Genomic DNA, 55,079 nt, shown 5'->3' with positions numbered 1-55,079 from the left:
CTGATCGAGGTCAATCTCATCAAGGGGAGTATCAGTCAGGTCAAGATATCTCGCCAATATCTTTTTTGCATATATCGGGCTGTCAACACTACTTGACGTTCGTTGCTCAATATTGATAAGTGAAAAGTGGTGAGGGATATGGACGCTGCTACCACTATGGACGGCAAGAGTCATCCGACTATCATTGAGTGAGCATCGGCAGTAGTCATTCAGGCCCTTGGTGGTCCCGCAACTGGTACAACGCCACCTGAAGTTCTCGAACCGCTGGCTGTCCTGCGTGTCGAGTTTCCACCGATCCCACGTGTTACAGGCCGAGCACCGGCCTGGATCTGGTTTTTTAATCTCCCCACATTCGTGTATGAACACGTATCGATACTGACGAAGATCCCCATCACAGTGTCGGCAACTCAATCTTGAATTATACTTTGCGAGCTCCTCGGGGTCGTCATAAGTATCAACGATACCACAGTCGGAACAGTAGAACAACAGTGGGAATAGCTCACTCCGCACCTTTGTTGGCTCAACCAAGTTGAACTGTGACGCTTTCTGTGGAAAACCAGCCTGTCCAAGCGAATTCTCGGCTGCGGACCACTGTCGGACCCGGGAGAGAACCCGTTTTCCGACGAATTCTTTATCCACTTCAGAACTCGGGACTGCGTCGATCCCGGTAACCCGATGAATCCCATATGGACCGGAGTAGTCGAAGGTTTTCCCGGGTAAATAGTTGAACAGTACCTGTGACCGACCGCGCGTCATGTAGTTCTCTTCACTCATGATGATTACCTCCGCGACATTCGGCGAAACAGCTGTTTGTCATTGTCATCATCCGGAACAAGCCGGATCGGTTCCTCGATATCCCTGAGACTGAGCATCGGGGGCGGAGAAAGAGCCTCTGAGGCCATGTCCGCATCAATATTCTCCAGACTCCCAAGTGCACGTTCGAACTGGTCCACCAGCTGCTTATCGAACGCCTCTGGAAGTTCTCCTGCCAGGTCGGAACCGTACGAACTCCGGAGCAGCTGGAGGACGTCATCTCTCGTGTCGATACTCAGATCATCAAGGATCGAATCTTTGACCGTATGGTTGGGCTGTAGAGCCCTCGCTAGATTCTGCACAGGTTCCCCGAAGTACAGATTTTCATCAGTCTGATACCACCACTCTGTCAGAACCCACGCGAACAGAAGGCCGGGCAGGGTACGCTTGACGCTGAAATGGCTCCACCTGTTCAGGGGGACGGCCTCAACGAGACGGTCCAGATACTCGTGGTACTTGCTAAACATGTGGTAGTGACTCTGGTCACGCTCTCGAGCTGGATTGAAACAGAGCAAGACCAGCCCGGGGTGCTTCCGCCCCGCCCGCGAACTGGCCTGGATATACTCAGAGGTTTGCCGGGGCATCCCAAAGAACACCATGTAATTGAACCGGTTCACGTCGACCCCGTGACTGATCATATTTGTCGCAACAACCGTATCAATCCGTTCCTGCGGGTCCTCTGGTGGATCTTCAAGGTTGTTAAGGATGCTCTCCACTTCAGTAAATTTCGTGTCACCCGTGAGTTCTCTCGAAAGAGGTCTCGGCAAATCATCTCTCATAAGATAATCAGCTATTTGTCCCTCGATGGACTCGGTCAGTCGATCTTTTTCATCATTACTGATACAGTATGACAGCGTTGTCTCATAAAGAGAAACAAGGTCACGAAGCTCATCGTTGGACTCGACGCTCTCGAGGTTCAGTTCAGAGATAAGTGGATGGGGATCGGCGCCTGCATCGAGATCCTGACGCAGCCGTTCGATTTCGTGCCTGTGGTGATACACCAGGTCGAGTACGGCATTAATGTGGGTCTTGCCATGAGGCATCACACCACAGAATTGGCGCCTCGTGGTTTCCTCGGTCGTTGCGTAGAAGTTCTCTCCATTGTACGGCCCCGGTGCTGGGAATCGTTCCGCCTTCCGAAGATAGAGGTCCTTGACCTGCCTGTCGTAAGCCTCTATTGTCGCTGTCGCTGCGATGATCTTGGTTCGCTGCTGCCCATTCTCACGCTGGAGCGTATCGATGAGCGTTTCGAAGTGGCTGTCGAACGTTCCGAGTGTCTCCTCGAGCAGGTGAAGCTCGTCCTGAATCTGTAGTGTTGGCGAGATATCGTGTGGGTTGCCTAGCGGAGTATCCTCGAGTGGAATCAACCGCTCCTCGGGGTCAGCATTACCGCCATAGCGGTTATGACAACCATATTTCTCGGTACACTCGCCTTTGCTGGCGAACCCGTGGTCCGGACACCAGTGAGTCATCCTTCCGGTATAGAGATGCGCAGATTTCCGGTCGTAATCTACTGCTGCGATCTTGTCGATCGTCCCCACCACCATCGTCGGGGCGTACCGATACAACTCGTTATCCACGATATGTACGGGAAGCTCATCTTTCGCAAATATCTCATAGCTCCCCTTATTGCCCGGATCGCGCTGTTGCCACCGACAGTCCTCGCGGCTTGCGGTACATGTGTGTGCCAGCCGAAAGTCACTGGTAACCCGGAGTTTTGCCTTGCTCTCACAGGCAGGGCAGCGCGGAATAACCTGTGTCTCTTCCCGCAACGTTTCGTTTTCTGTGAATCGGAGGTATTTACGGATGTAGTCCTCGTCATCAGCGTAATCGGCCTTTGTGTAGCTCGACAGCTTGTTAGGAGTATTAGATGACCCCACGAGATATCCCAGGGAGAGCGGCAGCCCACCTTTCTCTCGTAACTCCGGAGTCTCGAGCCGAGTTAGTTCAGCGAACATCAATATTTCACAGATTCGCTGCGTCTGCTGTAGCGATAGCAGACGCAGTGGGAATCGAGTCCATGCAGAGACACCATACTTCTTCCCTCTGAACCGGTCGAAGAACGCACTGAAAACGGCCAGTCCGAGATATGCCTCTGTCTTTCCGCCTCCCGTTGGGAACCAGACAATATCGACAAGGTCGAGGGCTGCCATCGGCTCCCCGTTATGATTCTGTGATTCTTCCTGCGTAGTTTGCTCGTTATCTTCTTTCCGCCACGAGACATCGCTCCACTGCTTATATTCCGGTGCTCTCGTCGCGATATCCGGAAGGACACGGAGAATAAATACCAGCTGGAAAAGTCTCCACGACTCGTAATCAGGGTCGCCGTCGGGCGCTTTGACTTTCCTCCGGAAAGATCGATTCATGAGCTCAAACGCGCGGGCCACCCATGGCTCATGACCCGGATCGGAATGGGCTCTCTCAAGGTCATCTCGGAGGCAGTCAACTGCCCGGCGACAGCGCTGAATCTCTCGTCTGAATGCTTCCCTATCTTCAGCAAGGTCTTCGCGATCCCGGTCGAGGAAGTTGGGGCGATTACTGTAGTCCTGTTTCAGTGCCTGATCGTATCCACCATCAAAGTCCTCTAGATACCACTCCATCGCCGACACCAGATCTTCCAGCGCATCCAGTCCCCCATTTTCCAGATCTGCGAGCATCGTGAAGTCGGTATTGGGGACTGGGTCTAGCGACTCTTTATCTCGGGTCACAAACCGCTGCTGGCGGTGTGTTGGCAAGTATTCAGTCTCAAGGACCCCGGATGGTTCGCCTTCTGGACGGACCACATTACAGTTCGTTCCGTGCCCAGGGATAGATCGGTCGTATCTGAAATCTTTCTCCAACCGCTCGAATGTGAAGTCAGTGAAATCACCGCTGGCGAGTTTCATCCGGGCCGTAACGTCGAAAAGCGTAGTGTCGTAGTCGTACTTTCCAAAGTCTGACTCAACACCTTTCGTTGCCGGCCCCGGGGCCGACTGGTTCTCAACAACCAGTGTCCCCTGTAGCACTGGATGATCTGCCTCGGATATCTGGTCGCTGTGCCGTCTGGAGAACTCACATGAGACCTCAATATCCCATGGCGGGAGCATCATCTCATTATCAGGACCGTGAGTTAGTTCCTTAATGAGAGCAGTAAACCGTGCTCGTGTATCTTCTTCGCTCGAACCGTTCAGGAACGAGGCCGGGAACACATACTCTCCATCCCATCTTGTGTCAATGTCGATCGGCTGATCCATATCAGCCACCGGGGGAACCTCCAGCTCCCGGTCGATATTGGCTGACGGTCTCCAGACCGGGGGATGACGGTCCGAATCGTCAATTTCTTCCACCCGATTTCGAAGCTGCTCACGGAGCTGATTCAGAACCCGCCGCTCAACTGTTCCCTGTAGTATCTCCCCGCGACTTATCAAACCCAGATCTGGAATCTCGATTTCGATCGCTCCTGTTTCAAATGAGATGCGTCGGTAGACTGGCGTGAGACGTTCTTCCTCCTCACTCTGCTCGTTTTCTTGCTCAACCTCGTCTGCGAGTGTGACGAGTGAGTCGTCCATTTGCTCTTCGAAAGTGGGGAAAGAGCGATAGTACACGTTGCCCGAAATACTCATCTGAAGCCCTTCTGCCGTCTCAGGATCAAGGAGAAACTCGGCCTGAATCGCAGAAGGGTTCAGTTTCGATTGCATCTCATCATCGAGGTCGCTATGCCCCGCTTCTTCTTCCGGCACAAGTTGACCGGCGAAATACCGGTCGGATGGCTTGTCGAGCACTGACTTCCGGTCTTCTGGCTCTCGATTACCGGTTCCGCTAATTTTGTCGAGTACCCGGGACCCGATGAACTCCGCAAACCGTGCCTGATCCCGGTATTCCGGATCTGAAAGTCCTTCAACAGGCTCTTTCAGATGCTGGCGCAGACTGGTTCCTGCCTGCTCCCAGATTGAGGTCTCCTCCGCTGATGTACTATCGAGCCGGCCGTCAGTTTCTGATTCTTCAGACATTGATGATTACCTCTGAATAAGTCGCCCGAGTCTCGTTGTGCTAATCTCTAACCACTCATCTCCCACTTTCTCAACCGTTTTTACAGCTGTGGCAGACTGAACGTCCCCGATCCTTAGGCCACACTCCTCGAGTAGCCAATCGTCTCTGTCGGATTCACGTGCCCCGATCAGTATTTTGCTCAGATTCATACCTACCCTCACGTGCAACTTGCGTACCTCTTCCAGCCCTTTGAAGATCTGCTCAGAATGGGCTCGTAACGATTCAACATTGTAAATGTCTCCCAGAGCCCGAATCACAGCAGCATTTGATGGGCCGATAGTTTCCTTTTGTAACCACTTCTTAATCTGGTTAGCAGTGCGAGTCGGGTCCTCTTCATGCTTCGTTGACCACTCCTTCAGGTCCGCCTGGATCCATTCAGCCATTTGCCGTTTAGAGGGGTTGACGTCTTCTAGGATTCCAAGCTCCTCGCGCTCTTCATCCGATGGTGTAAGAGATTCCATAATCTTGTCGAGGCCTGTTGTCCACAGGTCTAGCATCGAGAGGTAATCTTGGAACGGCCCGCGGCACTCAGAGTGAATCTTCTCGACGATGTGCTCGAAAATGTCCCGGCGACTGTCGTCCTTGATTACAATGACCTCGTCTCCCTTTTTCAGTGCCTGCGCTGCGACAGGTTTCCGCCGCAACTGGCCTCCCTCGTCATATAGTTTCCACAGATGGCCACCGGGCTGCTCGTACAGAAGAGTGTCGTCGGTGAAGTCGATCCGGATCGCTTCCACCTCACCTCGCTCGTTAGACTGGGCATCAGCCACAGATCGTCCAGCGTTAATCGTTTCCTGTTGCTCACCGCTATCAAACTCCTGCTCCGAGACCCAGAAGTCATCATTATCATCGGGTCTGAGGTCCTCCAGGTCAATCGAGACATCCTCCGGAGCAGTAGGCGTACTTCTCCCAATCTTGGTTGAACCACCAGACCGGGCGTTTGAGCGAGAAATACTGACAGAATCTTTCTTCTCGCCCTCTGACTGCTGAGCCCTCCTGTAATCGTAAGGGCGTGGAGCTCGCGGTTTATCAGCAAGAGTAAACTCGGAAAGCGACTCACTGGACAGTCCCATCTCCTGTATGAAGTGGTGCTGCGGGCCTCCCCCCGCACGCCATTCTGCTTTGTCCAGAACATCCGCCAGCCGTCTTTCGAACCGTGATCGGGTCCAGCTGTATATCAGGAATCGATGCTCGGGGGCAGCACCTGCGAGAAGAGCCGGGTAGTGGCTATTAGTCGGAACGCCCGGAAAGAGCAAGATGTCCGACTCCGGGATCGTATGGGGGCTGTACAGGTTGTGGAATTTGATCGAGGACCCAGACAGCGCCTCACCTGAAAACTCAGTTCGTTCAGTAATGAAGGACCGAATTATCGATTCCTGTTTTCGCGTGGCCGAAAGAACAGTCATAGAGCAGTCTGACTCGATAGCATTGCGTACCTGAGTCGCCAGCTCGTCGGCCTTCGGGTTATGCTCTCGAAGGGCATCAGCCATCCGCTCGAAAGCGTCACAGCAGTCTGCGATCTGCTCCCCTACGCCCAGAATCTCATCATCCAGTGAGTCCTGGCGCTTTCGAAGACTGTTAATCATGTGCTGGATAGTCTTTCCCGCTCCCCAGCTCTCCGTATCGTCGAGCCGCATCAGTGAGTCGTGATAATCGACTGCCGGAAGGAGCGTATCCAGATATGAGTAGATGAAGTATGCGTTTGCGACACTCTGATGCGCAAATGAGGATACCTCAGGTTCCTCCCTCAACGTTTGCGCTGTCTCATTGATCCGTTTCCATGCCTCCCTGGAGACTTCCTCCAGAGGACCATGCGGTATCTCAACAATCTCACGGTTTATCCCTCGTGCTATGTTGACCAGCGGCCCGACTGACTCCCTGAACGGATTGGCGATAACAGACCCATCGTCTGTATCTGGGCCACCATCAGTACTTCCCATATCCAGATCTGCGACAGGCTCGAGCAGTTTCTGTGGTGCCGCCTGAAGCTCTCCATGGCTCCACCCCCAGAACAGAATTTCTTCCACTCCAGCCCCAGCCCGTCGCTCGTTCTCCTTCGCGAGGGATTCAAGATACTCATGGGTAGGAGAGTCGAAGATCATAATACGCGGGATTCCCTGCTCCCTCGCGATTTTCTCCCAGCCCTCCTGTGCCGCACGGTCGTCTAACAGTCCGGTAGTAAAGTCGAGCACTAGTCCGGAGAGGTTCAGCTTGCAATCGTGAGCGAGACTCTTCCCGAAATTGGTGTGTACGATTGCCGCCTGATGTGGCTTACCCTCCCAGTTTCGTGGCTTATGCCTGGTGATGTAACTGACAGATTCGCCATCTCCTGTGCGAACCATTGGTGCAGTGAATTCACCCAGTGGCTCTGGCTCGATACCCGGGGCCGGGTGAAACGGACCTATCCCGAGATTAAAATACTGATCTCGGACTCCAGACCGATTACTTACAAATAGGGCTGGTGGTCCCCTCCCCCGGCACTGATACCCGACCGCCAGTAAGATCGGGAGCTGTACGAACGTTGGCGGCGACGGATATATCAAGGCAATATCTCGTCCGCTGCTAAACGCCGCCGCTGCTGCCGCAATATACGACCGATCTAGACGGGTGAATGCTGCTTCGCTCTTCTGATAACTGAGCCTGCCATCCCTATCGGTTCCCAACACCGGGGCTGAAACGCCTTGCAATTCAAGAACATCATCACCTGACATCAGATTACATGAAAATGATATTTTGAGTGTCTTATACTTTCGGGCGTGATCTAGGATTCCGTTGCAGAGGATGTGCGACCAGAGGTTGCGACGAGGTACGCGGAGGCGCTGAGTACGCACCAGCGGTTGCTGTACGAGATTATTCGCGAGCAAGGGGAAGTGTCGGCTTCTGAGTTGCATCGGTTGTACGAGGAGCAGGCTAGTGAGGTGAGGGCGCAGAGTACGAGGCGGGAGTATCTGCGAGCGATGGAAAAGGAGGGAGTGATCCAATCAAGCGGTGAAGGGAGAGGGACTATATATTCACCATATCGACATGGATAGTGCCATCTTCACAAAGAAGGGAACGCCCGGTATGGACGGCTAATCGTTCGAAGCTTCACGTGTTAGTAGACTGGTTTCGGGTTCCCATGGCTCGGTCCGAGACATTAAGAAGGCTCGTTTACGCCGGTCCTCGTTCCGCATACGCATCTGGTTCATAACGTGGAGAGCCGAATTAAGCCCGAGGCCCATACCCAAGAACATCGAACTCTCAAAGAAGATATCACCACGTAAGATGCGAATGACTTGATTAGGATCGCCTATGATGATCGTGGTTCCTTCGGGGAAGTCATCACTGGAGACTTGGGCCCCCTTTGGGTAGAGGAAGATGACCCGATAGTCGCCGTTCTCCGTGAAAGCTGTGGCCTGCTTGAGTGCGTGCCCGTTAATTCGCATATCGGATTCGACTTCGATAAGCGACTTTCCAAGTGTGAGGTCGGGATAGTATCCATTCACTTGATCAGGTTTCACCCCCGTGAGTCCCAGTTCACCGCCGATATGGTCAATACGGAGTCCCGGTTGGTCCGCGAGTCCATCAACCAATTTGTACATAATCTCGTCGTGAACTGGTCCGGTGGACATCGATTACTGCCCCGTTAGCAAGCGGTTCCGGTATTCTTCAGGGTTGAGATTCCGCGTCCTAAGATGTAAATCGAAGTCCCGACGATAGCTGGAGTCAGTACGGTAGTTGGTTACGTGGTCGCGGGCACTGATTTTTGGCTCAGAAGTTTGAATCCACACATCAATGGCATGGTCCATTCGTGCCTCTTTTTCTGCCCTTGCGTTTTCGCTGTGTGCTATGCTGGTTGATACAGCGCCTATGATCCCAACCCCCGCGAGGACAGCTTGTCCGACGCTCACTCCCTTCACACTGATACTCGGTCCCGTGATTAATCCCAGTGGGTCTATTGTCGTGCTCATGATCTAATGTAGGCTCCACTCTTGAAAACGCCAAGTGGAGTACTAAAATATCGAACGTGTGTCATACTTGTTTGAGAGTGTACCATAGAGAGGGCATCAGATAACTTAACGTGGAGACACCATGAACTGAGCACTCAGTCTACTATCATGACGGATGGCGTGATTTCTGGGGCATTGTCTGCACTAATCCCATCAATGGTCTTTGATGGAAGCGAGTTGGAGTCTTCTCTACGAGGATTATCCCGGGAAAAGGATTTAGTGAACTTGCGGGATTAATAGGGCCTTGAGTGACCGTGGGACGACAACAGGCAGTTCGTCGCGCTCGTCGATGAGGCCGACATCCTCTGGGACCGCGCCGAGGTCGGCTTCCAGGTCGGCGCGGTGAACGGGGAGGTGATCGAGCACGTTGCGGACGTGGCGGCCGGTGACGCCCGGATGGGAATCTCGTTGCTTCGGCACAGTGCGCAGTTGTGTCTGGATGACGATCGGGGGCGGATTACTGTCGAGGACGTGGATTCTGTAGCAGAGGATGTTCGGTCAGAGGTTGCGACGCGGTATGTGGAGGCGCTGAGTACGCACCAGCGGTTGCTGTACGAGATTATTCGCGAGCAAGGGGAAGTATCGGCTTCTGAGTTGCATCGGTTGTACGAGGAGCAAGCTGGCGAGGTGAGGGCGCAGAGTACGAGGCGGGAATATCTGCGGGCGATGGAGAAGGAGGGAGTCGTAGTGGCAAGTGGCGAAAAAAAGGGAAGGGAGTATTCGGTGGATATATTCTAAATAGTAGAACCTTTCTTTACAGGAACCCATATTCAGCCAAATCGGACTGAGAGCCACTTTCTTCAAGATATTCCGAAATCGTTTCTTTGATTGCCCGGACTTTTAAGAGAAATTCAATTGATTTGGATTCATATTCTTCTTCAAGATCATAATAGATACTTTCGGCATTCTTTTTTCTAGACCTGAATCGGTATGTTTCACTTCCATCTCCAATTTTGTCACTGGAGCTTGAAACTGCCGTGATAATATCCATCTCGAGCCATCTTTCGATTATCCTTTCAGCTAGATTGAAAGCTTTGTTTTCCGAATTAGGTCCATGGAGAGTTTCAGTATAATATTCTCTAACCCCTTGCTCTGAGAAGTGAGTATTTGGAATATCTGTGTTAGTTTGCTCGCTCGCCATAACTGTGACAGTGTGCTCGAGTAATCTACTGTGATGTACATCGTAAAAGAAATCAGGAATCGAGTGAGGAGAATCAATCACTTGTACGCCGTCTTCAAGAATTCTACCCAAAGGGTCCTCGTTCCGATGTTCAGATCCAGAGCGGAAGTTGGTATATAAATCGAATTTCTCTCCGTTGGTCCCCCTGACTCTCCAGACATAGAACTCCTCTAATTGAGGTTGGCTTCCCTTGCGATCTACAATTTCGTTCCCTGTCTCCTGCCCTCTGCCATCGTCCACTACAATTGCGACCTTTATTCGGTCTGGGTGGAAATCAAGACCAATATCATCTTGGAGTGGGTCTATGTTATTTCTCACACTCTCAATTACCTCGAGCCCTTTGTCAATAACTGACTCCGGTCTGGATCTATCGGGAAGGATAATTCCTAATAGAATTGCCCCATCCGATTGGTTTCCAACTAGAACATCAGCTGAATCTCCCTCGTGAGTCCTAAGTGGAAAGAATGTCCTAAACGACCAGTTCGTTCTTCTACCTAATTCTCCATATCGAAGGAAGGCAGCCATCAGAGTTGTCCGGACCGCGTGGGCCCGCTGAGAAGCGTCTCTTCTATTCCTATAAATATTCCTCGCGTACTCGATTGCGTCGTCGTCCTCTTGTAGTTCTTCAAACTGTTCGCTGAAGACATCCCTGTAATGGTCATTGGCAATCCTCTCAAACTCAGCTAGTGCTGGATACCAATCTGTATCTCGTAATCTCATATTATGAAGCTTGAATGTCGACAGTGGCAGGTTCTGCCCGGTCATCCAAGGTCGACTGGATAACCTCAAAGAACCGGAAGAAGGTGCTTATATTCTTTTCATCTCTAGGGAAGACCCTGATCGCTTCCTCATCCGCTCTCACATTGAAGAAGATATTATTTTCAGAATCATAGATTTTACTAGTGAAATATACTGAACCCCTCTGGGAATGTGAGTCGATCAGTGCATAATCCTCTTCTTTTAGATTCGACTTGAGTGGTTTCAACTCATCGTGAGTCATTGGTTGTGTCAATTCAATCCTTGCCGGGATGGATTGAGAGACGGTATATCCTTGGGTAATCTCCACTGGTTCAATTGCTGTGCTATCGTAAGCATCTTTAATCGAAAGAGTCTGTTCTATGCATTCTTCGATATATTGAAACAAGAAATCCAAAGATCCACTCACGAGTTTGAAGACACCCTCTTTATTCACTCGAAAGGTGATTTTATCTGGTATCGATATTTCCAGAATATGAGGTAACACTCCGTATTTTTCACCAACCTCTCTTAATGTTTTGAGACCGTCGTCAGCATAGTAATTTATTGTGCGTTCTACGTCAGGCCGTTCTTCAGAATCAATCTTTGTCCCCTCATTCCTTTTCGCAACAAACTCAGTTACTTCAGCTGCTTCCTCCTCCTCTGCAATCATATCTACAACCTGGCGGAGTGTTCTTGGACTGATGTAGAGGTAATGAGCACTTTCGAGATCTTCAAGCAGGGGAATTATCGAGTTGTCAATCTCTTCCGTTTTGCGTTGGTCTGTATAGAGGAAGAACAGTTGATTATCCGGGTTATAATACAAATAGGCTTGAGCTCTGTGGTCGCCATAATCCTGACCAATCTTGAGTACCGCTCCATAGTCCTCTTCAACATCCCAACCTTGCTCTTGGATTGCCGACGAGAAATTTGATTGCCCTTCGATGTCTGTGACTCCAGACACTATGTAGAGATCTCTACTGGCGATGTCTTTGAAATAGTTGGAAAGATACTCATTGAACTCTGTTCCATCATTAAAATTAGTCCGTACTATATCCTCAGATAAGTCCTCGACTTGCACTCGTGGGACATCGAAGACATCCATGACTCAGAATTGGTGAGGCGCATAACATAAACTACCCGGTAAAAGTATAATGTTTGATAATTATTAATTCGCCATATGATATAAGAGGATGGGTAAATGTTCATTAAGTACCGTGTCTGATGACGAAGAAGAAGTCTGTGGGGCCGCCTCGTCTGAGGACTCTCTACCATATGGCGTCGATCCAATCGAGTGTGACATCGAACCCATCGAAAATGGCGAGAAGTGTATCTTCCACGCCGATCCAGAAGATGAAAATAAAAATATTGACCAGCTGTCGGCCAAGTGGGAAAACATTGGTGAGGAAATCCACGGATTGAATCTGTCAGGGATGTCAATCGGCGACGCTTTGGATTTCTCATCAAAAAAGCTACACAATGCCAATTTTTCAGATGCGCAATTAAACCAGGCTGATTTTCGTGGTTCTGACTTATATAACTCCGATTTCACGGGTGCGAAACTACGTTCAGCGAAGTTTCACCATCCAAGAACAGACCTAGAACGTGCCGTATTCGATGAAAGCAAGTGCATCGACACCAGATTCATGGGCGCGAAACTTCACAACGTAGATTTCAAGAACGCTAATGCTAGCTCTGCAAAGTTTCAACATTCGGACTTAGCAGATGCAACCCTGGATGGCACAAATTTCAGGCGCGCTAAATTCATCAGGGCAAATCTTCGTAGTGCGGAATTTGTAGATGCCGACTTGTATAAAGCCGAATGTGGTGGGGCTAATTTTGAAGACGCAATTTTATACAAAGCCGATATACGCTCTACTTCTTTTGTAGGTGCAGATATGTACGGCGTGGATTTCCGGAACGTTGTCGCTGACCACCAAACGGACTTTGGGAAACAAACTTGTAGAGAATATACAGCTGACCACGATGTCGAGTGGAACTTTATAGACAATCAATTTTCCAAACCAGCTGTTTCATGTGATAATCGAGGTCCTCTGGTGGATTTGGATGAGGATTATGAATTTGAATCAGAATATAATTGTAAGATGGAGAGTTACTGGGAAAATCTTGGAATGCTTGAAAAATTCATCCGCGGATCTTCCAGAGCACTTTCTCGATTCCCTCTCTGGAGTCGCCAAGATAGTAAGCGATTGGAGGAGTCCGAAGAGATTTATTCGGATTTGAAACATGTGTTCCAGATTTCAACGGTTTCTGAATCACAAAGACACTACAATATAAGACAGAAGGAAATAAAAAGGAAGTTGTCATATACAACTGCAAAACTTTCATGGTTTCGTTTATCCCTTACAAGAAGGACAATGAAGCATGGGGAGAGTCCACTACAGGTGTTGATTAGCGCCATATTTATCATAGGATTCTTTTCATTAGTCTACCCTATATCTGGCCTAAGAGCCGACCCAGGTAATCAAATATTTTACACACTCAAGGAACCAATTTCAATTTCACAGGCACCAACTGTACTGTATTTCAGCGTTAGACGCCTGATAACCGCTTCAAATGGAGGAATTACCCCATTAGGTCTGAACGAAGGAATTGCACTTGCTGAAACGATAGCTGGCGCTCTTCTAACCGCTATGTTAAGTTTCGTACTAGGTAGACGAGCTACAAGTTGACCCCACGAAATGCCACTATTTCTCAGTCTTAATCACACCAAGAACATGGTTCATAACCCATCAGATCAGTTTACAAGTAGAAGCCATCTGTTCAGCTGAGATTTTTCGATGACTCCCGCCCTTCCCTTTTTCATACCCACCTCTCACCATGAGCCGGGATGTATCGAAATACGACGCTGGATATCGTTGATGAGCGAGCTGACAACGTAGAAGTCTCGGTGCGAATCCGGTCAGACAGAACTGGCAGAGGCTACGCAGCCCTGGTCTTCATCGAGGTCGACACCGACCGCTGGGAGTTCGGAGTCCTGGACAGAGATGGCGCGAAGGTAGCGGAGCAGATCGACGACCAGGAACAGCCGGTTTGGATGGAATCGACTCTCCGCCAGTTGGGACTGGGGGTGCAGGCGTGAGGCGGTCAGTTCTCCCGTTCGACCGTTTCACGCCCCTCTTCGGTTATCCACCAAACAGGGCTTCTCCCAGCCTTCTTGAATTGGAGGAGGGCGTCGTCTTCGAGAGCGTAAAGTCGCTTCCTCATGCCCTCATTCGAGAAATCGAAAGCATCGGCCACTTCCCGAGTAGTCAAAATGGGGTCGTCAGACTCCAAGAACAACTGCAGAATTTCGGCGTCGGTAACCGTCTCCTTCCGGCCAGCCATTATCCTGACCGAGATAGCGAGGCATCATATTATCACTGGTTAGATAGTTGCATCCAGATAACTGGTTCTTTTGGACAATTTAGTTTGTCCAATACAACTAAATCCCTGTGCGATATATTGCCGACAGGAAGCGTCACGCGGACCCGTCTCTCACCGAGATTGGGTCTGCATCAGAACTGCGGGCCCGATGGTGGAGCATCGGCCCGCGTGAGCTTCCGTGACGAAGGCACGAAAGCCATGTACGAGAACGACGACAGCGGGTTTAAAACCCGTGAACGACCGGCAGCATCGAAACCGACTATCTGCACCGACGGCGGCCAGACGTGGCCCCACCCGCTGACGAACGCGGCCACCTTCTCCGGCGATCACCCCGAGACCCTCTGGGTCGCGCGCTCGACCACGACCGGCCGCATCGTCGACGCCTTCACCAGTGACCGGGTCGCCGCGTTCGTCGAGGACGCCATCGAAGCCCAGCTCACCATCGTCGACCTCACCAGTCTCGAAACCGCGCGCGAGGTCGCGGCCGACGGCGGGACCACCTGGGCGGACCTGACCGCCTTCCAGCGCGACTGCCTCGAAGCCATCCACCGCCTCGACAGCGCCGACGAGACCAGCTATGGGCTCGCCATCAAGCGCGAACTCGAGCACCGCTACGACGACGAGATCAACCACGGCCGTCTCTACCCGAACCTCGACCACCTGGTCGACCACGGGCTCGTCGCGAAGGCCGAACTCGACAAGCGCACCAACGAGTACCAGCTCACCGACTCGGCACGCGCCATGCTCGAATCGCGCGCGAAGCGTCTCGCCGACACCTGCGGCTTCATGCTCCGCCGGCCGGCCGCCGACGGAGGTGAAGACGAGTGAGCGCCGACACCCCGGCCACGCCCTCGAAGTCCGACCCGGCCAGCCTCCAGACCGTCAACGAGGGCGATGTGGTCGAACTCGCCTACGCGAACGCGCAGGGTGCGTTCACCGTCTCCGGCGTCGTCGACGAGACGAAGCCCGCCCTCGACCCCGGCCGTCGCCACCGCGCCGTCTTCGTCGACGGTGAGGACGGCGTCCGCTACGGGGTGAACGCCTCGGGCGTCGTCTTCAGCGAGGACCACTACTTTGGTCAGCGCGGCCGCCTCGAGGTCCGCGAGAAGACCGATGATCTCGACGCTCGTGAACCGACCCGAGCTGACGACGCGCCCTTCGGGGTGACCGACTGATGGCGGTCGACGAGTCCACCGTTACGGGGGTAACTCTGGACGTCGACGACCGCTGGCCAGCCGCGACCTCGTGGGTCCGCCTCTCCGACGACGGCCTCACGGCCTGGTCCTCGACGAAAGACCACCGAATCGGACGGAGGTACGACCGATGAGCGAGCTCGAACCGATGGGCGTCGAGGAGGCCATCGAACTCTACCTCGAGGCCCGCAAGGACGACGCCGCGGAGTGGACCATCACCTCCCATAGAGCGCGGCTCCGTCCCTTCATCGAGTGGTGCGAGGAGCAGGACGTCGACAACCTGAACGACCTCAGCGGTCGCGACCTCTACCACTACCGGGTCTGGCGCGCCAATGGGAACTACAGCAACAGCGACGTCGACAAGCTCGCCCCGACAACCCTCGAAACGTCCCTCTCGACGCTCCGTACCTTCCTCATGTTCTGTGCCGACGTCGAGGCCGTCCACCCGGACCTCTACACGAAGGTCCCACTCCCCGAACTCAGCAAGAGCGACGAGGTCAGCGACTCGAAGATGGCTCCCGACCGTGTGCCCGCGATCCTGGACTACCTCTACCGCTACGAGTACGCCAGCCGCAGCCACGTTATCTTCCTGCTGCTGTGGCACTGCGGGGCTCGCATCGGGGGCATCCGTGCCATCGACCTGGAGGACGTCGACCTCGACACCAGCTCCCCGACCATCGAGTTCGTCAACCGCCCGGAGACGGACACCCGTCTCAAGAATGGGGAAAAGAGCGAGCGCGTCAACCGCATCAGCGACGAGGTCGCGAAGGTCATCCAGGACTACATCGACGGCCCCCGCGTGCGCATCCGCGACGACCACGGTCGTGCCCCGCTTCTCACCACGACCCATGGCCGTATCTCCGCCGGGACGGTTCGCGTCACGCTCTACCAGATCACCCGCCCCTGCATGCTCGACCACCAGTGCCCCCACGACGAGAACCCGACCACCTGCGAGTACAACACTCGCGCGAAGGCCAGCATGTGCCCATCGGCTCGCTCTCCCCACGACGTCCGGAAGGCCCGGGTGACGAAGTACCGCGACGACGGCGTCTCCCGTGCCATCGTCTCCGACCGCCTCGACGCCTCCGAACCCATCCTCGACAAGCACTACGACCGTGCTTCAGAGCGCGACAAAGCCGAGCGGCGATGGAGGGAGATCAACCGATGAGTGCTACTCAGATATGGGGGAGGGTGGGTGAATTACAGATGGACACCTGCAGCGCCCATGATTCTTCTGCGAACAACGTGAGCGGAGAATCATCTCCGCGAAGGATTTGAACCAGGGAGCGAGCGAAGCGAGCGACCGAGGTTCACAATCCTGCAGCGCCCACTTATCCTGCGCCCAATCCGATGAACTCCTACCCGTGGGTACATGTTGCCAGTTACGTCGAGGCCTCGTCGAGCCAGTCGGGTTCTTCGACCGTCGTCGTGCCGAGTTCGGTGTAGGAGAGTTCGAAGTGCAGGTTCAGTTTGGAACCGTCTTCCGTCACTTCGAGGTCGTACTGCATCTCTCGGAGGGTGCCTGCGTCGTCGACGACGAGGCGGAGGTCGAACTTCGAGACGGAGCTGTAGTCGAACGCGGAGGCGTCCGCCTGGTCGGTGGGCAGGTACAGCTGGTCGAGGTCGGAGACGGTGTAGACGTAGAGGGTTTCACCGTCGACCGTCGTCGGGCCGTCGTAGGTGAAATTCGCAGCTTCTGGGTCGAGTGCGCTGGTCGCGTTCATGGCCGTGAGGTACGTCGAGACGTCGTACTGGGCGGCGTCCGCTTGCTGGTACTGGACGGTATCACCGAAGGCGGAGCGCTGGGTCGCGGTTCCATCGGGGGAGACGTAGAGGTCGAACTGCATCGTCGAGTTGTCGTCGCTGGTGGTGAACCCGTCACCGGCGAGGGTGCCGTCGATGGCCTGTGCGCCCGTCGCGAGGTCGGCCTGGACGGTCCAGTCGAAGGTGAACGACTGGGTCTCGGTCGAGGTTACCTGGGTCATATCGATGGAATAGTCGAGGGTGAAGTTCTCGGCGTCCTGGAGCGAGGTCGCGTGTGAGGTCGCGAGGCGCTTGGACGAGAGCGGGTGTGCCTGGGTTCCGGACGAGCCGGTAGCCGTCTGCGTTCCCGTCGTCGCAGTCAGCGTTTCGCCGGACGATTCGTCGGTGGCGGAGTCGGTGGTCGCCGGGGTCGCCGAGTCGGTGACGGTCGGGTCGGTGGCGGTGTCGTCAGGCGCGGTTCCACCGAGGCAGCCGGCGGAGGCGACGAGGACGACGACGACGAGAAGCCACAGCGTCCGACGCGTGAGGGAACTCATTCACCAGTAGACGATGCGGGTCAGTATAAACGCCCCGTCGCGCAGGACGACGAGACAGGAGTGCACGAGTCGGTGGTTCAGCGCGTCGCGGTGGGTGCGGGCTGCCAGGCATCGCTCTTCTCGAGGTACGTCGAGAGGCTGTTGCAGTGGATGCCGTACCGCTGCGACAGCTTGTCGATGTCGGAGTCGTAGCCGACGTCGTTGAACCACTGGAACATGTCGGCGAGTTCGTCGCCGGCCTGTGCGCGGTAGTCGTCGATGGAGAGGTAGACGGGGTCGACCTCGATGCCGAGGTAGTCCGCGAACTCGCTCGCCATCGCGGAGAGGGTGCATTCGTCGCCGGCGAGTTCGATGGTCTCGCCCGCGAAGGTGTCCGGGTCGGCGAAGGCCATGGCGACGGTTCGACCGATGTCGGTCGCATCGACGAGCTGGAGGGTGACACCTTCGTCGAGGGGGAGTGGAAGGCGTCCCTCGGTGATCTCGTCGTGGAGGTTCGCCGTGAGGTTCTGCATGAAGAACACGGGGCGGACGATGGTTGTGGTGAGGTCGAGGTCGGCGAGCGCCTGCTCGACGGCGTACTTGGAGTCGAAGTGGGCGAGGCCGGTCTCGCGGTCGGCACCGCCGACCGAGGAGTAGACGAAGTGCGAGACGCCGGCGTCGGCTGCACACGTGGCGAGGGTGGTGCCCTGTTCGGTCTCGATGTCGGTGCCGTCCTCGAAGAACGTGGTGACGCAGAACACGCCATCCATCCCGGTACAGAGGTCGGTCATGCGGTCGGCGTCGCGCATGTCGCCTTCGACGACGGTGACGCCGCGGGTCGCGAGCCACTGGGCGCGCTCGCTGGTCGCGTCACGGGTCAGCCCGTAGAGATCGAAATCGCCGTACGCACCGGAGCTGAGGTGGTCGATGACTGCGCCGCCCTGTGTGCCTGTCGCTCCCGAGACGAGTATCTTCAGCATAACAACACACCTACGCCGGCTGAGGCGATAAAGCCGTACTGAGAGCGTCTGACACGCGGGGTGGCCCGGTTCTGCCGGTGGCCTCACCCTTCGCTACGCGGTCGGCCACTCGACCGGTGGCAGTCGCTTCTCGATCTCTTCCCGGTCGTCCTCGACCCACCTGGGCAACTGGAGCGACCCGCCGAGGTCGTCGACCGGTTCGTCCACCGTCAGCCCCGGTCCCGTCGTCGCCAACTCGAACCGGATGCCGCCGGGTTCCCGGAGGTACACCGACTCGAAGTACGTGCGGTCCTTGATGCGGGTCGGTTCGAGCCCGATGTCGCGGAGGTAGTGGTGCCACGCCAGCAGGGCGTCACGGTCGGGAACCCCGAATGCGACGTGGTGGACCGTCCCTTTTCCGTCGCGGCCGAAGCCGTCCTGCGTGCTGTCACCAGCGCCGCTGCCGGAGAGCGACAGGTCGACCACCGTCGCGTGGTCGGCGGGAACCTGGTAGCGAACCCGGTCGTCGGTCTCGCCCTCGAGTTCGTAGCCGAAGTGCTCGAGCACCCGGGCCGTCTGGTAGGGCGCTGGTGAGAGCAGGGTCGTCCCCGCGAGGCCCCGGATGGCGTGCCCGGTCGGGACCTTCCCATCGGTCCACGCGCCGCCCTCGACGCCAGCTCCGGGTGACGTGGCGACCAGTTCCAGCGGCAGGCCGTCCGGTGCCGCGAAGCCGAGTCCGGCCTCCCCGAAGCGCGAGAATTCGGTGTACGCGACCCCGTGCTCCGAGAGGCGGCCGGCCCAGTAGTCGAGCGACCCTTCGGGAACCGCCAGCGCGGTCGCACCGGGTTGTGGCGGGCCGACGCGCCCGTCCGGCCCGGCGTTCGACGGGAACAGCGTGAGCAGGGAGCCGATGCTCCCCGACCCGTCGCCGAAGTAGAGGTGGTGGGCGAACTGGTCCTCGTAGTTCACGGTGCGCTTGACCAGTCGCATGCCGAGGACGTCGCTCATGAAGTCGACCGCGGTTTGCGGGTCACCCGACAGGGCGGAGACGTGATGCAGGCCGGAGACGTGGGGCGGCGTCTGCTCGGGGTCGGAGGCGGTCGTAGCGTCGTCCTTGCGACGCGCCGTCACTCAGTCCTCACCCGACCCGTCGACCAGACGTGCCACGATGTTCTGGACGTGTTCTATCTCGTCCTCGTTGACGGTGTGGCCCATGCCCTGGTAGATCTGCTCGGTCACGTCGGCGCCGAGGTCCTCGAACACCTTCGTCGTCTCCTGGACGCGTTCGAGCGGGATGTGCGGGTCCACGTCGCTGCAGCCGAGGAAGACCGGCGTCCCATCGAGGGAGCCGTCGTAGTCCCGCGGGGTCCCCTCGGGACCGATGACGCCGCCGGAGAGTGCCATCAGGCCGCCGTAGCGGCGGGCGTTCCGGGCGACGTACTCGCTGGCGAGGCAGGCTCCCTGCGAGAAGCCCATGAGGGCGATGCGCTCGTGGGGGATGCCCGCGTCGAGGGCGGCCTGGACGGCGTCCTCGACGGCCTGCAGCGCCGAGGTGAGATGGGGTTCGTTCGACGGGATGGGGGCCATGAACGAGTTCGGGTACCAGGTGCCGCGCTGGGCCTGCGGGGCGAGGAACGCCACGCCATGTTCGTGGAACTCGTCGGCCATGGCGAGCATGCTGCGGGCGCTCGCGCCGCGGCCGTGGCACATGACGACCGCACCCTCGGCAACGTCGAGCGGTGCGCCAGCACTGGCGAGTGGTTGGTCCTGGTGGACGCCAGAGGTGCTCATCGGCTCGTCACCTCCGGGGCGTCGAGCGACGGCAGGGCCGCCTCGAGTTGCTCGCGGTCGTCCGCCAGCCACGAGGGTAGCTTGAGCTCCGAACCCAGGGTCTCGACCGGTTCGTCGACCGCGAAGCCCGGTACGTCGGTCGCGACCTCGAACAGCACCCCGCCGGGTTCCCTGAAGTATATCGACCGGAAGTACTGGCGGTCCTTCTGGTCGGTGACGTGCAGCCCGATCTCGTCGAGGTCGGCCGCGAGGGACTCCTGTACCTCGTCGTCGGGGACGCGGAAGGCGACGTGGTGGACCGTGCCCGCACCGGGGACGCCTCGGCCGCCGACGCCACGGAAGAGGTCGACCACGCTCGCGCGGTCGCCACCGGCCCGGTACCGGATCCGGTCCTCGGTCTCCTCGGCGCGTTCGTACCCGAGCGTCTCGAGGACCGACCCGGTCACGTCGGGGTCCATCGAATGCAGCGTGACGCCGTGGAACCCGCGGATGGCGTACTCCTCGGGGACCGGCCCGTCGGCCCAGGGTTCGATGTCGCTCCCGGCCTCGGTCGCGACGAGTTCCATCGGTTGCTCGTCGTGGTCGCGGAAGGGGACGACCGTCTCACCGAAGCGCGACCGGGGCTCGTCGTGGGCGACGTCGAGGTCGTCGAACCGGTCGAGCCAGTAGTCGACCGCCCCTTCGGGGATGGTGAACGCGGTGGCCGTCGCCTGTCCCTTGCCCGGCTGGCCGGTTCCAGCGCCGTCGAAGGGGAAGAACGTCAGGATGGTACCCGGTGTGCCGACCTCGTCGCCGTAGTAGAGGTGGTACGTCGAGGTGTCGTCGAAGTTCACCGTCTGCTTCACCAGTCGGAGCCCGAGGACTTCGGTGTAGAAGTCCACGTTCCGCTGGGGGTCGCTCGCGACCGCGGTGACGTGGTGGATACCGTCTGTTTGCATGGACGGTCCTAGGAACGCGACAATCATATACTTAATCTGACAGTCGTGTAACCAGGGGACATCGATGTCAGGTGCCCCAGTTACGGAAAACCGACAGACTGAGGTGTGCTCGTCGGCCGGCAACGGTTGCATACCTAACAGGATGGGCAGGGCGCGTACGGTACCGGCCGCGAAAGCACCCGTATGAGCACGAGGTCACTGGGCAGCATCGTCGGCGAGACAGAGCTGGGCTCGAAGACGCTGCACGCCTGCAACGTCACGAACGAGAAGGCACTGAAGGCGGTCGGACGATTCCTCTCGAAGCACGAGGTGAAGAAGGTCAAGGACAAGACGGCGTCCGGGACGCCGAGGAACACGCTCCTGCTGGAGTCGGATGGCCGGTTCGTCGCCGCGAACTCGCTGGAACGGGTCGCCAGATTCGCGGCACAGAGCGGCCAGCCGTCCCACAAGACCGAGATACCAGCCGTCATCAAGCACCTCGACGGGACGCGCTTCCGGTCGTACGACAAGCGCCGGATGATCATGGCCTCGCGCATCGTCGAGTTCCGGGCGTGGAACCAGCGCGAGGGGACGCTCCACTCGGGGTTCCAGCAGCTCTCGAAGGTCGACCTCCAGCGCAACGTCTACCACAACCTCTCTACCGTCGACCTCGACGTCCACGTCTACGGCGAGGACGACTGGGAGCGCCCAGCCGACATCGACGTCCACGTCCACGCCAGCGACGCGAAGGAGATCGTCAAGCACTGGTGGGTCGTCTACGACGGGGGCGGTCGCGACGACCGGAAGGCGTCCCTGCTCGCCCAGGAGACGGGCGACAACGAGTTCTACGGCTTCTGGACCTACGACGCCGGGACGACGGACCAGATTCTCGACCGGCTGTCGGCGATGCACTGAGTCGGGGTCCGGCGGTGTCTGCCGACCGCCGAGTGGAACCTGTCAAACCAGTTCTGTAATGTTAGCTGGTTCGGATACGAACCTCTAAGTGGGGCGGGAGCCTTCCACGGTGTAATGGCAACGTCCTCGAACGACAATCCCAATGCGGCGGCCTGCCCCGTCATCGACTCCCTCGAACAGATCGGCTCGCAGTGGCGACTCGTCGTGCTCCACGACCTGCAAGACGGCGAGAAGCGATTCAACGAGCTCAAGCGCTCCACCGACGCGAGTTCGCGCACGCTCTCGCGGGTGCTCGACGACCTGCAGGAGATGGGATTCGTCGACCGCCGCCTGGAGGAGGACGCCCCGGTCGCGACGTTCTACTCGCTGACGGAGAAGGGTGAGTCCCTCTGCCCGGTGTTCGACGCCATCGGCGAGTGGGCCGACGAGTGGATCACGACGACGGACACCGACGACGTCGAAGAGACCGCACCGGAGAAGCTCGAGACCGACGGCGGCAACCCAGCCGACGCCGAATAGCGACACCCGCGGTCCGTCCCGAGGACCATCCCACCCGTTATCCAGAACATAATCTTCACCGTGGACCCGCTGGTCTCGACCGATGAAACGACGGACGTTCCTGCGACGGTCCCTCGCCGGGCTCGCCGCCACCACGGTCGGGCTCGGACTGTTCACGGACAATGACGAGTCGACAGTCACCGCCGGGACACCACCCGACGACCGGACCCGCGAGTCCCTCCTTCCCGGAACGACGTACCAGACGCCGGTCGTGACCATCGACGCCGACCAGCCCGGGCCGACCGCACTCGTCGTCGGTGGCCTCCACGGCGACGAACGCAGCGGGTACCGGGCTGCCGAGGCGGTCGCCGAGTGGTCGTTCGACGCCGGGACGGTCGTCGTCCTCCCCCGGGCCAACGTGCCGGCGATTCGCCGGGGGTCGCGAGAGAACGACAACGGCGACCTCAACCGGAAGTTCACGCCGGAGGGCGAGCCCGAGACGCGGCTTGCGCGGGCCATCTGGTCCCTGGTCGAGGAGACCGAGCCCGACGTGGTCCTCGACCTCCACCGGTCCCGCGGCATCTACCGGATACACCCGCGCAACGTCGGCCAGGCCATCTTCCCCACCGCCGCCGGAGACGCGACAGCGCACGCCGAGGCGACCTGTTCCTTCCTCAACGATGCAGAGATACCGTGGTCGATGCCACTGCACAGGTTCACCACCGGCGGAGACATGGACGGGTCCGCCCCGCTCCTCGGGCACAAGGTCGGTGACGACCTCGGTACGCCGGCGTATATCGTCGAAACCACCACGTTCATCACCGACCTGCAGACGCGGGTGGACTGGACAACCGCGGCGGCCGAACACTTGCTCGCGGCGCACGGTATCGAGCGCCAGCCCTCGGCGAGCGCCGGGCGTGTCGCCGCAGAGACCGGAGGTGAGAGTGATGTCTGAGTCCCCACCCCTCCAGCGCTGGTTCGCCGGCAGGGCTGTCGCCACGGTGTTCTCGCTGCTCGTGTTCCCCGTCGTCCTGCTGAAGTACGGCTATCACAACCCGCTGGCGATGCCGGGCTACCTCGTCTTGACCATCGGGAGCGCCATCGGGAACCGCATCGCACCGCAGTACGAACTCTGGGTCTACTGGGTCCCCTTCGTCGTCGGCTCGTACGCGCTCTCGGTCGTCTTCGGCGGTCTCTACCGTGCGCTTCGCTCCGGACTGGGCGCGGATTGAGGACGTTACTGGTTCGAACGATTCTGCCGATTTCGACAGTCCCGATACCGTTACAATCCGATTCTCGCCTTGCTACGTTGGGTGGTCAGTTAGGCACCCACCCGCCGTATCCACTGCTGGGGTCGATACCCTATGCCCCGAGACCAACGCGGAGACGACCACGCGACGGGCGACGGGTCCGCGCGTGGCAACGGCGGTCAGCCGCAGAACGAACAGTCCGCACAGCAGCCGGCCCAGCAGAACCAGCAGCGCCAGAACCAGCACGCCCAGACCCGGGGCGGTCGACGCCAGGGCTCTGGACTGCGGGACTACCTGGCGACCACGGCGGTCCGCTTCGGCCTCGCCATGATCGGGGTCGTCCTGCTGTTGTTCTCGCTCGGCCAGGCGTTCGGTGCAGACCTGCTCGGTGCGTTCGCAGACGCGCTCTCGACGCAGACCGGTCAGTGGCTCGTCGTCGCTCTGTTCGCGCTGTTCCTGATCGGCGCGGCAGAGCGAGGCCTGTCGTACAGCTAGAAAAGCGGTCTTCGCCCGGTCACGTTTCGTGCGGTCCGCAGCGTCACGGTCGTCCGAGACTCCCCGTGGGACCGCTTCGGAACGCTCCCCAACGGGTCGCTACTCGAGGATGGGGACGGGTGTGTCGGTTGCGATCCACGCGTCCTTGCGACCCAGTTCCTTGATCTCGACCCACCCGTTCGTACAGTACACCAGTTTGCATTTGCTCTGTTGCTGCTTCATACTCCCCCCAGGTTACGCAATCGCCGGGACCGATGGATTGCGACGTGATAACAGAGGACAGTTCTGGTAAAAGTTATGTGCTACGTACTCGCACCCGGGTGGTTCACTCCGCCTGGCGAGACCACGGTTCGGTGCTGGTAAACAGCCCCTTAGAACGCCGAACGACCCGTTAGGAACCCCCACCTCACTGTGGGTTCAGGGCTGCCCGAGTCGCGCCCGCACCGGTCCCGTGAACCGTCGAACGGCGAGTTCGACTACGGCTCCTCGTGGGGCGAGATGCCGAGTTCCTCGTTCACGAGGTCGACGGCCTCCTCGATGGCACCGACCGAGGAGAGATAGCCCGCCCCGACGGTCGTCTTCAGCGTCAGCGCCGCGCGCCCCGTGAAGACGCTCGGTCCGACCTGTGCGACCGCGCCGTTCCCGACCGTGACGAGCCAGCCCGGCGACTCGAACGTGTACCGCTCGAGTCGGGGCTGGAAGTCGCTCGAGTCGCCGTCGCGCAGATGCGAGACGAGCCGTTGGATGTTCTTCCCGGCGACCTTCGCCTCCCGGATGGCCGACTGCGCGCTGGCCGGGACGGCGGCCCCGGCGTCGTCGACCACCTTGGCGGCGTCGCCGACCACGAACGTCGTGCCGTCGAGTTGCAGGTTGCTCCGGACGACCGGCCGCTCGCCGTGGAGCGCGTCGGGGCCGCGGATGCCACCGGTCCAGACCAGCTGGTCGTACGCGACCGGGTCGGCGCCGGCCAGTCGCACCTCGTCGTCGGTGGCCTCGGTCACCGTCGCACCGGTCCGGACGTGGACGCCGCGGGCGACCAGCGCGTCGTGAACCGCGTTCTGGAAGTTCTCCGGGAACGACGGGGCGACGCTGTCGAGCTGTTCGAGCAGTGTCACCGTCACGTCGCCGCCCTCCTCGTCGGCGAGTTCTGCGAGTTCGCCGGCAACCTGGATGCCGGAGAGGCCCGCGCCGCCGACGATCACCTGCCCGTCACCCCCCGACTCCAGCACGTCGAAGAAGTCCGACCGGATCTCGTTCGCGTCTTCGAGTCGCTTGAGTGGCGTGGCGTGTGCCTCGACCCCGGGCAGGTCGTAGAACGCGGTCTCCGCGCCGAGACAGACCGCGGCCACGTCGTACTCCAGTCGCGTGTCGTCCGCGAAGAAGACGGTCCGGGCCTCCGTGTCGACCTCGGTGACGCGGCCGACGCGCAGTGTGGCCCGGTCGACGACGTCCGAGAGCGGGACGGTGATAGCGTCGGTGACGGCGGGCCGGCGGACCACCCGGTGCAGCTCGTGCTGGATGAGGTGGACCCCGGTGTCGTCGACGAGGACGAGTTCGACGTCGTCCGGCAACGACTTCTCCAGGCGCTTCGTGAGGGTGACACCGGCGTAGCCGGCACCGAGTACGGCGACCTTCATGCCCGCGTCTACGGGTTCCGTCTGCTTAGTTGGTCGGCTGGCGGGTGCCGGGAGAAATCGAGCTTTCTTATCGTCGGGCGGCCAACGCACCCCCATGACCGACGCAATCGTCGCCGACGGCCTCCGGAAGGCGTACGACGAGACGGTGGCGCTCGACGGGGTCTCGTTCGCCGTCGGCGAAGCCGACGTGTTCGCGCTCATCGGCCCGAACGGCGCTGGGAAGACCACGCTGGTGCGGGCGCTCACGGGGACGGTCGACCCGGACGCCGGGACCGCCGAACTGCTGGGCTCGTCCCCCGCCGCGGTCTCGAAGGAGCGCCTCGGCGTGTTACCCCAGTCGTTCTCGCCGCCGGCCCGGCTTTCGGCGCGGGAGGTCGTCTCCTACTACGCCGGGCTGTACGACGACCCCAGGGACGTCGACGAGATTCTGGCCGAGGTCGGCGTCGAGGAGTCGGCCGACACCTGGTACGAGAACCTCTCGGGTGGCCAGCAGCGCCGGGTCTGTCTCGGGGCGACGCTCGTGAACGACCCGGACGTGCTCTTTCTGGACGAGCCGACGACCGGTATCGACCCGGCAGGCCGACGGACCCTCTGGGACCGCATCGAGACGCTCGCCGCGGGCGGGACGACCGTCTTCCTGACGACCCACGACATGGCCGAGGCCGAGCGACTCGCCGACCGGGTCGGACTCCTCTCGGACGGGGAACTCGCCGCCGTCGGGACGCCACAGGAACTGGTCCGGGCCCACGGTGGGGACCGCGGGGTCACCGTGACGGTCGATGGCGACGTCGAGGCCGCGGCCGACGCGCTCGCGGACTGGGCCACCCGGACGACCGGCAACCGAGTGATCCTCGACGGTGTCGACCCGCAGGCCATCGGCGACGTGGTCGCGGCACTGGACGATGCGGGCACTTCCTACACCGAACTCGCCTGGGCGGAACCCGACCTCGAAGACGTCTACCTCTCGCTGACGGGCGAAGCCTTCGAGGGCCGTGAGGCGGTTCCGGTCGACCCCGCGGCCGACTGAGTTCGGGTGGCGTCGGGGGTGACACCTGTCGGCACGTCACGAAAGGGGTAAGGCAGGTACGGTCATGTTTTCGCGTACGAACCACGTGAGCACGATACAATGGACGACAGGACCCTGACCGACCGGTTGGAACGACTCGGCCTCTCCGAGAAGGAGATAGACACCTACCTCACCATCCTCGACCACGGCGAGGCGAAGGCGAGCACCATCGCCCAGGACGCCGGCGTCTCGAAACGCTACGTCTACAGCGTGAGCGAGAAACTGGAAGGCCGCGGCTTCGTCGAGGTGAACGACCACGCCGTCCCGACGCTCATCCGGGCCAATCCCCCAGAAGAGGTCATCGAGCGCCTCACCACCGAGTTGCGCTCGCTCGGCCCCGACCTCGCCGAGCGCTGGAACCGCGTCACCGAAGAGCAACGCGAGTTCGAGGTCATCAAGGCCCGTGCGACCGTGCTGAAGCGCATCCGTGAGTTCCTCTCGACGGCCACCGACGAGGTGACGCTCTCCATCCCGGCCAGCGTCCTGCCCGAAATCGAGGACGAACTCCGCGAGACCATCTCCCGGGACGTCCTCGTCTTCCTCATCCTCACCGGCGCCGAGTCGGGCGCGACCGAGTTCACCGAGGACGACGACCCGGTCGCGAGCGTCGTCCGCGTCTGGGAGGAGCGTGCCCCGGTCCTGTTCACCGTCGACACCCGCCTCGGCGTCTTCGCGCCCTACGACCTCCTCGCCCGGTCGAACACCGGCGAGCAGGCCGTCGCCATCGCCCAGGAACAGCTCGTCCCCATCCTCGTCGGGTCGTTCTTCGGCAACTACTGGCCGGTCGCCGAGGAGGCCGCCGTCGCCGACCCCGAACCCCTGCCGGTCACCTACCAGGGCTTCCGCCACGCCGTCTTCGCGGCCACGCGCTACCGCAACGAGGGCATCGACATCGTCGCGACGGTCGAGGCGAAGCCGGTCCACGGCGACGACGAGTCCGTGACGCTCACCGGCCGGGTCGTCGAGGTCCACCAGACCCTCGTCAAGCCGGTCGTCAAGAGCTCCATCGCGGTCGAGAACTCGCTGGTCATCGCGGTCGAAGCGGATGGCGAGATCACCGAGGTCTCCATCGGTGGCCCCGGCGCGTTCATCGAGGACTACGAGGCCGAGTCGGTCACGCTCGAAGCCGCAGACTGAGCGAGCCCGAGACCGATTGCTCACTCGCCGCGACGAAACCGACGGGCCTTAGCAGGTCCACGCCCGAGCGGGACACATGACGACGGTGAGACGCGTCCGCTCGGAGTTCGTCGCGGCGTGGCACTCGTTCCTGCGCCGCCGCGTGGCAGTGTTCTTCACGTTCTTCTTCCCGGTCCTGCTCATCGGCATCTTCGGTGCGCTGGTCCAGACGAACCCGACCGGCGGGGGGCTGTTCGCCGAGGACCCAGCGTACTACGTGCCGGGCTACCTCGCGGTGGTCGTCCTCCAGACACCACTCTCGCGGATGGGCTCGGAGGTCGCCCGCCACCGCGAAGGGAGCCGGTTCGAGAAGCTCGCGACGACGCCGCTCTCGCGGGCGGAGTGGCTGGCGGCGCACACGCTCGTGAACACGGTCATCATCGCCATCGCCGGCTTCGTCCTGCTCGTCCTGACCGTCCTGCTGACGGGCGCGTCGGTCACGTTCTCGCCGCTCATCTTCGCGTTCGTCCCGCTGGGTGTGGTCTGCTTCTGCGGCGTCGGGTCGCTGCTCGGGAGTTTCGCTGACTCGCAGGACGGGGCCATCACCGCGGCGAACGCCATCGGGCTCCCCCTGCTGTTCCTCTCGGAGACGTTCGTCCCGCCGAGCATGCTGCCCGAGTGGTTCCACCCCATCGTCGCGCTCTCACCGCTGACGTACTTCGCCCACGGGCTTCGCCAGGCCATCTGGTCGGGCGCGGAGTCGGGCACGGTCGTGCTCGGCCTCGACGCCACCCAGTCGCTGGCGGTGCTCGCGGTGCTCGCGGTCGTCTTCTTCGCGCTGGGGGCGAACGCGATCCCGCAGACGGATTGACGGCTCAGAAGAAGTCAGAGAGCGTCTTCTCGCTCACCTCTCGCGTCTCCACGTCGAACTCCGCGAGGCGCACGAACTCCATGCCGTTGTCCCGGAGCGCGCGCTTCACCCGGTCGCTGGCCGAGGGCGCGACCAGCATGCCCCTGACCTCGGGGTTCGACTCGCGGTACAGCTCGATGTAGCGTTTGAGCTGGTCGAAGTTGTTGAGCGTCGCCTGCCGGCGCTTGACCTCGACGACGACCGGAACCCCGTCGCTGTCCTTCGCGAAGAAGTCGATGAAGCCGTACTTGGTCTCGCGTTCGTGCTCGACGATTCTGATGCCGGATTCGAGCGCGGTCTCGGGGTTGCGCTTGATGTACTCGTGCATCTCGGCCTCGGTCCCGCGCTCCTGGTACTCGACGGGGTCGTCGGCGTCGAACCGCGTGAGCAGGTACGGGTCGTGGAGGTACACCCGGAGGTACTCGTTCGGGTTCGACCGGCGGGCGTACAGCAGGGGTGCGCCAGCCGCATCGTCGTCCGCGTCGTCGCTCTCGTCGAACTCGACCTTGATGGTCGCGCCGCCGGGCATCCAGTTCACCGGCTTGTGCCCGGCGGGGCGGTGGACGAGCAGGGTGCCGTCTGGTTTACAGACCACGAGGCGGTCGCCCGGCCCGAGGTAGCCGCCACTGCGACCGTCGTACTCGACCTCGCACTCGGCCATCACGGCGACCATCGCCCCGTCTCGGAGGCCCTCGCGGACGACGCGCTCGACGGTCTCGGCGTCGGGCGCGTGGTGTCGTTCCGTCGTCATGGCTCTCGGGTTCCCGCCTGAGCACGAAAAAGGTGGTCGGTTCGCGGTCGGCACCGGGGCGAACGACAGTGCAGCTTACTCGAGGTCGAAGCGGTCGTTACGCATGACCTTCGACCACGCGTCCACGAAGTCCTCGACGAACTTCTCCTCGGCGTCGTCCGCGCCGTAGACGTCCGCGATGGCGCGCAGCCGGGAGTTCGACCCGAAGACGAGGTCGACGCGGGTGGCCTCCCACGCGACGTCGCCGGTGTCGCGGTCGCGGACCTCGAACACGGACTCGTCGTCGGAGACCGGCTCCCACTCGTAGTCCATGCTGAGCAGGTTCGCGAAGAAGTCGTTGGTCAGCGTCTCCGGCTCGTCGGTGAACACGCCGCGGTCGGAGTCGTCGTAGTTCGCGTCGAGGGCTCGCATGCCACCGACGAGGACCGTCATCTCGGGCGCGGTCAGGTTCAGCAGTTCCGCCTTGTCGACCAGGAGTTCCTCGGCCGGGCGCTCGGCGTCGTCCGAGCGGTAGTTCCGGAAGCCGTCGGCCTTCGGCTTGAGCGCCTCGAACGACTCGACGTCGGTCTGGTCCTGCGAGGCGTCGACGCGGCCCGGCTCGAACGGAACCTCCACGTCGTAGCCGGCGTCCGCCGCTGCCTCCTCGACAGCCGCGTTCCCGCCCAGCACGATGAGGTCGGCGAGCGAGACCTGCACGTCGTCGGAGCGCGAGCTGTTGAAGTCCTCCTGGATACCTTCGAGGGTGGCCAGCACGGTCTCCAGCGCCTCGGGCTGGTTGACCTCCCAGTCCTTCTGGGGGTTCAGCCTGATGCGGGCCCCGTTGACGCCCCCGCGCTTGTCGCTGTCGCGGTACGTCGAGGCTGCCGCCCAGGCGGTCCGGGCCAGCTGGGAGACGGACAGGTCCGAGTCGAGGATCTCCGCCTTGAGCTCGGCGACCTCCGCGTCGCCGACGAGGTCGTAGTCCGTCTCGGGAAGCGGGTCCTGCCACAGCATCTCCTCGTCCGGAACCTCCGGGCCGCGGAACCGGGTCGGCGGGCCCATGTCACGGTGGGTGAGCTTGTACCAGGCCTTCGCGAAGGAGATACCGAAGTCCATCGGGTTCTCCTGGAAGCCCTCGATGATCTCCCGGTAGTCGGGGTCGCGCTTCAGCGCGATGTCCGTGGTGAGCATCATCGGCGTCACCGTCTCGGACTCGTCGTGTGCGTCCGGCACGCTGTCTTTCAGTTCCTCGTCCTTCGGCGTCCACTGCCACGCACCGCCGGGGCCCTTCTCCGGCTCCCACTCGTAGTCGAGGAGGTTGTCGATGTAGCCGAGGTCCCAGTCGATGGGTGCCTGCGTCCACGGGCCCTCGATACCGCTGGTGATGGTGTCGCCGCCCTTGCCGGAGCCGTACTCGTTCTCCCAGCCGAGGCCCTGCTTCTCGATGGGGGCCGCTTCCGGCTCGGGACCGAGGTTGTCCCCGGAGTCAGCACCGTGGACCTTCCCGAACGTGTGCCCTCCGGCGATGAGTGCGGCGGTCTCCTTGTCGTTCATCGCCATGCGGCTGAACGACTCGCGGATGTTCTTCGCGGATGCTTCCGGGTCCGGATTCCCGTCCGGGCCCTCCGGGTTCACGTAGATGAGGCCCATGACGGTCGCGCCGAGACCCTCCTGGAGTTCGCCGTCTTCGTCGAAGCGCTCGGACGCCTCGAACTCGCTTTCGGGACCCCAGTCGACGGACTCGTCGGGCTGGTAGGCGTCCTCGCGGCCGCCGGCGAAGCCGAACGTCTTGCCGCCCATCGACTCGATGGCGACGTTCCCGGCGAGGATCATCAGGTCGGCCCACGAGAGGTTGCGGCCGTACTTCTGCTTGACCGGCCAGAGCAGGCGGCGTGCCTTGTCGAGGTTCGCGTTGTCCGGCCAGCTGTTGAGCGGTGCGAGGCGCTGTTGGCCCGAGGCTGCGCCCCCGCGGCCGTCGCTGGTTCGGTACGTACCGGCGCTGTGCCACGCCATCCGGATGAACAGCGGCCCGTAGTGGCCGTAGTCGGCCGGCCACCAGTCCTGCGATGTCGTCATCACGTCTTCGATGTCCGACTTCACGGCGTCGAGGTCGAGCGCTTCGAACGCCTCGCCGTAGTCGAAGTCCTCACCCCACGGATCGACCGACCGTGTGTTCTGGTCGAGTATGTTCAGGTTCAGCTGATTCGGCCACCAGTCCTGGTTGGACCCAGTCATTGTCAAGCAATTATTGCTGTCCCATGTTAAGATTGTCTACTTAGGAAATGAAGTCTTGGTCCCAGTCCAAGAATTTTATTGTAATCCTGAATTTCGGTTCGCTGTGGAATCACGGGCTGTACGCCGTGGGTGTCGCGAAAATCCGTGTCGCCGGTCGCGACTCAGTCGAGCGGTATCCGCGTTCCACCGTCCGAGTCGCCACCATCCGACCAGTCGTCGGTGCCATCGGGCGCGTGTGAGTTCGTCCGGTTCGTCACGACGAGACGCTCCGTCGTCTCACCGGCAGGGCGTCTGACGGCCAGCTCGACGGTGTCGCCGGGTCGGACGTCCGTCATGAGGTAGCGGACGAGTTCCTCGTGGGCGTGAAGGTCCTGCCCGTCGATACCGGTGATGACGTCACCACCGACCGGGACCTCTCGCCCCCTGATGAGCATCGTATCGGTGCAGCCACCGAGGACGCCACTGGCTGGCCCCTCTCGAACCTCGACGACGAGGACACCCCGCGGTTCGTCGAGCCCGTTCGCCTCCGCGACGCCGGGCGAGACGTCCATCGTCCGGACGTGGAGGGTCGCGTGTTCGACCTCGCCGGTCGAAACGAGTTCCGGGACGACGCGCTGGACGAGCTTCGGCGAGATGGCGAACCCGATGTTGTCGCCCTGTCTCGCGCGGTTGACGCCGACGACCTCGCCCGAGAGCGTGACGAGGGGACCACCCGAGTTGCCGGGGTTGATCGGCGCGTCGGTCTGGACCGTATCGGGGATGGTAAAGCCCTCGTGGGTCGGCATCGACCGGTTGACGCCGGAGACGATGCCGGCCGAGATGGTCCCATCGAGGCCCATCGGGTTCCCGAGCGCCGCGACCGGGATACCCGGTTCGGGGTTCTCGTCCGCGACTCGCAGCGGCGTGACGTACGCCGGGAGGCTCTCGACCTGCAAGACCGCGAGGTCGGTCGCCGGGTCCGACCCGACCAGCGAGGCGGTTCGCCACTCACCGCGCGAGAAGCGGACCTCGAGACGGTCGGCATCGTCGCCGCGGCCCCAGCGCTCGCTCGCCGCCCGGCCGCGGCTGCTGGCGACGACGTGGTGGTTCGTGACGATGTGGCCGGCTTCGTCGTAGACGAACCCGGAACCGGCCCCGGTAAGCCCGTCCCCCGAGGACGGATAGATGGAGACCACCGCAGGGATGGTCCGACGGTACAGGCCTGCGTAGGGTGAATCAGGGGCTGTCATGAGGCGTGCAGGACCGTTGCACTAACCTGTGGTAAGTCTCGGTCAGATATAAGCTAGGCGCTAGCACGACCCAGGGCTCCTGGATAGCACGTTCTCGTCAGGCACTCGTCCAGACGAACAATCATATCCCGGGGCCGAGAAGCCCCGCACATGACCGGCGTCTACGAGTACGCCCTCGGCGACGAGGCCGACGACCTGCATCCGAAGGTCCGCGACCGCTACGGCATCGGCCCGGACGAGGGAACTGCCTGCGTGGGCCGGGGCCGGATGCACATCAGCCGCGGCACGCACACCCTGCCGGTGCTGTACGCCATGACGACCCAGAACCTCCTCTTTCCGGAGGCCGGGTCGGACGTGCCGTTCACCGTGACGACCGTCGGCTGGGAGCACGATGCCGGCTACGAGGTGCTCACCACGGCCCGCGAGTTCGCGTTCGACCGGAAGCGCCGCCGGTTCGACTCGCTCACCGTCTGGGACCACGAGAACGAGCGCCTGCTCGACTTCCTCGGGACGACCGGGCTCATCGCCTCGGAACTCCACCCCCGGGTCGAGAACGGGGCGCTGGTGGTCGAGGGTGGGAAGCAGTGGCTCACCGTCGGGTCGCGGTACGTCCCCCTGCCGGGCCCGCTGGCGGCGAGTGTCGAGGTCCGCGACCGGTACGACGAGACCGACGAGCAGTTCCACGTGACCGCGACGGTCGAGAACACGCTCGCGGGACACATCCTGAGCTACCGCGGGTCCTTCACGCAAGCGCTGGAGCCGATGGAGACGGTACCCGCCGACCTCCGGCCGTCCCGTGGCCTGTCGACGCTCCCCCCGGTATGAGCCCCGCAAGGACGCGCCACGGGAGTCGGGACATCGCGCCGTCCGACGCGAGCGCCCTGCTCGGGGGTGTGCTCTGGCTGGCGCTCGTCATCGCCGGCAACCTCGACGCCATCGACCAGGCGCTGGCGCTGGCCCCACTGGTACTCGTTCCACTTGGTATCGGCATGGCAGCGACCCCGCCGTTCCCCGGGTTCGCCGGACGGCTCCACGGGCTGGCAGTCACGATCCAGCCGGTCGGCGCGACCCTGTTCGTCGCCTCACTGGTCGCGCCGGTGAACGGGCTGGCTGCAGCCCTGCTGGCGTCGCCCTGGGTGCTCGTCACCGGGCTGCTCGGGGTCCTCGCGCTCGTTCGAGTCCGGAACCGTGGAGCCACGTCGGTGCCAGAGAGCCTCGTCGATGCCGGCCTGGCGTACTCGGTGGTCGGCGCGGTCGCACTCGTCCTGTTCCACCTCGCGATGACGTTCTGGTTCGACCCGACCATCGTCCGGCTCACCGCGGTCCACTTCCACTACGCCGGGTTCGCGCTCCCGCTCGTGACGGGGCTGGTGGGCCGGTCACTGGAGACGGAGTCGTCGCTGTACGACACGGTCGCGGTGGTCGTGCTCGTCGGCCCGGGCCTCATCGCTGTCGGCATCTCGTTCTCTCCCGTGGTCGAGGTGCTCGCCGTCGGGGCGTTCACCCTCGCGGTGACGCTCCTCGCCGGATTCGTGACCGTGCAGGTCGCACCTACCCGTCAGCGGCCGCAAGGGGCCCTGCTCGCACTGTCTTCACTTGCACTACCGGTGTCGATGGCGCTCGCGTTCGGCTACGCCGTCTCGGTGTACGCCGGGGGCGACGGACTCGGTCTGCGCATCCCGGCGATGGTCCGGATACACGGCTCGATGAACGCGTTCGGGTTCGCGTTGCTGGGGCTGGTCGGGTGGCGACTGGCGGTGCCGGCGCGCGAGGCGTAGTGCCACTGTCAGGCCGAGAACGCGCCGAACACCGCGTCGAAGTACGGGCTCACGATACCGGAGACGCCCGCCACGTCGAACACGACGAGCAGGTAGTAGCTCGCGACCAGCAGCATCACCGCGCCGGTGACCCGGTTGATGGTCGAACTGTGTTTCGCGAGTGTGCGAGTCACGCGCTGGCCGGCGGACTGGGAGACCAGCCCGAACAGCAGGAGGGGGGTCCCCATCCCGATGCCGAACAGCAGGAACCCGAGGAAGCCCTCGATGGGCGTGTCGAACAGCACCGGCGCGCGGGCGAAGAACAGCGCCAGCAGGCCGGGATTGCAGGGGAGCACGATGGCCCCGAAGAAGAACCCGTAGCCGAACGCGGTGGAGGCGGGGTGACTGGTCTGTGGTGGCTCCTTCGTCGGCAGTCGGTGCGCGAGGTCGAGGTCGAACAGGAGGGCGACGCTCAGGACGGCGAGCACGCCGAAGGCGATTGGCGAGACGGCCTCGACCACGGTCGTCAGCGACTCGCCGAGCAGGAACGAGAACAGCACTCCAACAAGACCCATGAACGCGATGACGCCGAGGGTGACCAGGCCCGCGAGCACCCCCGAGGGCAGCGCGGTCTCCTCGCCCTGCGAGGAGAGATACGCGAGGAATCCGGGGTACAGTGGCAGGGCACACGCTGCCGTCAGCGGGGTCGCGAACCCGATGACGAACACCTCGACGAACCGCGCTAGCATCCGTTCGCTTTCTCGCGGAGGAAGCTGGTCTCCTTGTGACCGTCCTTCAGCCGGGTCGTCGTGCCGTCACTGCAGCGCAACAGCATCGGGACGATTGGTGGCGAGGTCATCGACGTCCCGAACTCGTCGACGAGCTGGCGGGTGACCGCGGGCGGGGAGACGGCGTAGTACCAGTCGTAGCCATGCGATTCCGCGTGGTTTCGTACCTTCTCGGCGTCCTCGTTCTGGTCGATGTTGAGCGCGACGCTCACCACGTCGTCGCCGACCGCCTCGTGGAACTCTATCAGCTCGTCTTGCTGGCGCTTGCAGTTCGAGCACCAGACGGCGAACGTCTCGACGAGGACGGGCTTGTCGAACTGCGAGACGGTGAACGTCTCGCCGGTGAGGACGTTCGTGAGTTCGGTGTCCTGCCAGGCGGTGTCGCTACCAGAGCCGCCGTCGGTTCCTGTGTCGTCTGTACCGCCGCCGGAGAGGCAGCCGGCGAGGCCGACCGTGCCGAGGCCTGCCAGTCGGAGGGCATCCCTGCGGGAGAGCGAGTCCATGTCGGACATGGAGGGCCGGTGAGATAATAAAGCGCCACCGGGGTGTGCGCGGCTCGCGCACGAGCGATGGGCGAATCGAGAAGGCGAGCCGACCTCAGAACAGCGGCCCGACGAACATGAACCGGTAGTCGTAGATGTGGTTCAGCATGACGTAGGTGACGACGCCGAGCGTCAGCGAGAGGATCCACGCGCCGGCGCCGATGCGGCCGACCTTCGCGTGCGCGGTCCGTTTCAGTTCGCTCGGGGTGTGGGTCAGCCCGAGCACGAGCGCGTACAGGACGACCGGGACCGACACCACGGAAAGCAGGATGTGGATGGCGAGCATCGCGATGTAGGCCCAGTAGACGACGCCGGTCGCGCCGACGATCTCCTTCTCGCCGCCGCCGCCGACCTTCACGAGGTACAGCACGAGGAACACGATGATGAGCGTGAACGAGGTCAGCATCGCCTTGCGATGTTTGTCGACCTCGTTGTTCCGTATCCAGTACCACCCGAGCGCGAGGCTGCTGGTCGCGATGGTGTTCACGACGGCGATGCCGTGCGAGAGCAGGTTCGTCGTCTCGCGGGAGATGTCGGGGTAGATGGGGAGGAGACCGGCGAAGGTCCCGAGCACGAGCGCGTAGCCGACGACGGTGAGCAGGATGGTCGTCGCGCGGACGTTCTCACGGACGGTCGCCCTGACGTCTGCGGTACTCATTGGCGTGGCCTTAGGACGATGATGGAATACCGCTTTCGCTTGCGGGCACCGGCGGAGCCGAATGCCACCCCCGACGAGAATCCCACTTTCGTTTCCCTAATTCAGCCCAGGTTGTAGAAACGGACGCCTTCGCGGGCCGGACCTTCCGTTAGAGTAAAACCTGCCGCAAGGGAAAGGGAAGGCATGAGCACGGACCAGTCCCAGCGGTCGATTCGTTGCCTCGTGGCCAAGGTCGGATTGGACGGCCACGACCGCGGCGCACACGTCATCGCACGGGCCTTCCGCGACGCAGGGTTCGAAGTCATCTACTCCGGGCTGCACAAGGCACCCGACGAGATCGTCCAGGCAGCCGTCCAGGAGGACGTCGACGTCGTCGGAATCTCGATCCTCTCAGGTGCACACAACACGCTCGTCCCGAAGATCATCGACGGGCTGAAAGAGTACGACGCCTTCGAGGACACGCTCATCCTCGTCGGCGGCGTCATCCCCGACGACGATAAGAAGCACCTCAAGGAACTGGGCGTCGCCGAGGTGTTCGGTCCGGGCACCAAGATGGAGCAGACGGTTCAGTTCGTCCGGGACAACGCGCCGGAACGATGAGCGCGAGCACGGACGACCTGCTCGACGACCTCCTCGCGGGCAAGCATCGCGCCCTCGCGCGGGCCATCACGAAGATAGAGAACCGCGAGCCGAGCTATCGCGACCTCGTCTCCGCACTGTACGAGCACACCGGCGACGCGGAGGTCATCGGTATCACCGGCAGCCCGGGCGCGGGCAAGTCCACGCTCGTGGACAAACTCGCGAGTCGCTACCGCGAGCAGGGCTATACGGTAGGAGTCGTCGCCATCGACCCGTCCTCGCCCTACACCGGCGGGGCCGTCCTCGGCGACCGAATCCGGATGGCGTCGAACGTCGGCGACATGGACGTGTTCTTCCGGTCGATGAGCGCCCGCGGGAACCTGGGCGGGCTCTCGACCGCGACCGCGGACGCGGTGAAGGCGATGGACGCCTTCGGCAAGGACAAGGTCATCATCGAGACCGTCGGTGCCGGCCAGAACGAGATAGACATCGTCCAGGCCGCAGACACCGTCTGCGTGCTCGTCCCACCGGGTGCCGGCGATAACGTCCAGATGCTCAAGGCGGGCATCCTCGAGATCGGCGACCTGTTCGTGGTGAACAAGGCCGACATGGACGGCGCGAACCGGACCGTCCAGGAGCTCCTCGAGATGGTCCACATGGGCTCGGGGTCGATGCGGGTCGACGCCGGCCATCATGACTTCGACGACGCCGACGTCGACCTCGACATGCCGGGCACCGACGCCGAGGAGGACCTGGACGTAGCACCGTGGGACCCGCCCGTCCTGGAGACGGTCGCCACCGATGGGACCGGCGTCGAGGAACTCATCGAGACGTTCGACGAGCACCACGACTGGCTGGTCGAGTCCGGCCAGCTGGAACGTAAGCGACGCCAGCGCATCGCCGAGGAGATACGCACACTGCTACGTGACGACGCGGCGGGGCTGGTCCAGCAGGAACTCGACGGTCTCGGGGGCGTCGAGGACATCGTCGACCGAGTGATGGCGGGCAAGACAGACCCGTACAGCGTGGCCGACGAGGTCATCGAGCCCATCGCGGCCTGTCTCTCCGAGGAATAGCGGGCAGGACCGCCCAGCCTCAGTTCTCGGCTGGCGGCCTGATTGTCGACTCCACCAGCCGTTTCGCCGCGCGCCGGAACCGTTCGGAAGCGGCGTTCTCCGAGATACCCAGGCGGTCTGCCAGCTCCGACAGCGAGCTCTGCCGGGGAATCTCCAGGTACCCGATGGCGAGCGCCGCCTCCTGCACCTCGCGCTGGGCGGCGGTCAGGCCGAACCTGCTGCTGTCGGTGACGTCCTGCTGTTCGTACCGGCGATGGAGGTCGAGGGTGAGCCCGTTGTGCTCACAGACCTCGTATATCTGCTCGACTGCGCGGTGGTCGGGGAGACCGACGCTGAAGCGCCACTTCTGCCGCTCTATCGACACCTCGTAGACGACCCCGCCGACGTCGACGATGGTCGGATAGATGCTAGTCCGCAGTCCCTCGCCGAGCAGTTCGGTCTGGTACAGCCGGCCGTCCTCGAGCTCGGTGCTGCGCGACGGTGGCGCGACGGTCTCGTCCTCGGCCAGCGCGGCTTCGAACGCGTCGAAATCCCCACCACTCGCCCAGAACAGCACCCTGACGCGCGTCTCGTCTATCGCATCGAACCGCTCCACCCGCAGTTGCATCTCCGGGACCGTCTCGCGCGTGGGCTGCAACATCGGCAGCTGGAGACTGAATTCCAGCACTAGCATCTTCCTGGTGTCGCTTCGTCGTCGGCAGTGACCAATGAACCGTTGCCCTGTTCTTGAAAGCGCTTTATGCCGGGTTCGACACCGGACAGGCGGCCGGGAGACCCCGGCGACCCTGATATATAAACGCCGGGAGTACTACTGGTTCTGCGTTAAGCTATCACTCCACCAAGAGAGAAGTACCTCACTGACCTCGGTTCGACGAGGACTGTGTTTCGGGCAAACGACGTCGTCGTAGTGAGGCTCCACCGTTCGACCCACCCCCCAGAACGTTGGTATCGCAGGCGGGACCATCCCTGCTCGCGAACGTCCATTCGGCCGAACCGGCGTGGTCGAGTACCCCCCATTCGGCACGCCTGGTCCATCGAGACTCGTTCGGACGAAATCGACGATCTCCAACTATATTTCACGAACCTACCCGCCAGCGATGGGTCCACCACAACTGTCGGCAAGATTAAGTTACAGGCCGACCAAGTCCTGGTATGAACCTCAAGAAGGCGGTAGCAACAGCAGGCGTCGGCGTCGGGGCCATCGCCGCGGCGAACGCGGTGCTCTCGCGCAGGGCGGAACCGCTCGCACCACCCCTCCCGGGCGAGCAACACACCTACCGCTGGCGTGGGATGGACGTCTCCTACACAGAGGCGGGCGACCCCGACGCCCCGGACCTCCTGTTCCTCCACGGCATCAACGCGGCCGGGACGAGTCACGAGTGGCGCGAGATATTCGAGCCGCTCTCGAAGGCGTACCACGTCATCGCGCCCGACCTCCCGGGCTACGGCCTGTCGGACCGCCCCCCGCTGGTGTACACGAGCGACCTCTACACCGACTTCGTGACGGATTTCGTCCGTGACGTGACCGAGAACCCGACGGTCATCGCGTCCTCGCTTTCGGGTGCCTACGCGACGGGTGCAGCGAAGCAGACCGAGGTCGAACGCCTCATCCTCGTCTGTCCCACCACGACCAGCATGCCCGGTGGGCGCAAGCCGTTCGTCCGCACGGTCATGCGCGCCCCCCTCGTCGGCACCGCCCTGTTCAACGCGATGGCCTCGAACCCGTCGCTGGAGTACTTCAGTGCCGACCACGGCTACTACGACATGGCCGGGTACAGCCACAGCAAGCAGGAGTACCAGTGGCAGACCACCCACCAGCCCGGCGCGCGATACGCGCCCGCGTCGTTCCTCTCGGGCTACCTCGACGCCGACATGGACCTCGTGACCGCGCTCGGCGAGGTCGACGCCCCCGTGACGCTGGTCTGGGGCCGCGAGGCCGACACCACGCCGCTCGCGGAGGGACGCCGCCTCGCCGACGCGACCGGCGCGAAGCTCGTCGTCATCGACTACGCGATGCTCGTCCCCCACGACGAACACCCCGACAAGTTCGTCGAGGCCATCGACGAGGACCTTCCGGAGATCTCGGCCGAGACCTTCCAGGAGGAGCGCAAGCAGAGCCTCGAGAAGCGCCGCCAGCGCGACCGCGAGAATGACGACCGGCCCGGAGACGTCGGCGTCACGGTCGAGAACGAGCGCGCTGCCGGCGACAGCTCGACCGACGCGGTCGAGATAGACGTCGAAGAGACGGGCGAGAACTAGACAAAAACGGATTCGGGCTGCGGTCGCGGTTTATTCTGGCCGGAAGACGATGACGCGGTCACCGGTCGTCTTCGTCTCCTCGACACCGAGGGTCACCGTCATGCCGACCTCGACATCGCTCGTCTCGACGCCGACGACCATCCCGGTCACGCGCACCGGGCCGAACCGGGCGATGGCGGTCGCGAACGGTGCGTCCTCGCTGAAGTTCGGCGTCGGGACGTGGACGATGGTGAACGTCTCTATCTCGCCCGACTTCGGCAGTGCTTCTTCCGTGAGGTCGGTCGAGCCCGTCGCGGGGTCGACACGCCGGGGCGGCAGCCAGCCGTCGCCCTCGGGACCTTCGAGGTAGTACGGTGCGCCCTCCTCGATGGCGTCGAGCCAGTCGTCGTAGCCGGCGTTGACCGCGGTTCCGTCGCTCATCCTTTCACCTCCAGGACGTGAACCACTGCACTCGCAACGGTCCCACCCGCGTTGTGGGTGACGCCCGTCGTCGCACCCTCGACGTACTCGCTGTTCGGGTGGTCTCCGCGCAGGAGCTGGGTCAGCTCGGCGACCTGGGATGCGCCGGTCGCGCCGACCGGGTGGCCCTTGGCCTTGAGCCCGCCCGAGAGGTTGACCGGGAGGTCACCCTCGCGCGTGGTCTTGCCCTCGCGGGCGGCCGAGATGCCCTCGCCGACCTCGAAGAGGCCGAGGGACTCCATCGCCAGCACCTCCGCGATGGTGAAACAGTCGTGGACCTCCGCGACGTCCACGTCGCTCGCGGAGATACCGGCGTCCGCGTACGCCTCCTCGGCGGCCACGTCGGCCGCGGGCGAGCGCGCGAGGTAGTCGCGGTCGTGCAGCGCCATCAGGTCCCCGCCCTGGCCCGAGCCCGTGAGGGCGACCGGTGCGTCGAGGTCGTGTTCCTCGGCGAACTCGTCCGAGACGAGCACGAGCGCGCTCGCGCCGTCCGAGATGGGACACGAGTCGTACAGCCCCAGCGGTTCGGCGACCATCGGCGCGTCGAGGACGGTCTCCGGCGATATCTCGCGCTGGTACTGGGCCTTCTCGTTCGGGACCGCGTTCTCGTGGTTCTTCACTGCGATGGCGGCCAGGTCCTCGCGCGTGCCGCCGTACTCGCTGAAGTAGGCGTTCGCCATCAGGGCGTACGCCCCCGGGAACGTCATCCCGGCCTTGACCTCCCACAGGTCGTCGGCCGCGATGGCGAGCGCCTCCGTCGCACCCGCCGTCCCGAGGTTCGTCATCCGTTCCGCGCCGCCGACCAGTATGACGTCCTTCTCACCGTTCCGGACGTTCTTTACGGCCTCGCGGACCGCGACACCGGAGGAGGCGCACGCCGCCTCGTATCGGGTCGCCGGGGCGTCGACGCCGACGGCTTCCGCCATCAGCGGCCCCTGGTGGCCCTGGTGCTCCGCGAGCTCGCCCATGAAGTTGCCGTAGAAGAGGGCTTCGACGTGCTCTCTCCCAACCCCAGCGTCCTCAAGGGCGTCGAGTCCAGCCTCCGCGAACAGGTCCCGGCCCGTGCGTTCCGGGGAGGCACCGAACTTCGTGAGTCCGACACCTGCGATTCGTACCTCTGTCATCGTCCTCGACTACTCCGGCTGGCGTTTAATATGTCGTGGTTAACGCGTGGACGGGCCAGAGAAGCGCTGAATCCGAAGAATTGTTAACTCGGTTCTGAAACAATTTACTGGCGCCGGTGGGACACCCGCGGCACACGGGGGTCTTCGTGACGTGTTTATACCTCCGTTCCCAAATCGCTCCCATGGCAGAGGAATCGCAGTCGTCGACACGCACGCCCAGGCGGCCGAAGGCGAGCGCCTGGCCCATGCTCATCGCCGTCGGGCTCGCCGTCTCGGAGGTCGGCGTGCTGTTCGGCAGCCTTCCCATCTCGGTGTTCGGACTGCTCATGTTCTGTGGGAGCATCGCCGGCATCTTCGCAGAGACCGGGTACGTCGACCAGCCGTGGACCATCATGGCCGGCTTCGCGGCCGTCCTCGTGGTCATCGGCGGGTACCTGTTCGTCGGTTTCGGCGGGAGCCTGGGTGGCGCAGAGCTCGTGGGCGTCGACAACAGAATCGCGTACCGCGGCGTCGCCATCGCCATGGCAGGCGTCGTGACGCTCGCGGCTGCCGTGGTCGGACTGTTCCAGACCTCGCTCGACGGGTCGACCGCGCCCTGACCGCACCGAATCAACAACCTATTTGGTCGCCGCGCCGAAGCCACCGACAACGATGGCGCAACAACGGAAGATATTCGACAAGGACACGTTGCTTGACCTCACAGTCAACGTCATTCCGCTGGGAATCATGCTGTTCTTCCTCGTCCTGTTCGTCCCGATGGTGTACGGCCCGTTCTCGTGGGACTCCACGTACTCCATCCTGATGTTCGCCCTCATCGTGACGCCGTTCGTCCTGCTGGCGATTCTGACGTACTTCTCGGCGCTCGCGATCGAAGGTGACGCACACGAGAGCGAGGGTGAAGGACACATGACCCAGGAGCACCAGGACCGGGCGTACGGCACGAACGACGAGGCGGACGCCGATGTCGCCGAGAGCGAGAGCGAACCCGCCTCCGAGGCTGCGGCAGCCGAATAACGCCCACGGTTTTTTCTCTCCGAATCGACACACCGCGGGCGTCCCGAATCTTTCTTTAGGGTGTAACCCTCAGCCCTCCACATGGACCTTAGCGGACAGATACTGCTGACTGCCCTGATGGCGGTGGTCCTCTTCGGCGTGGCCTTCTTCGTGACACGCCTCGAGGACTGGCGCTCATACACACCGCTGGCCGGCGGTGGCACGGGTATCGTCAGTCGTGAGACCGGATACGGCCACGAAGAGAAGCCAGGCGGTCTGATTCGGTGGTTCACCACCGTCGACCACAAAGACATCGGCATCCTGTACGGCATCTACGCCATCGTCGCGTTCGCGTGGGGCGGCCTCGCCGTCGTCATCATGCGGGCCGAACTCGCGACCGCCCAGGTCGACGTGACCTCCGCGCTCGCCGAAGCCGCCGGCGTGGGCCAGGGGCAGCTCCTGTACAACTCCCTGCTCACGAGCCACGGCATCACGATGCTGTTCCTCTTCGGGACGCCCATCCTCGCGGCGTTCTCGAACTACCTCATCCCGCTGCTCATCGGCGCGGACGACATGGCGTTCCCGCGCATCAACGCCATCGCGTTCTGGCTGCTGCCGCCGGGCGCGGTCCTCATCTGGGGCGGGTTCTTCCTCGCGCCGTTCATGGACAGCATCGCACCGTCGATGATCAGCTGGACGATGTACCCGCCGCAGTCGACGGCACAGACCGCGACCGGTGGCGCCGCACAGACCATCGCTCAGCTCAACGCCGGGACGGACCTCATGCTGCTCGGCCTGCACCTGACCGGTGTCTCGGCCACCATGGGTGCCATCAACTTCATCGCGACCATCTTCGCGGAACGCGGTGAGGACGTCGGCTGGGACAAGCTGGACATCTTCTCGTGGACCATCCTGACCCAGTCCGCGCTCATCCTGTTCTCGTTCCCGCTGCTGGGCAGCGCGCTCGTCATGCTGCTGCTCGACCGGAACTTCGCGACGACGTTCTTCACGGCAGCGGGCGGCGGCACGATCCTCTACCAGCACCTGTTCTGGTTCTTCGGCCACCCCGAAGTGTACATCCTGGTGCTGCCCCCGATGGGCATCATCAGCTACGTGCTCCCGCGCTTCTCCGGCCGGAAGCTGTTCGGGTTCAAGTTCGTCGTCTACTCCACGCTGGCGATCGGTGTGCTCAGCTTCGGTGTCTGGGCCCACCACATGTTCGCGTCCGGTATCGACCCGCGCATCCGCGCCTCGTTCATGGCCGTCTCGCTGGCCATCGCGATACCGAGTGCGGTGAAGACGTTCAACTGGATCACGACGATGTGGAACGGGAAGGTTCGGCTCACGACCCCGATGCTGTTCTGTGTCGGGTTCATCTCGAACTTCATCATCGGCGGTGTGACCGGCGTCTTCCTCGCCGCGGTCCCCGTCGACTTCCTGCTCCACGACACGTACTACGTCGTCGGGCACTTCCACTACGTCATCATGGGCGCTATCGCGTTCGCGGTGTTCGCGGGCGTCTACTACTGGTTCCCGCTCGTCACCGGCCGGATGTACCAGGTCAAGCTGGGCAAGGCACACTTCTGGCTCACGATGATCGGGACGAACCTGACGTTCTTCGCGATGATCCTGATGGGCTACGCCGGGATGCCGCGCCGGTACGCCGGCTACGCGGGCATCACGGTCGGTCCCATCGACCTCATCACGCTGATGCACCAGCTCGCGACGGTCGGGGCGTTCATCCTCCTCGTCGCGACGGTCATCTGGCTGTGGAACATGGTCGAGTCCTACCTCGAGGGCCCGCGCGTCGGTCCGGACCCGTGGAACCTCGAAGAGGACGGGCTCCCGTCCCACGAGTGGGACTGGTTCGCGGACCAGCAGGAGACGGCACTCGCCGACGGCGGCGAAGAGCAAGAGGTCGCGACGGACGGCGGCGAAGTCGTCGACGACGAGTAATCAGACGACACCTCTTTTCGGGCGGTTCACTCGCTGAGCGACGTGGCCGGGCGTCGTGACTGGTCGGAGTCGGGTACCTCAGGACGGACGTGGTGCCGCCGCTAGCTCAGAACGAGGACGAAACCGGTCACGAACATCAGGACGACGATGGCACCGAGGACGAGGCCGATGAGCTCCTTTTCGGTCATGTCGCCGGCTTAGGGTCCGAGAAGGAAAGGCTAATCGTTACCAGGGCCAAGCCTCTGGTGTGAGCAACTCCATCGGTGGTCGATTCCAGGGGAACCGGGTCGTCCTCACGGTCTACGTCGTCGTCGTCGCGCTGTCGGGCGTGTTCGGGGCAGCGGTGGGCGTGCTGCTCCCGGTCGACGTCGGCCGCGACGTGGACGTGGCGAGCATCGCCGGCATCGAGTTCGCCGTGACGCCGCTCAACTTCGCACTCTACGGGATGGCGATGGTCGGCATCAGCCTCGGTATCTTGCTGTTACTCGTCAGGTTCGTCTCCCGGTACGACGACGACGCGATCGGAGAATAGGGACTGCTCTATAGGAGTTCGTCCGTTGAGCCGGGTGGCTACTCTCCGGACTCGCCCCGGACCTTCTCGGCGATGTCCTCGACGACCTCCGGGTTCCGGAGCGTCGAGGTGTCACCGAGTTCCTCGTCGTTCGCGATGTCTTCGAGCAGCCGCCGCATTATCTTGCCCGAGCGGGTCTTCGGGAGTTCGGGCGTGAAGATGACCTGCTCCGGTTTCGCGATGGGACCGATGGCCTCGTCGACGCCCGCGATTATCTTCTCGCGGAGCGACTCGTCGCCCTCGTACCCATCCTCGGTGATGACGTAGGCGTACACCGCCTCGCCCTTGACCTCGTGGTGGCCACCGACGACGGCGGCTTCGGCGACCCCGGGGACGCCCACGATGGCGGACTCGATCTCCATCGTTCCGAGCCGGTGCCCGGAGACGTTGATGACGTCGTCGACCCGACCCAGGACGGTGATGTAGCCGTCCTCGTCTATCTTCGCGCCGTCCTCCGGGAAGTACACCCACTCGTCGGCGTCGGGGTCGGAGTACTCCTGCCAGTACTCGCTGATGAACCGGTCGTCGTTGCGGTACAGCGTCCGGAGCATGCCCGGCCATGGCTTGTTCACGACGAGGTAGCCGGCCTGTCCGGCCTCGACGGGCTCACCCTGCGCATCGACCACGTCCGCGGAGACGCCGGGGAGCGGTGGGCCGGCCGACCCGGGTTTCATGTCGCCGATACCGGGCAGGGTCGTTATCATCATCCCGCCGGTCTCGGTCTGCCACCAGGTGTCGACGACCGGGCAGGACTCGTCGCCGATGTGCTTGTAGTACCACTTCCACGCCCGCGGGTTGATGGGTTCGCCGACCGTGCCCAGCAGGCGCAGGCTGGAGAGGTCGTGGCGCTCGGGGAACTTCGTGCCCCACTTCATGAACGCCCGAATCGCCGTCGGCGCGGTGTAGAACACGTCGACCTTGTACTTGTCGACGAGGTCCCACATGCGGTCGCGGTCGGGGTAGTCGGGGGTGCCCTCGTACATCATCGTGGTCGTCCCGAGCGCGAGCGGCCCGTAGACGATGTAGCTATGCCCCGTGATCCAGCCGATGTCCGCGGCACACCAGTAGGTGTCCTCGGGTTTCACGTCGAGGACGGCGTGACTGGTCCAGGCCGCGTACGCGAGGTAGCCCCCCGTGGTGTGTTTGACGCCCTTGGGCTGGCCCGTGGTCCCCGAAGTATACATGAGGAACAGCATGTCCTCGGCGCTGCGCTCGACCGGCTCGACCTCCTCGCCCTCGTGCGCGGCGACGAGTTCGCCGTAGTCGTGGTGATGCTGGCCGAGGAAGTGTTTGAGCTCGTCGCCGAGTCGGTCCACGACGACGGTCTCGACGTCGTGGTCGACCCCTCGCAGTCCGCGGTCCGCCTTCTCCTTGTGGTTGAGGGCGTCGCCGCGGCGGTAGTACCCGTCACAGGTGACGAGGTACTCCGACTCGGCCGCGTTCATGCGAGTCGCGAGCGCGTCCGCCGAGAAGCCCGCGAACACGACCGAGTGCGGCGCGCCGATGCGGGCACACGCCAGCATGGCGATGGGGAGCTCCGGGACCATCGGCATGTACAGCGTGACGACGTCGTCCTCGCCGACGCCGAGTTCGCGCAGGCCCGCCGCGAACGCGTTCACCTCGCGGTAGAGGTCCTGGTAGGTGTAGGTGCGCGTCTCGCCGGGCTCGCCCTCCCAGCGGATGGCGGCCTGGTTCTTCCGGCCGTTCTCGATGTGCCGGTCGATGCAGTTGTACGAGGCGTTGAGTGTGCCGTCCCCGAACCACTCGTAGAAGGGGGCCTCCGAGTCGTCGAGTATCTCGGTGTACTCCTCCTCCCAGTCGAGCAGGTCGGCCGCACGCTCCCAGCACTCGGGCCAGTTCTCCTCGAACTCCTCGTAGATGCCCGGGTCCGAGACGTTCGCCTGCTCGACGAACGCGGCCGGTGGTTCGAACGAGTCCTGTTCGGCCAGTCTCGCTTCCAGTTCGACCTCGGGTGCATCGCTGTCGTCGGCCATGGTACTCCTTCACGTATGACGGGGATAAAAATTCCCCCCGGTCCCCGCCGCTTGCGGCGGGTTTGCTGGCTACTCGCCGAACACCACGTCGACGATCTCCACACCGGTCACCGTGGGCTCGCCATCCGGGGTCCGGCCCCAGGTGAGCCGCGGGACGACCGCGTACTCCTCCGCGCCGTCTTGCAGTCGGAGCAGTCCCGTCCCGCCGGTCGCGACGGTCTCGGTGATGGTCTTCCGGTCGCCTTGCGCGAAGCGGTTCATCCCGTCAGTGCCCTTGCCCTGCCGGATGGTGACGACCTCGACGTCGAGGCCATCGGCACTCGTCGCGAGGTTCACGCGGAGTGGCACCTGATGTTCGGGGTCGTCCGGGAGGTCGGCGAAGGTGAGGACCGCGTCCTCCGCGTCCGAGAGCCGGTCGATCTCGTCGCCCAGTCCGCCCGTGACCTGTTCGACGTGGCGCATCGCGGTCTCGACGCCAGAGAGCGACTCCTGGACCGAGGACTCTATCTGTGCCCGGAGTCGCTCCTGGAACTCGGGGTCGAACGGGTTCACGTCGCCGAAGTCGTCGTGACCAGGGCCGAACTCGTCGTGTGCCCGGTCGTCGCTCTCGCGGCCTGCCCGTCCCCGGCCCCGTCGCCGGTGGTGCCGGCGGGGGTCGTGAGGTGCCGGTGGGGTTGGCGGTCGCCGCAAGGTTGTGTGAGTCTCATGTGAGTCACTTGGGCCTCGGCCGTCCTGGTCCAGGCCGCGCCGCAGGGTCTCCTCCCACGACAGGTCGAGCGCCTCTTTCCGACGCTTCATACGCTCGAACACCTCGTCGTCGTCTATCGTGATGCGAATCTCTCGGCTCATCGCGTCAAGCTACTCCCTCTGCAGGCATAAGTTTGTCTGCTAGCACTCACAAGACACTCACTGTCGACTCACATTCTAGGATAGATTGAAGAGGTCCGGCGCGAATCAGCTAGACGCATGTCCACGAAGACACCCACCAGCATCGACCGCGACACGGTCGTCGTCACGAAGCCGGCCCACTACGACGCCGTCACCTGCACCCGGTTCGAGGCCCGCGCGCCGGTCTCCATCGCCGCAGCGCTCGACGCGGCCGAGGTCGACATCGCCGGCCCGGTCAGCGTCGACGGCCCCGTCAACGCCGACACTGTCTCCTGTTCCGGTACGCTCGGCGTCACCGGTCCCCTGCACACGGACACGCTCACCGTGACCGGCAGTATCGGCGTCGACGGCCCCACCTCGGCCGGCCGCGTCTCCATCGAGGGGGCGGGTCAGTTCGCCGACCTTGCTACCGACGAACTGTCGGTCCACGGCGCGCTGGAAGGCGTCGAGATTTCTGCCGACACCGTCGAGGTCCACGGGGCTATCGACTGCCGACGCATCGCCGCCGACGTCGTCGAGATTCGGGGCGGTATCGAGTGTGACCGCCTCGCGGCCGACGAGGTCACGCTGTCGCTCGCCAGCGAGTCAGCCGTCGAAGCCATCGAGGCAGACCACGTCACCATCACGCGCCGGGAGCAAGACGGCTTCCTCGTCGCGGACCGCGTGGTCGGCGAGCGCATCGAGGTCGAACACGCCGACGTCGAGACCGTCGAGGGCGACGTGGTGACGGTCGGGCCGGGAGCACGGATCGGAACCCTCCGGGCTGCCCGGTACGACATCGACGAGGACGCGACTGTGGGCGAAATCGTCGAGTAGCGGTCTCCGCAGCTGCTTCGAGGATGGCTCTACGCTCCAACCGGCTGCTCGAGCACCAGTTCGCCACACGAGATACACTCGAGCCATCGGTTCGGAAGCGTGCCCGGAGACGGTCAGACCAGCGAAGGGTACCGGTTCGTACACCGGACGTCGGTGAGGGCAGACTGCGCCTCGTCTGGTACCTGCACGGTCGCGCTGAACCTTGTTCGCTCACCGGGGGAGAGGACGGTAGACGTGGTCCCCCGGCGCGTAACGAGCTCGCCTTCGTGATTCGGCCGGGAGTAGAACTTCACGGTGAACCGGGCGTCGCACGACTGCATCCCGCCGTTCGTGACGGTCACCGCGAAGGTGGCTTCGCCGTCGAGTTCAGCCGGCGGTTCGATGTCGTCTATCTGGAGGTGTGGACTGACCACCGCGATGTACGAGACGACGCCGACGGCGAGGAGGATACCTACTGCCGCCACGGCCGCACCGAGGAGCCGTCGGTCGCGAGTCTCGGAGCGTGAATCTAACCCGACCATCGTCATCCCAGATCGGACCGACCGAACCGCCAGTATCCGACGACGAGCGGTACGACCGCCCACGAGACCAGCATGGCCACCCCGAAGAGGTTCGGCGCGTGCTGGAGCGTTCCGGTGAACCCGGGGTCGAAGAGGAACGGGACGTAGATCCGTGCGCCCTCGTAGGCCTCGACCGGGTTGAGCCGCTGCACGTACAGATACCACGATGGCCCCTCGGCGAGCGCGATCGGCTCTAACCCGCTCGTGTCCGGGCTCCCGGTGAACAACATCGCAAAGAGCGGGAGCACCAGCGCCTGCCAGAATATCGCGAACATCGTGTACAGGCCGAAGACGATGGCCATCGCACGGAACCGGGTGGACGCACCGGCAGAGACACCGACCGCCAGCCCGGCCCACGAGAACCCGTAGAGGAACACGAGAGCAACGATTGCCAGGGACTGTGGTCCAGCGAGTCCCTCGAACTGCGTGAGGAGGACCACGGCGAGGCCGACCATCGCGACGAAGAGTGCGACACCGACGACCGCGACACGCCCCAGGAACTTGCCGAGGACGACGTCTCGACGCGTCGTCGGCATCCCGAGCAGGATGCGGAGACTCCCGGATTCACGCTCTCCCACGACAGCCTTGTAGCCCGCGATGAGGCCGACGATGGGGACCACGTTCTTCAGGTTGAGCGCGAGCACTCGAACCGCCCGTTCGCCCGAGACGGCATCGGAGAGAGAGAGAGGAGACGCAGGGTCTGCGACGCCGAGACGACGAGAAGTACGGCGACGAGTCCCCAGAGCAGTCGCGAGCGAACCGCATCCGCGAAGTCTTTCTTCGAGATCGAGACCGTGCTGGTGGTCCACGAACTCATGCGTCGACCACCTGGGTGGTGTACTCGGCGAACAGGTCAGCCAGTGACGCCTCCTCCACGGAGATGTCGGTGACCGACACGCCCGCGGCTTCGACCGTGGCGATGACGGACGACTTCACGCCGGGGTCCGTACATGTGACCCGTACCTCACCGTCGCCAACGGTCACCGCCGAAACACCGTCGATTTCCTCCAGACCGTGGTCCGTCGGGTTCTCGTCGACCGACAACACGACGGTGGACCCACCACCCGTCGCCTCGCGGAGTCCCGCTATCGTGTCGACGGTGACGAGCGACCCGTTCCTCATGATGCCGACCCGGTCACAGATGGCTTCGACCTGCTCTAACACATGGCTGGAGAAGAAGACGGTCGCACCGCGGTCGACCTCCTCCATCACTATCTCGCGCATCTCCTGTGCGCCGTTCGGATCGAGTCCGGACGATGGTTCGTCGAGTATCAACAGGTCGGGTCGACCGACGAGCGCCATGCCGAGCGCGAGACGCTGCCGCATCCCCTTCGAGAAACCGCCAACGGCCCGGTCGGCGTCCCCGCTCAACCCCACGCGTTCGAGGATGTCGGCGGGGTCGCACGCTGCATCCTTCATCTCGACGGTGAACTCGAGGTGCTTCCTCGCGGTGAGTCGGTCGTAGAGGTCGTAGCCCTCCGGAACGATGCCGACGTGTTTTCGGACGGAGCGCGACTCGCTCTGTGGGTCGAGACCGAAGATAGAGACCGTCCCTCGCGTCGGTCGAACGAAATCCAGGAGCATGTTGATGGTCGTCGATTTCCCGGACCCGTTCGGACCGAGGAAGCCGAATATCTCGCCCTCCTCCACCGTCAACGAAAGACTGTCGACGGCTGTCACCCCGTTGTATTCTTTCGTCAGTCCTCGCGTTTCTATCGCGGTCATCTCTGCTGCGAGAATTATCCAGAACGTGATTTATTGGTTTCGGACTATTCCCCTAACCTCGGAAAATAAGGGTTTTGTGGACCAAAGCCGCCAAGACCATCATTTACAGAAACCACCGCGTAAGAGACAGATTATTTTGCCCACCACCGTTGACGCGCCCGGAAAGAAAAGAAACCCGGTTCAGGCCAGCCCGATCTGCTCGGAGTACGCGCCGTACTCCGCCTCGAACACCTTCATGATCTCGCCCATCGTCGCGTACTCCTTGACCGCGTCGACGATGTACGGCATGACGTTCTCGTCGTTCTCGATAGCGTCTTGCAGGTCGTCGAGGCGGGTCTGGACGGCGTCGTCGTCACGCTCTTCTTTGACCCGGGCGAGCCGGTCGAGTTGCTTCTGCTGGGTCTCCTCGTCGACCTTGAGGATCTCCGGTTCGGTGTCCTCCGAGATGGTGTACTTGTTCACGCCGACGACGATCTCCTCGTCGCTCTCGACGCGCTCCTGGTACTCGTAGGAGGCCTCCTGTATCTCGCGCAGGAAGTAGCCCTGGTCGATGCCCTCGAGGACGCCGTCGCGGACCGACCCCTCGCCCATCTCCCTGATGTGCTCGATGTACTCCATCGCCTGCTGTTCGACCTGGTCGGTGAGGGCCTCGACGGCGAAGCTCCCGCCGAGCGGGTCGACGATGTCGGCCGCGCCGGACTCCTCGGCGATGATCTGCTGGGTGCGCAGGGCGACCCGCACTGCGCGCTCGGAAGGCAGTGCGAGCGCCTCGTCGAAGGAGTTGGTGTGCAGTGACTGGGTGCCGCCGAAGACGCCCGCGAGCGCCTGGATGGTCACCCGGACCACGTTGTTCAGCGGCTGCTGGGCGGTGAGCGACTGGCCGGCGGTCTGGGTGTGGAACTTCAGGCGCTTGGACTCGGGCTTCTCTGCGCCGTACCACTCGTCCATGACGCGGGCGTAGATGCGCCGGGCGGCGCGGAACTTCGCGACCTCCTCGAAGATGGAGTTGTGGGAGTTGAAGAAGAAGGAGAGCCGGGGCGCGAAGTCGTCCACGTCGAGGCCGCGGTCCATGGCGTCCTCCACGTAGGCGAACCCGTCGGCGAGGGTGAACGCGAGTTCCTGGACCGCGGTCGAGCCGGCCTCGCGGATGTGGTACCCCGACACCGAGATGGGGTGGATGCGCGGGGTCTCCTCGGTGGCGAACTCGACGGTGTCGGTGACGACGTCGAGGCTCGGCTCCGGTGGGATGACCCACTCCTTCTGCGCGATGAACTCCTTCAGCATGTCGTTCTGCATGGTCCCGCTGATCTGGTCGCGCGGGACGCCGCGCTGGTCGGCGAGGGCGACGTACATGGCGAAGATGACGGGGGCGGACGGGTTGATGGTGAACGAGGTCGAGACCTCGCCGAGGTCGATCCCGTCGAACAGTATCTCCATGTCCCGGAGCGTGTCGACCGCGACGCCCTCCTTGCCGACCTCACCGTCGGAGAGGGGGTCGTCGGAGTCCTTGCCCATCAGGCTGGGCATGTCGAACGCGGTCGACAGGCCGGTCTGGCCCTCGTCGATGAGGTAGTGGAAGCGCTCGTTCGTCTCCTCGGCGGTGCCGAAGCCGGCGAACTGGCGCATCGTCCAGGTGCGACCGCGGTACATCGTCGGGTACGGCCCCCGGGTGTACGGTGACTCGCCGGGGAACCCGAGGTCCTCGTCGTAGTCAAGGTCCGCGACGTCGTCGGGCGTGTAGACCCGGTCGACGTCCATGTTCGAGATGGTCGCGAACCGATCCTTTCGCTCCCCGAACCGGTCCAGTACCGGCTCCAGTGTCTCCTCCTCCCAGTCCTCGCGCGACGCTCGAATGTCCGCGAGTTCGTCCTCGTCGTACATGGCCGTAATTTTTGCCAGCCAGGGCAAAAGCGTTCGGTTGCCTGCGGTTCGATTCCGCTACCGCGTCGTGCGACGATGGTGCATGGCTGCGATTCCCGCGGCCACGACCGCCGAAAGCAGAGAGACCATCACCGGAGTACTCGACTGGCCCGTCGGCGCGACGACGACGATGAGCAGCCCCATCGCCAGCAGTGCCGTGGTCACGCCGACCGTCGTCAATACCGTCGCTCGTGTCTCCGCATCCATACGAACGGCTGACGGTTCGCCTCGACAAGTAGTCGACCGTTAGTACGATGAAACGTTCCCGGGTTACGGGTCCGCGATGGGAAACTCGACCACGAACACGGTGCCACGAGGCTCGTTGTCCTCGATGCGAACCGTCCCGTCGTAGCCATGGACGAGTCTGTCCACGAGGTAGAGGCCGATACCGGTGCCGGGGCTGTCGACGCCGTGCTCCCCGCGCCCGAAGACGAGTTCCTTCCGGGAGTCCGGGATGCCCGGACCGTCGTCCGCGACCCGGACCGTCGCGACATCCTCATCGCAGGTGAGGGAGACCTCGACGGTCGGGTGGGCGTCGTCGTTGTGGATGACCGCGTTACTGATCAGGTTCCCGAACACCGACGACACCATCTCGTTCGCGCGGATGGGCGCGGAAGACGCGTCAGAGGTGTACGAGATGGTCGCCTGGGGGAACTTCGTCCGGGCCTTGACGGCCTGACTCTGGACCACGGTCGCCAGGTCGAATGGTTTGCTCGGCACCGACTCCCCGGCTGTGAGTGCTTCCGCAAGGTCTCTCACCGCTTTCGTGAGTTCCACCGTGTGTTCGACGGCCTCCTCGATGTGGGACAGGTAGGTGCGGGCCTGCCCGTCGTCGACGTAGTGTTCGAGTTCGACGGCCCACCCGAGCACGACGTTCATGTCGTTCCGGATGTCGTGACGCAACACCCGGTTCAACACCTCCAGCTGCTCGGAGAGTTCCGTTGCCACACGCTCGCGTTCTTTGAGTTCGGTGAGGTTCCGGACGACGACGATGACCCATCCCTCGTGCGTGCTGAACCGGCCGTCGGCCGGGACCGTCCCCTCGCCGTCGATGACCAGTT

58 protein-coding genes and 1 pseudogene (2 of these 59 cut by a window edge) are annotated in these 55,079 nt (G+C 62.4%); 26 read left to right on the top strand and 33 right to left on the bottom strand.

Features of this window, described 5'->3' with window-relative positions:
- The 3 genes in view from ACSC1S_RS05795 to ACSC1S_RS05785 are tightly spaced (at most 6 nt apart) and all read right to left on the bottom strand, a layout consistent with a single transcriptional unit that may run on beyond the window.
- On the bottom strand, positions 1–774 hold the 5' portion of the coding sequence (locus ACSC1S_RS05795; protein WP_435363530.1) for a DUF8724 domain-containing protein. It extends 1,305 nt beyond the left edge of the window; the window shows 774 of its 2,079 coding nt (coding positions 1–774); its start codon is at positions 772–774; the stop codon falls past the left edge of the window.
- 5 nt (positions 775–779) lie between these two features.
- Positions 780–4,802, bottom strand: a complete 4,023-nt coding sequence (locus tag ACSC1S_RS05790; protein ID WP_435363529.1) for a helicase-related protein — start codon at positions 4,800–4,802, stop codon at positions 780–782.
- 6 nt (positions 4,803–4,808) lie between these two features.
- Positions 4,809–7,553, bottom strand: coding sequence for a DISARM anti-phage system protein DrmE domain-containing protein (locus ACSC1S_RS05785; protein WP_435363528.1), 2,745 nt, complete (start codon positions 7,551–7,553; stop codon positions 4,809–4,811).
- A 72-nt stretch (positions 7,554–7,625) separates the two neighbouring features.
- Between ACSC1S_RS05785 and ACSC1S_RS05780 the strand changes: the two genes are divergently transcribed.
- A complete protein-coding gene (locus ACSC1S_RS05780; RefSeq protein WP_435363527.1) occupies positions 7,626–7,874 on the top strand; it encodes a BlaI/MecI/CopY family transcriptional regulator in 249 nt (82 codons plus the stop codon).
- Positions 7,875–7,913: 39 nt separating this feature from the next.
- Here ACSC1S_RS05780 and ACSC1S_RS05775 read toward each other — a convergent pair whose 3' ends face one another.
- A complete protein-coding gene (locus ACSC1S_RS05775) occupies positions 7,914–8,453 on the bottom strand; it encodes a hypothetical protein (protein WP_435363526.1) in 540 nt (179 codons plus the stop codon).
- 594 nt (positions 8,454–9,047) lie between these two features.
- On the bottom strand, positions 9,048–9,251 hold the full coding sequence (locus tag ACSC1S_RS05770; protein WP_435364612.1) for a hypothetical protein: 204 nt from the start codon (positions 9,249–9,251) through the stop codon (positions 9,048–9,050).
- On the opposite strand from ACSC1S_RS05770, the gene ACSC1S_RS05765 reads away from it, so the two are divergent.
- A complete protein-coding gene (locus ACSC1S_RS05765; RefSeq protein WP_435363525.1) occupies positions 9,174–9,569 on the top strand; it encodes a Cdc6/Cdc18 family protein in 396 nt (131 codons plus the stop codon). The genes ACSC1S_RS05770 and ACSC1S_RS05765 overlap by 78 nt on opposite strands.
- 16 nt (positions 9,570–9,585) lie before the next feature.
- Here ACSC1S_RS05765 and ACSC1S_RS05760 read toward each other — a convergent pair whose 3' ends face one another.
- On the bottom strand, positions 9,586–10,731 hold the full coding sequence (locus tag ACSC1S_RS05760; protein WP_435363524.1) for a hypothetical protein: 1,146 nt from the start codon (positions 10,729–10,731) through the stop codon (positions 9,586–9,588).
- A 1-nt stretch (position 10,732) separates the two neighbouring features.
- Entirely contained in the window at positions 10,733–11,851 is a 1,119-nt protein-coding gene (locus ACSC1S_RS05755; RefSeq protein ID WP_435363523.1) for a hypothetical protein, read from the bottom strand.
- Between the two features lie 112 nt (positions 11,852–11,963).
- Between ACSC1S_RS05755 and ACSC1S_RS05750 the strand changes: the two genes are divergently transcribed.
- Both ACSC1S_RS05750 and ACSC1S_RS05745 read left to right on the top strand, forming a co-directional pair.
- Complete coding sequence (locus tag ACSC1S_RS05750) at positions 11,964–13,439, top strand: pentapeptide repeat-containing protein (protein WP_435363522.1); 1,476 nt, start codon at positions 11,964–11,966, stop codon at positions 13,437–13,439.
- A gap of 158 nt (positions 13,440–13,597) precedes the next feature.
- Positions 13,598–13,849, top strand: coding sequence for a hypothetical protein (locus tag ACSC1S_RS05745; RefSeq protein WP_435363521.1), 252 nt, complete (start codon positions 13,598–13,600; stop codon positions 13,847–13,849).
- A gap of 5 nt (positions 13,850–13,854) precedes the next feature.
- Here the strand turns inward: ACSC1S_RS05745 and ACSC1S_RS05740 are convergent, their stop codons facing one another.
- A complete protein-coding gene (locus ACSC1S_RS05740; RefSeq protein WP_435363520.1) occupies positions 13,855–14,094 on the bottom strand; it encodes a helix-turn-helix domain-containing protein in 240 nt (79 codons plus the stop codon).
- Between the two features lie 207 nt (positions 14,095–14,301).
- Between ACSC1S_RS05740 and ACSC1S_RS05735 the strand changes: the two genes are divergently transcribed.
- The 4 genes from ACSC1S_RS05735 to ACSC1S_RS05720 are packed head-to-tail and all read left to right on the top strand — an operon-like array spanning position 14,302 to position 16,494.
- Positions 14,302–14,961, top strand: coding sequence for a PadR family transcriptional regulator (locus ACSC1S_RS05735; RefSeq protein ID WP_435363519.1), 660 nt, complete (start codon positions 14,302–14,304; stop codon positions 14,959–14,961).
- Positions 14,958–15,308: a hypothetical protein gene (locus tag ACSC1S_RS05730; RefSeq protein WP_435363518.1), complete on the top strand. Its 351-nt coding sequence runs from the start codon at positions 14,958–14,960 to the stop codon at positions 15,306–15,308. Before ACSC1S_RS05735 ends, ACSC1S_RS05730 begins: the two co-directional genes overlap by 4 nt.
- Positions 15,308–15,460 carry a hypothetical protein gene (locus ACSC1S_RS05725; RefSeq protein ID WP_435363517.1) on the top strand — a complete coding sequence of 51 codons (153 nt, stop codon included), beginning with the start codon at positions 15,308–15,310 and terminating at the stop codon, positions 15,458–15,460. The genes ACSC1S_RS05730 and ACSC1S_RS05725 overlap by 1 nt, the downstream gene beginning before the upstream one ends.
- Positions 15,457–16,494 carry a tyrosine-type recombinase/integrase gene (locus tag ACSC1S_RS05720; protein ID WP_435363516.1) on the top strand — a complete coding sequence of 346 codons (1,038 nt, stop codon included), beginning with the start codon at positions 15,457–15,459 and terminating at the stop codon, positions 16,492–16,494. Before ACSC1S_RS05725 ends, ACSC1S_RS05720 begins: the two co-directional genes overlap by 4 nt.
- Positions 16,495–16,708: 214 nt before the next feature.
- On the opposite strand, the gene ACSC1S_RS05715 is transcribed toward ACSC1S_RS05720, so the two are convergent.
- The 5 genes from ACSC1S_RS05715 to ACSC1S_RS05695 form a co-directional block, all read right to left on the bottom strand.
- The gene (locus ACSC1S_RS05715; RefSeq protein ID WP_435363515.1) at positions 16,709–17,626 is read right to left on the bottom strand and encodes a DUF7537 family lipoprotein; all 918 of its coding nucleotides are present in this window, start codon (positions 17,624–17,626) and stop codon (positions 16,709–16,711) included.
- A gap of 77 nt (positions 17,627–17,703) precedes the next feature.
- Positions 17,704–18,585 carry an NmrA/HSCARG family protein gene (locus tag ACSC1S_RS05710; protein WP_435363514.1) on the bottom strand — a complete coding sequence of 294 codons (882 nt, stop codon included), beginning with the start codon at positions 18,583–18,585 and terminating at the stop codon, positions 17,704–17,706.
- Between the two features lie 93 nt (positions 18,586–18,678).
- Positions 18,679–19,695, bottom strand: a complete 1,017-nt coding sequence (locus ACSC1S_RS05705) for a VOC family protein (protein WP_435363513.1) — start codon at positions 19,693–19,695, stop codon at positions 18,679–18,681.
- The gene (locus ACSC1S_RS05700) at positions 19,696–20,355 is read right to left on the bottom strand and encodes an alpha/beta hydrolase (protein ID WP_435363512.1); all 660 of its coding nucleotides are present in this window, start codon (positions 20,353–20,355) and stop codon (positions 19,696–19,698) included.
- On the bottom strand, positions 20,352–21,293 hold the full coding sequence (locus tag ACSC1S_RS05695; RefSeq protein WP_435363511.1) for a ring-cleaving dioxygenase: 942 nt from the start codon (positions 21,291–21,293) through the stop codon (positions 20,352–20,354). Before ACSC1S_RS05695 ends, ACSC1S_RS05700 begins: the two co-directional genes overlap by 4 nt.
- Positions 21,294–21,476: 183 nt before the next feature.
- Here ACSC1S_RS05695 and ACSC1S_RS05690 point away from each other — a divergent pair, with 183 nt between their 5' ends.
- From ACSC1S_RS05690 to ACSC1S_RS05670, 5 genes are all read left to right on the top strand, one after another.
- Positions 21,477–22,187: a DICT sensory domain-containing protein gene (locus tag ACSC1S_RS05690; RefSeq protein ID WP_435363510.1), complete on the top strand. Its 711-nt coding sequence runs from the start codon at positions 21,477–21,479 to the stop codon at positions 22,185–22,187.
- Between the two features lie 114 nt (positions 22,188–22,301).
- Positions 22,302–22,706, top strand: a complete 405-nt coding sequence (locus ACSC1S_RS05685; RefSeq protein ID WP_435363509.1) for a winged helix-turn-helix transcriptional regulator — start codon at positions 22,302–22,304, stop codon at positions 22,704–22,706.
- Positions 22,707–22,788: 82 nt separating this feature from the next.
- Entirely contained in the window at positions 22,789–23,640 is an 852-nt protein-coding gene (locus ACSC1S_RS05680) for a M99 family carboxypeptidase catalytic domain-containing protein (protein ID WP_435363508.1), read from the top strand.
- Positions 23,633–23,917, top strand: coding sequence for a hypothetical protein (locus tag ACSC1S_RS05675; protein ID WP_435363507.1), 285 nt, complete (start codon positions 23,633–23,635; stop codon positions 23,915–23,917). The genes ACSC1S_RS05680 and ACSC1S_RS05675 overlap by 8 nt, the downstream gene beginning before the upstream one ends.
- Positions 23,918–24,049: 132 nt before the next feature.
- Positions 24,050–24,430 carry a hypothetical protein gene (locus ACSC1S_RS05670; protein WP_435363506.1) on the top strand — a complete coding sequence of 127 codons (381 nt, stop codon included), beginning with the start codon at positions 24,050–24,052 and terminating at the stop codon, positions 24,428–24,430.
- A gap of 99 nt (positions 24,431–24,529) precedes the next feature.
- Here ACSC1S_RS05670 and ACSC1S_RS05665 read toward each other — a convergent pair whose 3' ends face one another.
- Together ACSC1S_RS05665 and ACSC1S_RS05660 are read right to left on the bottom strand one after the other, a co-directional pair.
- A complete protein-coding gene (locus tag ACSC1S_RS05665) occupies positions 24,530–24,652 on the bottom strand; it encodes a hypothetical protein (protein WP_261650871.1) in 123 nt (40 codons plus the stop codon).
- Positions 24,653–24,906: 254 nt separating this feature from the next.
- Positions 24,907–26,067, bottom strand: coding sequence for an NAD(P)/FAD-dependent oxidoreductase (locus ACSC1S_RS05660; RefSeq protein WP_435363505.1), 1,161 nt, complete (start codon positions 26,065–26,067; stop codon positions 24,907–24,909).
- Positions 26,068–26,161: 94 nt separating this feature from the next.
- Here ACSC1S_RS05660 and ACSC1S_RS05655 point away from each other — a divergent pair, with 94 nt between their 5' ends.
- The 3 genes from ACSC1S_RS05655 (at position 26,162) to ACSC1S_RS05645 (ending at position 29,120) form a co-directional block, all read left to right on the top strand.
- Entirely contained in the window at positions 26,162–27,094 is a 933-nt protein-coding gene (locus ACSC1S_RS05655) for an ABC transporter ATP-binding protein (protein ID WP_435363504.1), read from the top strand.
- Between the two features lie 99 nt (positions 27,095–27,193).
- Positions 27,194–28,270, top strand: coding sequence for a TrmB family transcriptional regulator (locus ACSC1S_RS05650; RefSeq protein ID WP_435363503.1), 1,077 nt, complete (start codon positions 27,194–27,196; stop codon positions 28,268–28,270).
- A 76-nt stretch (positions 28,271–28,346) separates the two neighbouring features.
- Entirely contained in the window at positions 28,347–29,120 is a 774-nt protein-coding gene (locus ACSC1S_RS05645; RefSeq protein WP_435317922.1) for an ABC transporter permease, read from the top strand.
- Positions 29,121–29,124: 4 nt separating this feature from the next.
- Here the strand turns inward: ACSC1S_RS05645 and nucS are convergent, their stop codons facing one another.
- The 3 genes from nucS to ACSC1S_RS05630 all read right to left on the bottom strand — a co-directional run bounded on the left by nucS (position 29,125) and on the right by ACSC1S_RS05630 (position 33,353).
- Entirely contained in the window at positions 29,125–29,910 is a 786-nt protein-coding gene (nucS, locus tag ACSC1S_RS05640; RefSeq protein ID WP_435363502.1) for an endonuclease NucS, read from the bottom strand.
- Positions 29,911–29,985: 75 nt separating this feature from the next.
- A complete protein-coding gene (gene katG, locus ACSC1S_RS05635; RefSeq protein ID WP_435363501.1) occupies positions 29,986–32,124 on the bottom strand; it encodes a catalase/peroxidase HPI in 2,139 nt (712 codons plus the stop codon).
- A gap of 161 nt (positions 32,125–32,285) precedes the next feature.
- The gene (locus ACSC1S_RS05630; protein ID WP_435363500.1) at positions 32,286–33,353 is read right to left on the bottom strand and encodes a S1C family serine protease; all 1,068 of its coding nucleotides are present in this window, start codon (positions 33,351–33,353) and stop codon (positions 32,286–32,288) included.
- A gap of 150 nt (positions 33,354–33,503) precedes the next feature.
- On the opposite strand from ACSC1S_RS05630, the gene ACSC1S_RS05625 reads away from it, so the two are divergent.
- Entirely contained in the window at positions 33,504–34,178 is a 675-nt protein-coding gene (locus tag ACSC1S_RS05625) for a DUF4166 domain-containing protein (protein WP_435363499.1), read from the top strand.
- Positions 34,175–35,131, top strand: coding sequence for a YndJ family protein (locus ACSC1S_RS05620; RefSeq protein ID WP_435363498.1), 957 nt, complete (start codon positions 34,175–34,177; stop codon positions 35,129–35,131). Before ACSC1S_RS05625 ends, ACSC1S_RS05620 begins: the two co-directional genes overlap by 4 nt.
- Before the next feature lie 8 nt (positions 35,132–35,139).
- On the opposite strand, the gene ACSC1S_RS05615 is transcribed toward ACSC1S_RS05620, so the two are convergent.
- From ACSC1S_RS05615 to ACSC1S_RS05605, 3 genes are all read right to left on the bottom strand, one after another.
- Entirely contained in the window at positions 35,140–35,859 is a 720-nt protein-coding gene (locus tag ACSC1S_RS05615; RefSeq protein ID WP_435363497.1) for a cytochrome c biogenesis CcdA family protein, read from the bottom strand.
- Positions 35,853–36,401 carry a TlpA family protein disulfide reductase gene (locus ACSC1S_RS05610; protein ID WP_435363496.1) on the bottom strand — a complete coding sequence of 183 codons (549 nt, stop codon included), beginning with the start codon at positions 36,399–36,401 and terminating at the stop codon, positions 35,853–35,855. Before ACSC1S_RS05610 ends, ACSC1S_RS05615 begins: the two co-directional genes overlap by 7 nt.
- A gap of 94 nt (positions 36,402–36,495) precedes the next feature.
- Positions 36,496–37,098, bottom strand: coding sequence for a DUF420 domain-containing protein (locus ACSC1S_RS05605; protein ID WP_435363495.1), 603 nt, complete (start codon positions 37,096–37,098; stop codon positions 36,496–36,498).
- A 183-nt stretch (positions 37,099–37,281) separates the two neighbouring features.
- Between ACSC1S_RS05605 and ACSC1S_RS05600 the strand changes: the two genes are divergently transcribed.
- Together ACSC1S_RS05600 and meaB are read left to right on the top strand one after the other, a co-directional pair.
- Positions 37,282–37,698 carry a cobalamin B12-binding domain-containing protein gene (locus ACSC1S_RS05600; RefSeq protein WP_435363494.1) on the top strand — a complete coding sequence of 139 codons (417 nt, stop codon included), beginning with the start codon at positions 37,282–37,284 and terminating at the stop codon, positions 37,696–37,698.
- The gene (gene meaB / locus ACSC1S_RS05595) at positions 37,695–38,753 is read left to right on the top strand and encodes a methylmalonyl Co-A mutase-associated GTPase MeaB (RefSeq protein ID WP_435363493.1); all 1,059 of its coding nucleotides are present in this window, start codon (positions 37,695–37,697) and stop codon (positions 38,751–38,753) included. The genes ACSC1S_RS05600 and meaB overlap by 4 nt, the downstream gene beginning before the upstream one ends.
- A gap of 19 nt (positions 38,754–38,772) precedes the next feature.
- Here meaB and ACSC1S_RS05590 read toward each other — a convergent pair whose 3' ends face one another.
- Positions 38,773–39,426, bottom strand: a complete 654-nt coding sequence (locus ACSC1S_RS05590) for a helix-turn-helix domain-containing protein (RefSeq protein WP_435363492.1) — start codon at positions 39,424–39,426, stop codon at positions 38,773–38,775.
- Positions 39,427–39,905: 479 nt separating this feature from the next.
- Here ACSC1S_RS05590 and ACSC1S_RS05585 point away from each other — a divergent pair.
- Positions 39,906–40,844, top strand: a pseudogene (locus ACSC1S_RS05585) (alpha/beta fold hydrolase); the annotation flags it as partial.
- Between the two features lie 198 nt (positions 40,845–41,042).
- Here the strand turns inward: ACSC1S_RS05585 and ACSC1S_RS05580 are convergent.
- The gene (locus ACSC1S_RS05580; protein ID WP_435317908.1) at positions 41,043–41,432 is read right to left on the bottom strand and encodes a Zn-ribbon domain-containing OB-fold protein; all 390 of its coding nucleotides are present in this window, start codon (positions 41,430–41,432) and stop codon (positions 41,043–41,045) included.
- Positions 41,429–42,595 carry a thiolase domain-containing protein gene (locus tag ACSC1S_RS05575; protein WP_435363491.1) on the bottom strand — a complete coding sequence of 389 codons (1,167 nt, stop codon included), beginning with the start codon at positions 42,593–42,595 and terminating at the stop codon, positions 41,429–41,431. Before ACSC1S_RS05575 ends, ACSC1S_RS05580 begins: the two co-directional genes overlap by 4 nt.
- A 182-nt stretch (positions 42,596–42,777) precedes the next feature.
- Here ACSC1S_RS05575 and ACSC1S_RS05570 point away from each other — a divergent pair, with 182 nt between their 5' ends.
- The 4 genes from ACSC1S_RS05570 to ACSC1S_RS05555 all read left to right on the top strand — a co-directional run bounded on the left by ACSC1S_RS05570 (position 42,778) and on the right by ACSC1S_RS05555 (position 46,076).
- A complete protein-coding gene (locus tag ACSC1S_RS05570) occupies positions 42,778–43,194 on the top strand; it encodes a DUF7541 family protein (protein ID WP_435363490.1) in 417 nt (138 codons plus the stop codon).
- A 52-nt stretch (positions 43,195–43,246) separates the two neighbouring features.
- The gene (locus tag ACSC1S_RS05565; RefSeq protein ID WP_435363489.1) at positions 43,247–43,609 is read left to right on the top strand and encodes a DUF6684 family protein; all 363 of its coding nucleotides are present in this window, start codon (positions 43,247–43,249) and stop codon (positions 43,607–43,609) included.
- Positions 43,610–43,690: 81 nt separating this feature from the next.
- Positions 43,691–45,544, top strand: coding sequence for a cbb3-type cytochrome c oxidase subunit I (locus ACSC1S_RS05560; protein WP_435363488.1), 1,854 nt, complete (start codon positions 43,691–43,693; stop codon positions 45,542–45,544).
- A gap of 247 nt (positions 45,545–45,791) precedes the next feature.
- Positions 45,792–46,076 (top strand): DUF7520 family protein, encoded by a 285-nt coding sequence (locus ACSC1S_RS05555; RefSeq protein ID WP_435317903.1) that lies wholly within the window; start codon positions 45,792–45,794, stop codon positions 46,074–46,076.
- Positions 46,077–46,114: 38 nt separating this feature from the next.
- Here the strand turns inward: ACSC1S_RS05555 and acs are convergent, their stop codons facing one another.
- Both acs and ACSC1S_RS05545 read right to left on the bottom strand, forming a co-directional pair.
- On the bottom strand, positions 46,115–48,109 hold the full coding sequence (gene acs / locus ACSC1S_RS05550) for an acetate--CoA ligase (RefSeq protein ID WP_435363487.1): 1,995 nt from the start codon (positions 48,107–48,109) through the stop codon (positions 46,115–46,117).
- A gap of 69 nt (positions 48,110–48,178) precedes the next feature.
- Positions 48,179–48,958, bottom strand: coding sequence for a hypothetical protein (locus ACSC1S_RS05545; RefSeq protein ID WP_435363486.1), 780 nt, complete (start codon positions 48,956–48,958; stop codon positions 48,179–48,181).
- A 117-nt stretch (positions 48,959–49,075) separates the two neighbouring features.
- Between ACSC1S_RS05545 and ACSC1S_RS05540 the strand changes: the two genes are divergently transcribed.
- The gene (locus ACSC1S_RS05540; RefSeq protein ID WP_435363485.1) at positions 49,076–49,813 is read left to right on the top strand and encodes a hypothetical protein; all 738 of its coding nucleotides are present in this window, start codon (positions 49,076–49,078) and stop codon (positions 49,811–49,813) included.
- A 113-nt stretch (positions 49,814–49,926) separates the two neighbouring features.
- On the opposite strand, the gene ACSC1S_RS05535 is transcribed toward ACSC1S_RS05540, so the two are convergent.
- The 7 genes from ACSC1S_RS05535 to ACSC1S_RS05505 form a co-directional block, all read right to left on the bottom strand.
- Positions 49,927–50,277, bottom strand: coding sequence for a hypothetical protein (locus tag ACSC1S_RS05535; RefSeq protein ID WP_435363484.1), 351 nt, complete (start codon positions 50,275–50,277; stop codon positions 49,927–49,929).
- Between the two features lie 59 nt (positions 50,278–50,336).
- On the bottom strand, positions 50,337–51,017 hold the full coding sequence (locus ACSC1S_RS05530; protein ID WP_435363483.1) for an ABC transporter permease subunit: 681 nt from the start codon (positions 51,015–51,017) through the stop codon (positions 50,337–50,339).
- On the bottom strand, positions 50,999–51,190 hold the full coding sequence (locus tag ACSC1S_RS05525; protein ID WP_435363482.1) for a hypothetical protein: 192 nt from the start codon (positions 51,188–51,190) through the stop codon (positions 50,999–51,001). Before ACSC1S_RS05525 ends, ACSC1S_RS05530 begins: the two co-directional genes overlap by 19 nt.
- A complete protein-coding gene (locus ACSC1S_RS05520) occupies positions 51,187–52,098 on the bottom strand; it encodes an ABC transporter ATP-binding protein (protein WP_435363481.1) in 912 nt (303 codons plus the stop codon). Before ACSC1S_RS05520 ends, ACSC1S_RS05525 begins: the two co-directional genes overlap by 4 nt.
- Before the next feature lie 180 nt (positions 52,099–52,278).
- Positions 52,279–53,979 (bottom strand): methylmalonyl-CoA mutase family protein, encoded by a 1,701-nt coding sequence (locus ACSC1S_RS05515; RefSeq protein WP_435363480.1) that lies wholly within the window; start codon positions 53,977–53,979, stop codon positions 52,279–52,281.
- A 57-nt stretch (positions 53,980–54,036) separates the two neighbouring features.
- Positions 54,037–54,225 carry a hypothetical protein gene (locus ACSC1S_RS05510; RefSeq protein ID WP_435317897.1) on the bottom strand — a complete coding sequence of 63 codons (189 nt, stop codon included), beginning with the start codon at positions 54,223–54,225 and terminating at the stop codon, positions 54,037–54,039.
- Between the two features lie 63 nt (positions 54,226–54,288).
- Positions 54,289–55,079, bottom strand: the 3' portion of a protein-coding gene (locus ACSC1S_RS05505) for a PAS domain-containing sensor histidine kinase (protein ID WP_435363479.1). Its footprint extends 268 nt past the window's final position; only the last 791 of its 1,059 coding nucleotides appear in the window; its start codon lies beyond the right edge, outside the window; it ends in the stop codon at positions 54,289–54,291.

This window comes from Haloarchaeobius pelagicus, assembly GCF_051207375.1.
In the GTDB taxonomy this organism is placed as follows: domain Archaea; phylum Halobacteriota; class Halobacteria; order Halobacteriales; family Natrialbaceae; genus Haloarchaeobius.
This window is presented reverse-complemented; position numbering and strand designations above follow the sequence as displayed.

Bases quoted from the DNA above. Each gene is read 5' to 3' on its own strand.
- ACSC1S_RS05790 (WP_435363529.1), bottom strand. From the start codon at position 4,802: ATGTCTGAAGAATCAGAAACTGACGGCCGGCTCGATAGTACATCAGCG.
- ACSC1S_RS05785 (WP_435363528.1), bottom strand. From the start codon at position 7,553: ATGTCAGGTGATGATGTTCTTGAATTGCAAGGCGTTTCAGCCCCGGTG.
- ACSC1S_RS05775 (WP_435363526.1), bottom strand. From the start codon at position 8,453: ATGTCCACCGGACCAGTTCACGACGAGATTATGTACAAATTGGTTGAT.
- ACSC1S_RS05760 (WP_435363524.1), bottom strand. From the start codon at position 10,731: ATGAGATTACGAGATACAGATTGGTATCCAGCACTAGCTGAGTTTGAG.
- ACSC1S_RS05755 (WP_435363523.1), bottom strand. From the start codon at position 11,851: ATGGATGTCTTCGATGTCCCACGAGTGCAAGTCGAGGACTTATCTGAG.
- ACSC1S_RS05745 (WP_435363521.1), top strand. From the start codon at position 13,598: ATGTATCGAAATACGACGCTGGATATCGTTGATGAGCGAGCTGACAAC.
- ACSC1S_RS05740 (WP_435363520.1), bottom strand. From the start codon at position 14,094: ATGGCTGGCCGGAAGGAGACGGTTACCGACGCCGAAATTCTGCAGTTG.
- ACSC1S_RS05725 (WP_435363517.1), top strand. From the start codon at position 15,308: ATGGCGGTCGACGAGTCCACCGTTACGGGGGTAACTCTGGACGTCGAC.
- ACSC1S_RS05720 (WP_435363516.1), top strand. From the start codon at position 15,457: ATGAGCGAGCTCGAACCGATGGGCGTCGAGGAGGCCATCGAACTCTAC.
- ACSC1S_RS05715 (WP_435363515.1), bottom strand. From the start codon at position 17,626: ATGAGTTCCCTCACGCGTCGGACGCTGTGGCTTCTCGTCGTCGTCGTC.
- ACSC1S_RS05710 (WP_435363514.1), bottom strand. From the start codon at position 18,585: ATGCTGAAGATACTCGTCTCGGGAGCGACAGGCACACAGGGCGGCGCA.
- ACSC1S_RS05700 (WP_435363512.1), bottom strand. From the start codon at position 20,355: ATGAGCACCTCTGGCGTCCACCAGGACCAACCACTCGCCAGTGCTGGC.
- ACSC1S_RS05695 (WP_435363511.1), bottom strand. From the start codon at position 21,293: ATGCAAACAGACGGTATCCACCACGTCACCGCGGTCGCGAGCGACCCC.
- ACSC1S_RS05690 (WP_435363510.1), top strand. From the start codon at position 21,477: ATGAGCACGAGGTCACTGGGCAGCATCGTCGGCGAGACAGAGCTGGGC.
- ACSC1S_RS05685 (WP_435363509.1), top strand. From the start codon at position 22,302: ATGGCAACGTCCTCGAACGACAATCCCAATGCGGCGGCCTGCCCCGTC.
- ACSC1S_RS05680 (WP_435363508.1), top strand. From the start codon at position 22,789: ATGAAACGACGGACGTTCCTGCGACGGTCCCTCGCCGGGCTCGCCGCC.
- ACSC1S_RS05675 (WP_435363507.1), top strand. From the start codon at position 23,633: ATGTCTGAGTCCCCACCCCTCCAGCGCTGGTTCGCCGGCAGGGCTGTC.
- ACSC1S_RS05670 (WP_435363506.1), top strand. From the start codon at position 24,050: ATGCCCCGAGACCAACGCGGAGACGACCACGCGACGGGCGACGGGTCC.
- ACSC1S_RS05665 (WP_261650871.1), bottom strand. From the start codon at position 24,652: ATGAAGCAGCAACAGAGCAAATGCAAACTGGTGTACTGTACGAACGGG.
- ACSC1S_RS05660 (WP_435363505.1), bottom strand. From the start codon at position 26,067: ATGAAGGTCGCCGTACTCGGTGCCGGCTACGCCGGTGTCACCCTCACG.
- ACSC1S_RS05655 (WP_435363504.1), top strand. From the start codon at position 26,162: ATGACCGACGCAATCGTCGCCGACGGCCTCCGGAAGGCGTACGACGAG.
- ACSC1S_RS05650 (WP_435363503.1), top strand. From the start codon at position 27,194: ATGGACGACAGGACCCTGACCGACCGGTTGGAACGACTCGGCCTCTCC.
- ACSC1S_RS05645 (WP_435317922.1), top strand. From the start codon at position 28,347: ATGACGACGGTGAGACGCGTCCGCTCGGAGTTCGTCGCGGCGTGGCAC.
- nucS (WP_435363502.1), bottom strand. From the start codon at position 29,910: ATGACGACGGAACGACACCACGCGCCCGACGCCGAGACCGTCGAGCGC.
- katG (WP_435363501.1), bottom strand. From the start codon at position 32,124: ATGACTGGGTCCAACCAGGACTGGTGGCCGAATCAGCTGAACCTGAAC.
- ACSC1S_RS05630 (WP_435363500.1), bottom strand. From the start codon at position 33,353: ATGACAGCCCCTGATTCACCCTACGCAGGCCTGTACCGTCGGACCATC.
- ACSC1S_RS05625 (WP_435363499.1), top strand. From the start codon at position 33,504: ATGACCGGCGTCTACGAGTACGCCCTCGGCGACGAGGCCGACGACCTG.
- ACSC1S_RS05620 (WP_435363498.1), top strand. From the start codon at position 34,175: ATGAGCCCCGCAAGGACGCGCCACGGGAGTCGGGACATCGCGCCGTCC.
- ACSC1S_RS05615 (WP_435363497.1), bottom strand. From the start codon at position 35,859: ATGCTAGCGCGGTTCGTCGAGGTGTTCGTCATCGGGTTCGCGACCCCG.
- ACSC1S_RS05610 (WP_435363496.1), bottom strand. From the start codon at position 36,401: ATGGACTCGCTCTCCCGCAGGGATGCCCTCCGACTGGCAGGCCTCGGC.
- ACSC1S_RS05605 (WP_435363495.1), bottom strand. From the start codon at position 37,098: ATGAGTACCGCAGACGTCAGGGCGACCGTCCGTGAGAACGTCCGCGCG.
- ACSC1S_RS05600 (WP_435363494.1), top strand. From the start codon at position 37,282: ATGAGCACGGACCAGTCCCAGCGGTCGATTCGTTGCCTCGTGGCCAAG.
- meaB (WP_435363493.1), top strand. From the start codon at position 37,695: ATGAGCGCGAGCACGGACGACCTGCTCGACGACCTCCTCGCGGGCAAG.
- ACSC1S_RS05590 (WP_435363492.1), bottom strand. From the start codon at position 39,426: ATGCTAGTGCTGGAATTCAGTCTCCAGCTGCCGATGTTGCAGCCCACG.
- ACSC1S_RS05580 (WP_435317908.1), bottom strand. From the start codon at position 41,432: ATGAGCGACGGAACCGCGGTCAACGCCGGCTACGACGACTGGCTCGAC.
- ACSC1S_RS05575 (WP_435363491.1), bottom strand. From the start codon at position 42,595: ATGACAGAGGTACGAATCGCAGGTGTCGGACTCACGAAGTTCGGTGCC.
- ACSC1S_RS05570 (WP_435363490.1), top strand. From the start codon at position 42,778: ATGGCAGAGGAATCGCAGTCGTCGACACGCACGCCCAGGCGGCCGAAG.
- ACSC1S_RS05565 (WP_435363489.1), top strand. From the start codon at position 43,247: ATGGCGCAACAACGGAAGATATTCGACAAGGACACGTTGCTTGACCTC.
- ACSC1S_RS05560 (WP_435363488.1), top strand. From the start codon at position 43,691: ATGGACCTTAGCGGACAGATACTGCTGACTGCCCTGATGGCGGTGGTC.
- acs (WP_435363487.1), bottom strand. From the start codon at position 48,109: ATGGCCGACGACAGCGATGCACCCGAGGTCGAACTGGAAGCGAGACTG.
- ACSC1S_RS05545 (WP_435363486.1), bottom strand. From the start codon at position 48,958: ATGAGCCGAGAGATTCGCATCACGATAGACGACGACGAGGTGTTCGAG.
- ACSC1S_RS05540 (WP_435363485.1), top strand. From the start codon at position 49,076: ATGTCCACGAAGACACCCACCAGCATCGACCGCGACACGGTCGTCGTC.
- ACSC1S_RS05525 (WP_435363482.1), bottom strand. From the start codon at position 51,190: ATGAGTTCGTGGACCACCAGCACGGTCTCGATCTCGAAGAAAGACTTC.
- ACSC1S_RS05520 (WP_435363481.1), bottom strand. From the start codon at position 52,098: ATGACCGCGATAGAAACGCGAGGACTGACGAAAGAATACAACGGGGTG.
- ACSC1S_RS05515 (WP_435363480.1), bottom strand. From the start codon at position 53,979: ATGTACGACGAGGACGAACTCGCGGACATTCGAGCGTCGCGCGAGGAC.
- ACSC1S_RS05510 (WP_435317897.1), bottom strand. From the start codon at position 54,225: ATGGATGCGGAGACACGAGCGACGGTATTGACGACGGTCGGCGTGACC.